The sequence below is a fragment of the Streptomyces sp. WAC07094 genome (assembly GCF_036320405.1).
Lineage (GTDB): Bacteria > Actinomycetota > Actinomycetes > Streptomycetales > Streptomycetaceae > Streptomyces > Streptomyces lannensis.
Genome location: NZ_JAVMJZ010000001.1, coordinates 2,575,536 through 2,632,913, shown reverse-complemented (window position 1 = coordinate 2,632,913; position 57,378 = coordinate 2,575,536). Strand labels below are relative to the sequence as shown.

Here is a 57,378-nt window from a genome sequence, read left to right as displayed (position 1 = left end):
GGGCCGCGGTCGCCCGCGCCGTCCGCCGCTTCGAACCGGTCACCGTGGTGTGCGGACCCGGCCGGTCGGCGGAGGCCGGGGCGCTACTGGGCCCGGGTATCGACATCGTCGAACGCGATCTCGACGACGCCTGGATGCGCGACATCGGCCCCACCTTCCTCACCGACGGCAACGGCCGACTCGCGGCCGTGGACTGGACGTTCAACGGCTGGGGGGCTCAGGACTGGGCCCGCTGGGAGCACGACGCGAAGATCGGCGCATTCGTGTCGGACCTGGCGGGCGCGCGGACGTACGCCTCGCAGCTCGTCAACGAGGGCGGTGCGATCCATGTGGACGGAGAGGGGACGGTGCTGCTCACCGAGACCGTGCAACTCGGCGCCGAACGCAACCCGCACTGGACGAAGGAGCGGGTGGAGGCGGAGATCCACGCCCACCTCGGTACCCGCAAGGCGATCTGGCTGCCGCGCGGCCTCACCGCCGACTACCCGCCGTACGGTTACGGCACCCTCGGCCATGTCGACATCGTCGCCGCCTTCGCCCGTCCCGGCGTGGTGGTCGCCCACCACCAGCCGGACCCGGCGCACCCCGACCACGAGGTGACGAAGGAGGTCATCGGCATCCTGAAGTCCGCCACCGACGCCAGGGGCCGCCGACTGGAGGTCGTCGAGGTGGCGGCCCCGACGGTCCTGGAGGCCGACGGCCACTGGGCCGACTACTCCTACATCAACCACTACCTCTGCAACGGCGGTGTCGTGCTGTGCGGCTTCGACGACCCGCGCGACGAGATCGCGGCCGGGGTCTTCCGCCGCCTGTTCCCACGGCGCACCGTCACACTCGTCGACGCACGGGCGATCTTCGCTGCAGGGGGCGGGATCCACTGCATCACCCAGCAGCAGCCGAGCACGCTCCTCGGGTAGAACGGACGGGTGAACGTGATGCTCAGCACCACCAGTGCGGGGCGGCCCGCCGAGGCGGTCCGCCGGCCCTACGTGGGGCACCGCTCTCCCGCCGGGGACGGCGAGCCCGGCGCGGCCGGCCGGTGGTGCGGACCGGTGACTGTTGCCGGCTCCGGGCACCGGCCGGAGGTCTTCGGCGCCGGCGGCCACCGCGGTGCGGGCGCCCGCCACGAGGCACCGCGCCGCGGCCCCCGGGGGTCCGAGGCCGACGCAGCGGCGCCCGGCCGCACGGGCGGACACCGTACCCGGCCCGTCCCGGACGCCGCCCGACCGGCCGTGGCGCACCACGAGGAGGGGACCGGATGACCCGCAGCCGCCAGGCCGCCCCGCCCCGCGAGGACGTCCTCGCCGCCGCGATGGAGATGATCGCCGAGCGCGGTCTGGAGAAGCTCACCATGGCGGCGCTCGGGCGCGAGGTCGGCATGAGCAGCGGCCATCTGCTCTACTACTTCCGCTCCAAGGACGAACTGCTGTTGCGCACCCTGGAGTGGAGCGAGGGCCGGCTCGGTGCGGAGCGTGGACGGCTGCTCAGCCGCGACGCCCCGGCCAGGGACCGGCTGGACGCCTACGTCGACCTCTACGTTCCCGGCGGCCACCGCGACCCGCACTGGACGCTGTGGCTGGAGGTCTGGAACCGCTCGCAGAACGCGGACGACGACGCCCGCGACCGGCAGGCCGCCATCGAGGGCGCCTGGCACCGCGATCTGGTGGCCCTGCTGGCCGAGGGGGCCTCCAGAGGCGAGTTCCGGCCCGTCGACGCCGACCGCTTCGCGGCCCGGCTGCGCGCCCTCCTCGACGGGTTCTCCATCCATGTGGCCATCGGCCTGCGCGGCACGGACCGGGAGCAGGTCCTGCGGCATGTACGGGAGTTCCTGGACGACGCACTGGGGGACCCGGCGCGCGCGGACGGCTGACAAGGCGCCCGGGTCGTGCACCGGTGAGCGGCGCACCGCCGTGGCCGCGCGCCGCGGCGCCCGTCCTGTGCCGCTGTCCGGGCCGGACGGGCCGCGGCCGCTCGTGGGCCTTGGCGGTGCCGGGCGCCGTGGGCGCCGGGGTCCGCGCGGCGGTGTTCGGCTCGACCGCCGTCGATCCCGTGCCGGGCGACACCGACGGCGCGGAGGGCATCTTCGTACGTCGGGCGCGGCGATCCGGACCGCCGTCGGCGTGAACGCAATGAACGAAACCCGAGGCGCTCTTGTCGCAAACGCGAACGCCCGGCACGTTACGGCCCATGGGACGAGAGCATTGGAAGAGGATCTGGATCGGCTCGGCCGGCAACATGGTGGAGTGGTACGACTGGTTCGTCTACGCCAGCTTCGCCACCTACTTCGCCGGGGCGTTCTTCCCGGACGGGAACCCCACGGCCCAACTCATGAACACCGCGGGCATCTTCGCGGTCGGCTTCTTCATGCGCCCGGTCGGCGGCTGGCTGCTGGGCCGGGTCGGTGACCGCAGAGGGCGCAAGGCCGCGCTGACCCTCACGGTCACGCTGATGTCCGCCTCGGCGGTCCTCATCGCGATCGCACCGACATACGCCGTCGCCGGATACGGCGGCGTTCTCGTGCTGCTCGTAGCCCGCCTGCTGCAGGGCCTCTCGGTGGGCGGCGAGTACGCGGCCAGCGCGACCTACCTCACCGAGGCCACCGACCCGAAGCGGCGCGGTTTCGCCTCCAGCTTCCAGTACGTGTCGATGACCGCCGGCCAGATCGTCGGACTGGGCCTCCAGATCGTCCTGCAGCGCACGCTGTCCGACGACGCCCTGCACAGCTACGGCTGGCGCATCCCCTTCGTGGTGGGCGCGCTCGGCGCCGCGGTGGTCTTCTACCTGCGGCGGAACATGCTGGAGACGGAGGTCTACGAGGCCGACGAGACCGGCGGTGAGGAGCGCGGCACACTGCGCGCGCTGTGGCGGCACAAGCGCGAGGCGTTCCTGGTGATCGCGTTGACCATGGGCGGCACGGTCGCGTACTACACCTACACCACCTATCTGACCAAGTACCTGTCGAACTCGGCGGGCCTGTCCAAGGAGACCGCGACCCTGGTCTCCTTCACCGCGCTGATCGTGTTCGCCTGCCTCCAGCCGCTCGCCGGACGGCTCTCCGACCGCATCGGGCGCCGCCCCCTGCTGATCACCTTCGCGGTGGGCTCCACGTTCCTGACCGTGCCGATCATGACGATGCTCAAGAACGCGGGCAGCTTCTGGCCGGCGCTGGGCCTGTCCCTGCTGGCACTGGTGGTGGTCACCGGGTACACCTCGATCAACGCCTGCGTGAAGGCGGAGCTGTTCCCGACGGGTGTCCGAGCCCTGGGGGTCGCCCTGCCGTACGCCATCGCCAACGCGCTCTTCGGCGGCACGGCGGAGTATGTGGCGCTGTGGTTCAAGGACGCGGGCGCCGAGTCCGGCTTCTACTGGTACGTGGCGGGCTGCGCGGCCGTGTCCCTTGTGGTCTACCTCACCATGCGGGAGACCCGGGACCTCGATCTGACGCGGATAACGGCGTCCGAGACGTCCACCCTGACGACCGCATCCTGAGACGACGGGTGAGCGCGGGGGCGGAATGTGCCAGACTGCCCTCGTGCTCTCGTTCGCCATGATTATTGGCAGCAGGCGCGCCGGTCCGCAGTGACCGCCACGTACGACCAGGTACGGGCGGCCATCGTCGTCCTCGACCCGCGCGCAGACCTCTCGCACCCGCGAGAGGTTTTTCGTTTTCCTGGCCCACCTTCAGCCGGGAAGCCTGCGCGAGGGACCATGGGGGGATGGTGGAACCGGTCATTCCGGTAGACCGAGATCCAAAACAGGAGCCTTCAGACCATGACGGAAACCAGCGAGCTCGACGACTCGTTCCACGTCTTCGACACGACGCTGCGCGACGGAGCGCAGCGGGAGGGCATCAACCTCACCGTCGCGGACAAGCTGGCCATCGCACGGCACCTGGACGACTTCGGCGTGGGCTTCATCGAGGGCGGCTGGCCCGGCGCCAACCCGCGGGACACCGAGTTCTTCGCCCGCGCCCGGCAGGAGATCGAGTTCCGGCACGCGCAGCTGGTCGCCTTCGGCGCGACCCGGCGCGCCGGCGGCAAGGCGGCGGAGGACCCGCAGGTCAGGGCGTTGCTGGAGTCGGGCGCGCCGGTGATCACCCTGGTCGCCAAGTCGCACGACCGGCATGTCGAACTGGCCCTGCGCACCACTCTCGAGGAGAACCTCGAGATGATCCGCGACACGGTCTCCCATCTGCGGGCCGAGGGCCGCCGGGTCTTCGTCGACTGCGAGCACTTCTTCGACGGCTACCGGGCCAATCCCGAGTACGCGAAGGCGGTGGTCCGTGCGGCGTCGGAGGCGGGCGCGGACGTGGTCATCCTCTGCGACACCAACGGAGGGATGCTGCCCGCACAGGTCCAGGCCGTGGTGTCGACGGTCCTGGCGGACACCGGGGCCCGGCTCGGCATCCACGCACAGGACGACACGGGGTGCGCCGTCGCGAACACCCTCGCCGCGGTCGACGCGGGCGCCACGCACGTGCAGTGCACGGCCAACGGGTACGGCGAGCGGGTGGGCAACGCGAACCTGTTCCCGGTGGTGGCGGCCCTGGAGCTGAAGTACGGCAGGAAGGTGCTGCCCGAGGGCAGGCTGCGCGAGATGACCCGCATCTCGCACGCGATCGCGGAGGTGGTCAACCTCACGCCCTCCACGCATCAGCCCTACGTGGGCGTCTCGGCCTTCGCGCACAAGGCGGGCCTGCACGCCTCCGCCATCAAGGTGGACCCCGACCTGTACCAGCACATCGACCCCGAGCTGGTCGGCAACACCATGCGGATGCTGGTCTCCGACATGGCGGGTCGTGCGTCGGTGGAGCTCAAGGGCAAGGAACTGGGCGTGGACCTCGGGGGCGACCGGGAGCTGGTCGGCCGGGTCGTGGAGCGGGTCAAGGAACGCGAGCTCGAGGGCTACACGTACGAGGCGGCCGACGCGAGCTTCGAGCTCCTTCTGCGCGAGGAGGTGGCGGGCAGGCCGCTGCGCTACTTCCGCACGGAGTCGTGGCGGGCCATCGTGGAGGACCGGCCCGACGGCACCCACGCCAACGAGGCCACGGTCAAGCTCTGGGCCAAGAGCGAGCGCATCGTCGCCACGGCGGAGGGCAACGGCCCGGTGAACGCCCTGGACCGCGCCCTCAGGGTCGCCCTGGAGAAGATCTATCCCGAGCTCGCCGTGCTGGACCTGGTCGACTACAAGGTCCGCATCCTGGAGGGCAAGCACGGCAGTCACTCCACGACCCGCGTGCTGATCTCCACGTCGGACGGCACGGGCGAGTGGTCCACGGTCGGTGTGGCCGACAACGTGATCGCCGCGTCGTGGCACGCGCTCGAGGACGCCTACACCTACGGCCTGCTGCGGGCGGGCGTGGAGCCGGCCGAGTAGCCGGCCGGGCCGGATCGGGACCGAGGGGTGCGGGTGGCACCCCTCGGCCCCGCGTGGGTCACTGCAGATGCCACTTCTGGTTGGCCGCGCCAGTGCACGACCAGATCTGGGCCCGTGCCCCGTTCGCCGACGAGTTGTCGGTCACGTCGAGGCACTTGTTCGCCGCGACGTTCACCACGTCACCCGTCGCCGAGTTGTACGACCACTGCTGTGCGCCGGTGCCGTTGCAGTCGTAGAGCTGGACCTTCGCGCCGTTCGCCGTCGAAGCCGCCGCCACGTCCAGGCACTTCCCCAGGCTCTGAACGGATCCGTCGCTCCGCACCGTCCAGTTCTGGGCGCTCGTTCCGTTGCAGTCGTACAGCTGCACCGCCGTGCCGTTTGTGGACGAGGCGCCCGCCACGTCCAGGCACTTGCCCGCGAGCCCCACGAACGCCCCGGACCGGTCACCGCCGCCGGACTGGGTGCCCGCCCAGGTGAACGTCGCCGAGGTCTTGCCCGGCAGCGAGTACGTCGCGTGCTGCGAACCCCAGTTGATCGTCACGGTCTTCGCCGAGGACGCGTCGTTGTAGGCGATCAGGGCCTTCGAACCGTCCGGGTTCCGCCAGGCCACGTTCGGCACCGCGGAACTCGCCGTGGAGGCGATGCGCTGCGCGCCCGGCCGGACGAACTTCGTCAGATGGCCCATGGTGTAGTACTCGACCGTGTAGTCGACCGTCCCGCTCGCACCGTCCCCGTTGTGGACCGTGATCAGCCCCGTGCAGGTACCGCAACCTCCGTTGTGCGGCCCCATGTTCTGATCCACCGCCAGCGACCACTTGGTCACCGACTTCGCCCAGTTCCGTGTGTAGTCGACGATGTTGAGCATGTCCTCGCGCTGCTGGTTGGCGATCCAGGTGCCGCCGGAGTGCTCCGTGCCGAACGCGTCGAGTTGCGGGTACTGGTTGTGCACGGTCGTCTGCTTGGTGACGTCACCGCCGTACCCGTGCCAGGCGATGCCGCCGAAGTTCGGGTGCGAGCGGATCGCCGCGTCGTCCACCGTCTGCGCCGCGTACGCGTCGTAGGTGTCCCAGTTCCAGTCCTGCGCCAGGACCTTGGTCGTCAGGCCCGCCGCCTGGAGCTTGGGCAGCAGCTCGCTCTTCGTGAAGTAGGCGAGCCCGGACGCGTTCCAGCTCATCGACGGGTAACCCGAGCAGCACGTCGGCTCGTTCTGGGCCGTGACGTAGGAGACGGGAACACCCTGGTCGCGGTAGCCCTGGAGGTACTTCACGAAGTAGGAGGCGTAGGCGCCGTAGTCCTCCGCCTTCAGCCAGCCCCCGTTGAGCTGCCCGCTGTCCTTCATCCAGGCGGGCGCCGTCCACGGGCTCGCCATCACCGTGAGCGAGGGGTTGAGCTGGAGCGCCTGCTTGGTCAGCGGCACCACGTCCGCCAGGTCGTGCGCGATGGAGAACTTCGTCAGATTCGGGTCCGACTGCCCGGCCGGGACGTCGTCGTACGTGTATCCGAAACGAGCCAGGTCGGAGGCGCCCATCGGATTGCGCAGGAACGAAAGGCCGATGCCCTCCGACGGGGAGAACAGCTTCCGCATCGTCGCGTCCCGGGTCGACTGCGACAGTGCTCCGCTGCTGTTCATCAGCCAGGCCGCGGTGTCCGTGAAGGAGGCACCGCCGCCGGTGAACGTCTGGTACCGGGCGTTCTCGTCGACCGTGATGTTCTCGCCACCGCCTCCGGTGCCCGACTGGAAGGCGAACGGGGTCTGGGCCTGCAGTCCGCGTACGACATGGCGCCCGCCGGCGTCGTCGGTCGTGGTGAGCCAGGCCGTGACCTGCTCCCCGGCGGCATGCGCCGGCGCGGTGCCCGCAACGGTGAGCCCGGCCGTGGTCAGCAGTCCGGCCAGGAGCACATGAACCGCGCGCAGGGGTCTTCTCATGGTGCGCCGCCCTTCTGGGTGTGGGGGATGGGAGGCGTGCGAGGCGTGAGTAAATGACGGCGGAGGGGTGCCGTCAAGGGGGTGCGCGTTCAGTTTCCGAAGGAACAACGCCCTTGATTCCCAAGGGACTCAGGTCTGTACCTGTTCCGGTGTGAAGTCTTGACGCCTTCCCGGTGCACCAGTTAACTCACGCCCTGATCTAAGTCGTAAGCTCACGTTCGGGACCACGAGAGCCAAGGGGAAGGTCCATGCGAAGAACCGCCCTGCTCGCCTCCGCCACCCTGCTCACCGCACTGCTCCCGCTCACCGCCGCCGGATCCGCGTCCGGCGCGGACGAACCGGCACCCGTCCCGGTGGACCGCTTCGAAGGCGAGGTGCCGTTCGCGAACCAGCCCGCCGACGGCATCTTCACCTGGGGCGGCGACACCGACGACCCGCCCGCCCTCCGGCTCAGTGATCGCGCGGACGCCCCCGAGGGGGCCAAGGTCCTCACCGGCACCTACGAGATCAGCGGCTACGGCGGCTTCACCCACGACTTCGCCGCAGACCAGCCGGCCCACGACTGGTCCGCCCACAAGGGCATCCGGTTCTGGTGGGACGGTCAGGACAACGGCAAGAAGATCGCTTTCGAGATCAAGGACGGCGGCGCGAACGGCGAGGCCTCCGAGCTGTGGACCACCTCGTTCACCGACGACTTCACCGGTTGGAAGCAGATCGAGATCCCGTTCACCGACTTCACTTATCGCACGGACTACCAGCCGGTCGGCGGTATCGACCACGTCCTCGGCCTCACACAGATGTGGGGATACGCCCTCACCCTCCCCGTCGGGGTCAAGGGGCAGTTCGCCATGGACGACGTGGAGCTGTACGGCAAGGCGGACCAGTCCCTGCGGGCCTCCGTCACCACGGACTCCGTCGTCTACCCGGTCCGCGAGGGCGGTACTGCACAGGTGAAGGTCTCCGTCGCCACGACCGGCTCCGCCCCCATCGACGAGCCGGTCACCGTCGCCTACGAGGCGGGCGGCGGCACGGCCGCGTCCGGATCGGACTACGTCCCCGTCAAGGGAACGATCACCTTCCCCGCCGGTACCGCCTCCGGAACCAGCCGGACGGTCCAGGTCGCCACCCGCAAGGACAAGGCCGCCGAGTCCGCGGAGACGGTGCCGCTCGAGCTGACCGTCACCGGCGCCAAGGCGCCCGCCGAGACCCCCGAGGTCGTCATCGACGCCCACGGACTGCCCTACCTGGACAGCAGGCTGCCGGTGCGCAAGCGCGTCGCCGACCTGCTCTCCCGCATGTCCCTGGAGGAGAAGGCCGGTCAGATGACCCAGGCCGAGCGGGCCGGCCTCACCTCGCAGGGCGACATCGCGACGTACGCGCTCGGCTCGCTGCTGTCCGGCGGCGGCTCGACCCCCACGCCCAACACCCCCGAGGCATGGGCGAAGATGATCGACTCCTTCCAGCTGAGGGCGCAGGCGACCCGGTTCCAGATCCCGCTGATCTACGGCGTCGACGCGGTGCACGGTCACAACAACCTCGCGGGCGCGACGATCATGCCGCACAACATCGGCATCGGTGCCACGAGGGACCCGCAACTCGCCGAGAAGACGGGGGCGGTGACGGCGAGCGAGGTGCGCGCCACCGGAATCCCCTGGGACTTCGCGCCCTGTCTGTGCGTCACGCGCGACGAGCGGTGGGGCCGCAGCTATGAGTCCTTCGGTGAGGACCCGGCGCTCGTCGAGTCCATGGAGACGGTGATCCAGGGCCTGCAGGGACGCGCGGACGGCCGGGACCTGGGCCGCGGCGACAAGGTCCTCGCCACCGCCAAGCACTTCGTCGGCGACGGCGGCACGGGGTACGGCTCGTCCACGACCGGCTCGTACACCATCGACCAGGGCGTCACCAAGGTCACCCGGCAGCAGCTCGAGGCCGTCCATCTGGCCCCGTACCAGACCGCGGTGGACCGGGGGATCGGCACGGTCATGCCGTCGTACTCGTCGCTGGACGTCCTCGGCGACGGGCAGGGCCCGGTGAAGATGCACGCCCGGGCCGACATGATCAACGGCGTGCTGAAGGGCCGGATGGGCTTCGACGGGTTCGTCATCAGCGACTGGAACGCCATCGACCAGCTGCCGGGCGACTACGCCTCCCACGTCGGCACGGCGGTCAACGCCGGTGTCGACATGATGATGGTGCCGTACACGTACAAGGACTTCAGCACGACCCTGATCGACGAGGTGAAGGCGGGACGCGTCAGCGGGAAGCGGATCGACGACGCGGTCGCACGCATCCTCACGCAGAAGTTCAAGCTCGGCCTCTTCGAGCACCCCTACGCCGACACCGGCGGCGCCGACGAGATCGGCTCCGCCGCGCACCGGGCCGTGGCCCGGCAGGCGGCCGCCGAGTCCCAGGTGCTGCTCAAGAACGCGAACGGCGTGCTGCCGCTGAAGAAGAGCCAGAAGGTGTACGTCGCCGGGTCCAACGCCGACGACCTCGGCAACCAGACCGGCGGCTGGACCATCACCTGGCAGGGCGCGTCCGGTGACCACACCCAGGGAACGACCGTCCTGCAGGCGATGCGCAGGGCCGGGGGGGACGTCACCTACTCCAAGGACGCCTCGGCACCGCTCAACGGCTACGACGTCGGCGTGGTCGTCGTCGGGGAGACCCCCTACGCCGAAGGCGTCGGCGACGTCGGCAACGGGCACTCCCTGCAACTGTCCGCCGCCGACCAGGCCGCCGTGGACAAGGTGTGCGGCGCCATGAAGTGCGCGGTGCTGATCGTCTCCGGACGTCCGCAGCTGATCGGTGACCGGCTCGGCGGGATCGACGCCCTGGTCGCCTCCTGGCTGCCGGGCACCGAGGGCGACGGTGTCGCCGACGTGCTCTACGGCAAGCGGCCGTTCACCGGACAGCTTCCCGTGACCTGGCCGAAGTCGGAGTCGCAGCTGCCGATCAACGTCGGTGACGCGTCGTACGACCCGCAGTTCCCGTACGGCTGGGGACTGACCACGCTCACCCGGGTCCCCGAAGGGAACGCGGTGACCCTGAAGGCGCTGGCGCTCGCGGCGGCCGTGGCCGAACGGGCGGGCTCCGCGCAGGCGGGCCGCGACATCGTCACCAAGGCCCGGCTGCTCGTCCAGCAGAAGGTGGGTTCCGCACTCACCGCGTCGGTGGCCGCACCGTTCGCGGACGCGGACCATCTGCTGCTGACCGGGAAGTACGCGGCGGCGGTGGCGAAGCTGACCGAGGCGTACCGGGCGGCCGGCTGACCCGCGCCGGGAGGGGGCGGTGCACTCCGCCCCCTCCCGGACGACCCGTTCCGCCGCCTTCGGGTAGCGTCGAAGTATGAAGGTCGTACTGGTCAAGGGGCTCGCCGTACCGCTGGTCGCCCTGCTCATGGCGGCCCTGACGGTGCTGTACGGAGGTGTGCCGCGCGCAGAGGCGGCCACGGACGTCTCGACCGTCGCCACGGCGCTGCGCAAGGGACCGGTCTACGTCGATCCGGCGGCCTCCGGACAGCTGTCCGCCCGGGATGCGGACGCCCTTGCGAAGAAGATCGAGGACGCCGGCAAACCGGTCTTCGTGGCCGTCCTGCCCGCCGACTACCCCACGCAGAACCTCTTCGCGGACCTCCGTACGGCCACCGGCATCACCGGTCTGTACGCGATCCGCCTCGGCGACCGCTTCGATGCCCGGGCCGACTCCTCGGTGCTGCCCCGCACCGCGGTGCAGAACCTGGTCACCAGCGTGCGGGGCGAGTCCGTCAAGGCCCAACTGGACGACTTCACCGACCGGGCGCTCGCCAACGTGGGCGGCCGCGCCCCGTCGTCCTGGGGCGGCTCGGCCCGCGACGGCGGGGTCTCCTCCACCGCGCTGATCACGGTGGCCGTGGTGCTCGTGGCCGGCGCCACGGGGGCCTACGCGCTGGTGCGGCGCAACCGGCGCCGCCGTGACGAGGAGCAGCGGGCCGCGCTGGAGAAGCTGCGGGTCGTGGTCGACGAGGACATCACGGCCTTCGGCGAGGAACTGGACCGGCTCGACTTCCATCCAGGCGAGCAGGGCGCGGACGACGCGATGCGCGAGGACTACGAACGGGCGCTGAACGCGTACGACCGGGCCAAGTCCGCCATGGCCGCGGCGGAGCGCCCGGAGGACGTGAAGGCCGTCACCCAGGCGCTCGAGGACGGCCGCTTCTCGCTGGCGGTGCTCGCCGCCCGCCGGGAGGGCCGCGCACTGCCCGAACGCCGGCCTCCCTGCTTCTTCGACCCGCGCCACGGCCCGTCCGTCGCCGATGCGACCTGGACGCCGGCGGGTGGCGCCGCGCGCGAGGTCCCGGTCTGTGCGGCGGACCGGGCGCGGCTGGCCGACGGCCGCGATCCCGCGATCCGCGAGGTGGAGACGGAGTACGGCCGCCGTCCGTACTGGGATGCGGGTCCCGCGTACGGGCCCTGGGCTGGCGGCTACTTCGGCGGCGGCATCCTGCCCGGTCTGCTGGTCGGCACGCTGCTGGGCAGCATGATGGCCACGCCGTCCTACGCGGCCGACTACGGCGCGGGATACGGCGACTTCGGCGGCTACACGGGAGGAGACGTCTCGGGCGCCGACTTCGACCCCGGCGATTTCGGCGGCGGCTTCGGCGACGGCGGGGCGGGCGGCTTCGGCGGCGGGGACTTCGGGGGCGGAGACTTCTGAACCGGCCGGGGGCTCACGGCCGGTCGCCGGTCGGGTCCCCATGCGCGAGCCGCTCCATGATCGCGCCGCGTTCGGTCTCGCCGAGCGAGGCGAGGGCCCGGGCGAGCCAGGCGTCCCGGGCGGCCATGTCGGGCTGCCGGCGGTGGCCGCGCTCGTCGCCCGGCTGATCGCGGAGGACTACGCCGTCGGCGCCGTCGTCTTCACGGCGGGCCTGTCCCTGGCCATCTGGATCCGCCGCTACGGTCCCGCGGCGACCAGGGCCGGCATCCTGATGACGCTGCCGCTCGTGGCGCTGCTGGTCGTCCCGGGCCCGGCGTTGCCGCCCGAGGCGCAGCGGGGGGCGGCGGGCTGGGGTCTGGTCGGCGGTGATCGGTGTACCGGCCTGCTGTTGCGTCTGGCTGGTGCAGTGGGCGGGGGACCGCTTCGGCCCCTGGCGCGCAGAGGAGGACCGCCCGGTTCCTCCTCGGCGCGACTCCCGGCTGCGTCCCCGGCCCGGCACCCGCATGGCCCTCCAGACGGCCGCAGCGGTGGCGGCCGCCTTCGCTCTCGGGTGGCTGTTCTTCGGTCACCACTGGCCATGGCTGGTGCTGACCGCGTTCGTGGCGGCGAGCGGCAATCGGGGGTGAACGGACGTGCTGCGCAAGGGAGTCGAGCGGTTCCTCGGCGCGTCCGGGGCGACGCTGCCGGCCACCGCGGTCGCGGCGGCCGGGATCACCGGACGTGCCTCGGTGGTGGTGATGTTCGCGGTCCTCGCGGTCGCTCTGTGGCTGCGCCCGCTCAACTACGCGTACTGGGCGGCCGGCATGACCACCGCCCTCTCGCTCCTGCTGGGCTGCTTCGGCCAGGACGCCGGAAGCCTGCTGCGGACCCGGCCGGCGGCCGTCGCCGTCGGTGCGCTGTTGCCGGTGGCCGCGGCCTGGTGGCTGCTGCCCGTCCCGAAGAGGCGCGGGGCGACCGGTGCACGCCGCCGGGTCGCGCCGCAGTGACCGGGGCGGTGCGAGGGCCGGCATCCGCGGACGCCGACGGCCCGCCCCCGGTCGCGGGGCGACGGAGGACGGGCGCGTCGGGCCGGCCGTCCGGAAGGGGGCGCGGCGGCGTCGGCGGGTGTTACGCCTGCTTGATCGCCGAGATGTCGAAGACCAGCTTGATCTTGTCCGAGACCAGCACGCCACCCGTCTCGAGAGCGGCGTTCCAGGTCAGGCCCCACTCGGAGCGCACGATCTCCGACTTGCCCTCGAAGCCGATGCGCTCGTTGCCGAACGGGTCCTTGGCGGCGCCGTTGAACTCCAGGTCGATGGTGATCTGCTTGGTCGTACCGAGAATCGTGAGGTCACCGGTGATCCGGAAGTCCTCGCCACCCAGGGCCTCGGCCTTGGTGGAGCGGAACGTCATCTCGGGGTGCTCGTCGGTCTTGAAGAAGTCGGCGCTCTTCAGGTGGCCGTCGCGGTCCGCGGAGCCCGTCTCGATGCTGTCCATCTTGACGTCGATCGTGGCGGTGGACTTCGACGGGTCCGAGCCGTCCAGGTTCAGCGTGCCCTCGAACTCCTGGAAGCCGCCCTTGACGTTCGTGACCATGGCGTGGCGGGCCACGAAGCCGATCGTGCTGTGGGACGGGTCCACCGTGTACGTGCCGGTCAGCGCGGCGAGGTCGGGGTTCACCGCTGCGGAGGTGCTGGTGGTGTCGGTGTTCTTGCGGCCGAAGATGCCCATGACGTGCTCCTTGGGGGGACGGTAGGTCAGCGATCCTGAAGATGTTCAATCTTCAACGATGGCAACATGGACGACCGTAGACCTATTCCATTCAACTTTCAACATCATCCGGCCTGTGTCGCGGGCGTCACGTCCTGCGGCGCCCCGGCCGCGGGTGCCGGCCCGGCCCGTCCGCCCGGACCCCGGCCGCGCGACCGCCGGCCGGCGTCCGGCCTCGGCCCACGGCGGCGAAACCCCTTGCGGAGCCGCTGAGTTCGGCACCCTACAGGTACACCGATCCGCGGTCACCCGCGGACCGGATCCCGTCCGGGCCGGACGGGATCCGGACCCGAGTGTCCGCCGGTTCCGGCGGACGGGTACCGTGTGCGGGCCGGCCGGCCGGTGTGGGTGTGCCCATTCGCGACAGTACGCCGGACCCCTGGGTGCGTCACCCGTTCGGATGAATCCTGGGAAGATCGTCGGTGGACCCCGGGTACGGTCGCCGTGAACGCCGGTCCGAGCGTCCGGGTCGCGCCGGACGAGCCGCCGTTCGGGGTTCGGTGTCACTCCGGGGATGGCATGTGCGATCCCTCAATGTGAGCCGGCTCTCGGGTGAGCGCTTTGTGAAATCTCCACAACGCTCAGGCCCTCCGAGCAGTCAGATCGACTGCATCCGGCTCGGATTCTGTTCAGTGGTACCAGGAAAACGGGCCGGAGACTGTACGGAGTCGACGGCCCTCTTTGCTTGGTGGACTTCGTAAGGTCGCTACATGACCGTTTTGGACGAGGCTGTAGATTCCGGAAGCGAGCCCACGGATGCGCGCGGGCGGGTGGCGGAGCTGCACGAGATCCGTGCGCAGGCTGTGGCCGGGCCCAGTGAGAAGGCGACCGAGGCGCAGCATGCCAAGGGCAAGCTGACGGCGCGGGAGCGTATCGAGCTGCTTGTGGACGCGGGTTCCTTCCAGGAGGTCGAGCAGCTGCGGCGGCATCGGGCGACCGGGTTCGGGCTGGAGACGAAGAAGCCGTACACCGATGGTGTGGTCACCGGCTGGGGCACGGTGGAGGGCCGGACGGTCTTCGTGTACGCCCATGACTTCCGTGTCTTCGGCGGTGCGCTGGGTGAGGCGCATGCCACGAAGATCCACAAGATCATGGACATGGCCATCGCGGCCGGTGCGCCGCTGGTGTCGCTGAACGACGGTGCGGGTGCGCGGATCCAGGAGGGTGTCAGTGCGCTCGCCGGGTACGGGGGCATCTTCCAGCGCAATACCCGGGCCTCGGGTGTGATCCCGCAGATCTCGGTGATGCTGGGCCCGTGTGCGGGTGGTGCGGCCTACAGTCCGGCGCTGACGGACTTCGTGTTCATGGTCCGTGAGACGTCGCAGATGTTCATCACCGGTCCGGACGTGGTCAAGGCCGTGACGGGTGAGGAGATCAGCCAGAACGGTCTGGGCGGTGCGGATGTGCACGCCGAGACCAGCGGGGTGTGCCACTTCGCCTACGACGACGAGGAGACGTGCATCGCCGAGGTGCGCTACCTGTTGTCGATGCTGCCGCAGAACAACCGGGAGAACCCGCCGCGGGTGGAGTCCGAGGATGCGGTGGACCGGCGCAGCGAGGTGTTGCTGGACCTGGTCCCGGCGGACGGCAACCGGCCCTACGACATGGCCAAGGTGATCGAGGAGATCGTCGACGACGGCGAGTACCTGGAGGTCCACGAGCGCTGGGCGCGGAACATCATCTGCGCGCTGGCCCGCCTGGACGGCCAGGTCGTCGGCATCATCGCCAACCAGCCCCAGACCCTCGCCGGCGTACTGGACATCGAGGCGTCGGAAAAAGCTGCACGGTTTGTGCAGATGTGTGACGCTTTCAATATTCCGCTGGTGACGTTCCTGGACGTTCCGGGGTTCCTGCCCGGTGTCGACCAGGAGCACGGCGGGATCATCCGGCACGGCGCGAAGCTGCTGTACGCCTACTGCAACGCGACCGTGCCGCGGATCTCGCTGATCCTGCGGAAGGCGTACGGCGGTGCGTACATCGTGATGGACAGCCAGTCCATCGGGGCGGACCTCACCTACGCCTGGCCCACGAACGAGATCGCCGTGATGGGCGCGGAGGGTGCGGCCAACGTCATCTTCCGCCGCCAGATCGCCGGTGCGGAGGACCCCGAGGCCATGCGGGCACGCATGGTCAAGGAGTACAAGTCCGAGCTGATGCACCCCTACTACGCGGCCGAACGCGGACTCGTGGACGACGTCATCGATCCCGCCGAGACCCGCGAGGTCCTCATCAAGTCCCTCGCGATGCTCCAGTCCAAGCACGCGGACCTGCCCTCCCGCAAACACGGCAACCCCCCGCAGTAACCGAGCGGACCCACCGCGGCAACCCCGCGTACCTCTCTCTCACGGAGACTGACACCCATGGACATCCCTGATATCCGCGTCGAGAAGGGCCACGCCGAGCCCGAGGAAGTGGCCGCCATAACGGCCGTCCTGCTCGTCCGTGCGGCCGCCCAGTCGTCCACGACGACCCAGACCCACCGCGGCCGGGCCAAGGCCGGCTGGCGCCGTCTGGACCGCGAGCCGGGCTTCCGGGCCCCGCACAGCTGGCACGGCTAGGCCGCGCGCCCCTCAGCGCCCGATTCCCGAAGGGCCCCTCCGCGAGCGGAGGGGCCCTTCTCGGTGTGCGGGTCCTGTCCGTGGCACGGGCCCGAAGAAAAAAATCCCCGTGCCCCTGAAGGGGCACGGGGAACCGTGTGATCAACCACCTGCGGACCGCGGTCGGCGCATTCCCGGGGCCTTGGGCGGTGATGTCACCCGCCTAGCGCAACCGGGCCATCAGCGCATGCTCGACCAGGGTGATCAGCGTCGACTTCGCATCGGCCCGATGTCTCGCGTCGGTCGTGATGATCGGGGCGTCCGGGCCGATCTGGAGTGCCTCGCGGACCTCTTCGGGGTTGTACGGCTGATTTCCGTCGAAGCCGTTGAGGGCGATGACGAAGGGCAGGCCGGAGTTCTCGAAGTAGTCGACGGCGGGGAAGCAGTCGGCGAGGCGGCGGGTGTCGACCAGGACGACGGCGCCGATGGCGCCGCGGACGAGGTCGTCCCACATGAACCAGAAGCGGTCCTGGCCGGGGGTGCCGAACAGGTACAGGATCAGGTCCTGGTCCAGGGTGATGCGGCCGAAGTCCATGGCCACCGTGGTGGTGGTCTTGTCCCCGGTGTGGGTGAGGTCGTCGATGCCCGCCGAAGCAGACGTCATGACGGCCTCGGTGCGCAGCGGGTTGATCTCCGAGACAGCGCCGACGAACGTGGTCTTGCCCACGCCGAAGCCGCCCGCCACCACGATCTTCGCGGAGGTGGTGGAGCGGGAAGGACCGCCGCTAGAGCTTGCGAAGTCCACTGAGCACCCTTTCGAGCAGTGTCACGTCTGGCTGGCCGCCGGCGTTCTCGTCGCCGCCGGGTTGATGGATGGCGACCAGGCCCGCCTCCGCCAAGTCGGCGACGAGGATCCTGGCCACGCCGAGAGGGATCGTCAGGAGCGCCGAGATCTCGGCCACCGACTTGATCTCCCGGCAGAGGTGGCAGATCCGCTGATGCTCGGGCAACTGGCCCTGCATCTGGTGCGGCTGCGCGGTGGTGTGCACCAGCGCCTCGATGGCGAGCTGGTATCGCGGCCTGGTGCGGCCGCCCGTCATGGCGTACGGGCGCACCAGAGGGTTGTTCGAGGAGCCCGCGGGCGCCGGCTCGGGAGCACGGCGCTGCGGCTGCACGGGCTGGATGCGCGGCGCGGGCGGCTGGTCGTACGGCGACGGACCGGGGCCCTGCGGGCCCTGGGGTGCGTACGGCTGGCGCCGGTGGCTCGGCGCGGAGGGGAAGTTGTACCGGTTCTGCTCGCCCTGACCCTGACCCTGGCCCTGGCCGGGGCCGTAGGACCAGTTGCCCGAGGGCGAACCGCCTGGGGGTGTTGCCACGTTCTCTCCTCCTCCGACTGCGCCGGGCGCCCATCCTTGTGGAAGCCGCGTCCCGAAACCTTACGGCCCCGGGACGCCAATACGCACCGTCCGTTTGTTAGTTGAGAAGGCTTCCCTGGAGCTCCGCACGAAGGTCCGGAGTCAGGACCGTACCTGCACGGTCCACCAGAAGCGCCATCTCGTACCCAATGAGACCGATGTCCGCCTCCGGGTGGGCGAGAACCGCGAGCGAGGAACCGTCGGAGATGGACATGAGGAAGAGGAATCCTCGCTCCATCTCCACAACCGTCTGGTTCACGCTGCCGCCCTCGAAGATGCGGGAGGCGCCCGCGGTCAGCGAGGTCAGGCCGGAGGCGACGGCCGCCAGCTGGTCGGCGCGATCGCGGGGAAAACCTTCGGACATCGCCAGAAGGAGTCCGTCGGCGGAGACCACCACCGTGTGGGACACCCCGGGGGTGTTGTCCACGAAGTTGGTGATCAACCAGTTCAGGTTCTGTGCCGCCTGGCTCATCGGGCTCACACTAACGCTCCTGGTTGTAGGTGCTGTCAGGACCGAAGCCCTGGCCGTTCGTTTCACTACCTGCGTTGCGTCCCCGCTGGACGCCTCGGCGCAGGTTGCTCAGCCTGCCCCGCACGTCCTCGGGGGCGCGGGAGACCTGTGGGCCTCCCTGCGGGGTCGTCTCCGCGGCGCCCTCGATCAGGTTCGCCTTGGGCACCCGCCGGGGCAGACCGGAGGATGTGACCCCGCCCGCCTTCGGCTTCCGGACCTGGGACGCCTGCTGCCACCGCTGATCGTTGGCGGAGCGCCAGTCGTCGGCCGGCTCCGTGCCCGACGAGGGCTCCGGCGTCACGGGCTGCGGCCGATCGGTACCGCCGTTCGCGGTGGTGCCGCGGCGGGGCAGTCCTGCATCGGTCAGGTCGTGAACGGCGGACGGTGCCGGTCCGGGACGGTCGAAGCCTACGCGGTCCTGCTCACTCACGTCAGCGGCCTGCAAGGATTCCGTATCCGGAGCGTAATCACCGCGGTATGCGCTCTGGTACTCGTTCTGCTTCGGCCAGTCGTCCTGGTAGGAGGACTCGTCGAAGGCCTGGAACGTCTCCGGAGCGGTGCCCTGGTTCGCCGCCCGGTTGTCCTGGACCGGTTCCGCGAAGGCCGGCTCCGGGTAGCCGCCGGACGGGAAGCCGTCGCCCTGAGGCAGGCCGCCGTTCGGCGCGTAGTACTGCTCCTCGTACGCCGCCGACGGGTCGTACGCCGCCTGCTGCTCCTCGTACGGGTGCTGCCCGTTGCCGAAGGACGGATCCTGTGCCCCGAACCCGTCCTGGTACGACGGGCCGGGCTCGCCGGCCTCCTCCGGGCGGCTGTGGCCCTGTGCCTGGGCCTCCAGGGCCGCACGGCGCTCCTCGCGCATCAGCGAGCGGCCGACGGGGTCCAGGTCGCGGATGTCGTCCGGGACCTCCACGTACTGGCTGTCGTCGAAGCCGAGCTCCGCGGCCGTACGCATCGGCAGCTGGGAACCGAAGTTCTCACCCTGGAACTGCTGCTCGGGGATGATCTGCGAGACCGTGAACTCGTCGCGCTCCAGCGACTGCTCGCCGCCACCGCCGTGGGTGATGGCGTCCGGGAGCATGACCAGCGACGTGGTGCCCGCCTGCTCGCCGGAGGGTCGTAGCTGTACCCGGATGCCGTGCCGGTCCGACAGCCGGCCGACCACGAACAGACCCATGCGCTGCGAGATCGCGGCGTCCACGGTCGGCGGGTTGGCCAGCTTGTGGTTGATGTCCGCGAAGTCCTCGGCGGTCAGGCCGATGCCCTTGTCGTGGATCTCGACCATGATCCGGCCGTCCGGGAGACGGGTGGCCGTGACGCGGACCTTGGTCTGCGGCGAGGAGAACGTGGTGGCGTTCTCCAGCAGCTCGGCGAGCAGGTGCACGAGGTCGGTCACGGCGCGGCCGTGGATCTCGGCCTCCGGGACGCCCGACAGCTCGATGCGCTCGTACTGCTCCACCTCGGAGGAGGCGGCGCGCAGCACGTCGATCAGCGGGACCGGCTGGTCCCAGCGGCGCCCGGGCTCCTCGCCGGCGAGGACGAGGAGGTTCTCGCCGTTGCGGCGCATACGGGTCGCGAGGTGGTCGAGCCGGAAGAGGTTCTCCAGCTGGTCCGGGTCCGCCTCGTTGTTCTCCAGGTCGGTGATCAGGGTCAGCTGGCCCTCGATCAGCGACTGGTTGCGGCGGGAGAGGTTGGTGAAGATCGCGTTGATGTTGCCCCGCAGCAGGGCCTGCTCGGCGGCGAGCCGGACGGCCTCGCGGTGAACCTGGTCGAAGGCCCGGGCAACCTCGCCGATCTCGTCCGTGGACGCGATCGGGATGGGCGCGACTCGGGTGTCGACACGGCCCGGGTCGGTGCGCGAGAGCTGGTCGACCAGCATCGGCAGGCGCTGCTCCGCGACGCCGAAGGCGGCGTTGCGCAGCTGGCGCATCGAGCGGCTCATCTGGCGGGCCATGAGACCGGCCAGGACGAACGCGGCGAGCAGGGCGACGACGACGATGCCGCCGGTGATGAACGCGGACTGTTTGGCGTCGTCGGCGATGCCCGAGGCGTCCGACACGGCCTTGTCGGCAAGGTCCGACTCGATCTGGCGGTAGGCGTTGTACTTGAGGGTGTTCACCGCCCACCAGTTGGCGGGTGTGACTCCCTTCGGGGCGAGCGCGGCGACGGCCGCCGGAGTCGGGGCCTGCAGGGTGGCGAGCTGCTGGATCATGTCGTCGGGCGGCGGCACATAGGTCTGGCCGGCCTTCTTCGCGTTCTCGGCGGCCTGCTGCGCCAGGGCGGTGCCGTCGGCCTTCAGCTTGACCGTGGCCTCCTGCAACTTCTTGGCGTCCGCCGCGGTGCCACCGCCCTGGTACTCCTCGACGGCGATGCCCTCGAGATAGGCGTACGACGAGAGGGCGACGCGCTGCTTGCCGAAGTTCTCGGGGTCCGGGCCCGGGCTGACCAGCAGGTGCATGCCGATCGAGCGCTCGAGGGAGAGCGCGGCCTTGGTGAGGGAGATGGCGTAGACCGTACGGCCGTAGCTGGTGATGTTGCCGGTGCCGAGCCCGAGCTCGTTGGCGAACTCCATCAGCGGGTGCGCGACCGCTACGTAGCCCTCTTCGGTCTTCACTCCCGGGAAAGCGGCGCCGTAGGCGCCCTTCCGCAGGTCCGCGAGCTGCTTCTCGGAGTCGCGGAAGATGCCGAGGCGGCGTTCGAGGCCCGCCTTGTGCGGCATGTTCTGCGCGGCGCGGTCGAAGGTGGCGGCGGCCGCGTCGGTGGCGTCCCGCACCTTCTTCACGGTCGCCTCGTTCGCGACCTTGTCCTTGCCGGACGCATTCTTGTCCAGCAGGGGTTGTGCGGAGATGTCGCGCTCCTGATAGAGCGCGTCCGCGTAGGACAGCGACGCCTGTACCAGTCGTGCGGTGGCCTCCGCGTCCTGCGCCTGCTGCCAGGTGTCTATGGAGCTCTTCACCTGGAAGCCACCCATGACCAGGCCCACCAGCACGGGTATGAGCAGGATCGCGTTCAGTCTCGTCGGCACGCGCCAGTTGCGCGGCGAGAAGCGGCTGCCACTGGTCGGGAGCGCCGATGGCTCCGGGCCGGGCACGTGTGCGGGTGCCGCTCCGCGCGGCGGCGGGGTGAAGTTGCCCCGCGCCGACGGCTCGGGACCGTTCTTGCTTCGCCTCACTCGACCAACAACCTCTCGGCGACGGCACCTACGTCGTGCCGCGGTGTCTCAAGAGCCCTGTCACGGACCTGTACGTCCTTGACTACTGGGCAGTTCAGGCATTCCAGCACGTCAGTCTGCGCGATTCCAAACACTCGGAAGTGGACGTTCCACAGACTGAAGGCCCCAGATAAAACGGTCATAAAGAGCGAGCCCCGCCAAAAGGCGGGGCTTTTGTGAGCGCAGCGACACCGACCGAACGCGACGCGTGGTGGTACCACCCGATATCTCTGTCGAAACGTTATGAACAGCGGGGCCGGCCGTGTCAAACGCCACAGCCGGCTCCCGCACATCTACGACAACTGCCGTATGGTGCCGACGACTTGCCCTACCGCAGACGCGCCATGAGGGCATGTTCGACCAGCGTGATCAGGGCACTCTTGGCGTCCGCGCGGTGACGGGCGTCGGTCGTGATGATCGGGGCGTCCGGGCCGATCTGGAGTGCCTCGCGGACCTCTTCGGGCGTGTAGGGCTGGTGCCCGTCGAAGCCGTTGAGGGCGATGACGAAGGGCAGGCCGGAGTTCTCGAAGTAGTCGACGGCGGGGAAGCAGTCGGCGAGGCGGCGGGTGTCGACCAGGACGACGGCGCCGATGGCGCCGCGGACGAGGTCGTCCCACATGAACCAGAAGCGGTCCTGGCCGGGGGTGCCGAACAGGTACAGGATCAGGTCCTGGTCCAGGGTGATGCGGCCGAAGTCCATGGCCACCGTGGTGGTGGTCTTGCCTCCGGTGTGGGTGAGGTCGTCGATGCCCGCCGAGGCGGACGTCATGACGGCCTCGGTGCGCAGCGGGTTGATCTCCGAGACGGCGCCGACGAACGTGGTCTTGCCGACGCCGAAGCCCCCCGCCACCACGATCTTCGCGGAGGTGGTCGCCCGACCTCCGTCAGAGCTTGCGAAGTCCACTGAGCACCCTTTCGAGCAGTGTCACGTCCGGCGCGCCGCCGTTGTTCTCGTCGCCGCCCGGCTGGTGGATGGCGACGAGTCCGGCCTCCGCGAGGTCCGCGACGAGAATCCGTGCCACACCGAGCGGCATGGACAGCAGTGCCGACACCTCTGCCACCGACTTCACCTCGCGGCACAGGTGGCAGATCCGCTGATGCTCCGGCAGCAGTCCCATCAGCTGTGCCGGGTCGGCCGTGGTGCTGATCAGCGCCTCTATCGCGAGCTGATAGCGCGGCCGGGTCCGGCCGCCCGTCATCGCATACGGACGGACCAGCGGCTGGTCGCCCTCGTCCCCGTACGGCTCGGCGTACGGATCGTGAGAGGCGGTGGGCGGGGTCATGAATCCTCCGGGCGGGACAGCAAGTCGGTCAGTCGTGCCGTCTGACGGGGCCGGTGGGGGGATTGTGGCGGCCGGACGGTGATTTGGTGAGACAGGTGGTGCCGGGGCCGATCAGTGGAGCAGACTGCCCTGGAGTTCGGCGCGCAGGTCGGGCGTGAGTACCGCCCCTGCACGGTCGACCAGAAGGGCCATTTCGTAGCCGACAAGGCCGATGTCGCACTCGGGGTGGGAGAGGACGGCGAGCGAGGAGCCGTCGGAGATGGACATGAGGAAGAGGAATCCCCGCTCCATCTCGACGACCGTCTGCGCCACCCTGCCGCCTTCGAAGATCCGGGAGGCACCCGCGGTCAGCGAGGTGAGCCCGGAGGCGACGGCTGCGAGCTGATCCGCGCGGTCGCGCGGGAAACCTTCCGACAGCGCCAGAAGAAGTCCGTCGGCGGACACGACGACGGTGTGGGACACCCCGGGGGTGTTGTCCACGAAGTTGGTGATCAACCAGTTCAGGTTCTGTGCCGCCTGGCTCATCGGGCTCAACTAACGCTCCTGCTGGTGAGTGGGGCTGGGGTAGCTGCCGGTCGGGCCGGTACCGGCCTGGCGACCCTGGGCGATGCCCCGTCGGAGATTGGTCAGCCGGCCGCGTACGTCATCGGGCGCACGCGAGACCTGCGGACCGGTGTGGTGCTGTTGCTGCTGAGCCGTGCCCGGCACGAGGTTCGCGCGCGGGACCCGGCGCGGCAGGCCGGAGGTGGTGACGCCGCCCGCGGCAGGCTGCCGCACGCGCTCGGCCTGACGGACGATCTCGTCGTTCGGCGAGGTGCGCCAGGCCGCGTTGGCGGCCGGACGCTCCGGACGCTGGGGCGCCGGGGTGGTGGGGGGCTGCTGAGGGGGCGGCGGCACGGCGCCGTTGCCCTGCGGCTGCCGGTCGCCACGGAACCAGTTGGTCTCGAGCGTGTCGAACAGCGGGGTGCGTCCGTCGCCGGGTCCCGCCGGCGGCAGGGCCTCGGGATCCTGACGTCGCTGCGGCTGCTGCGGCGTCGGCGGCCGGGAGGCACCGTAGCCCTCGCCACCCATCTGCGGCCGCTCGAACTGGCCGGTGGACGACGGGTCCTGGCGGTTTCCGTAGCCCGGGGCCGCGAACTGCCCCGTGCTCGAGGCGTCGTAACCCTGCCGGGTGAACTGACCGGTGGAGGCGGGGTCCTGCGGACGGCCCGGAGTCGGGAACTGGCCCGTGTCCTGACCGCGGCCGGGAGCCTGGTACTGGCCGGTGGGGGCGTTCTGTGCCGGGTACTGGCCCGTCGGTGCGCCCTGCGCCGGATACTGGCCGGTGGGGGCGTTCTGTGCGGGGTACTGGCCGGTGGGGGCGTTCTGTGCCGGGTACTGGCTCGTCGGTCCGCCCTGCGCCGGATACTGGCCGGTGGGGGCGTTCTGTGCGGGGTACTGGCCGGTGGGGGCGTTCTGTGCCGGGTACTGGCCCGTCGGTGCGCCCTGCGCCGGGTACTGGTTCGTCGCACCGTTCTGTACGGGGTGCTGGCCCGTCGTACTGCCCTGGCTGCCGAAGACGTCCGAGCGGACGAACGGGCCGCTGTTGTTCGCCGTACCGGGGCGCGGGCCGTTGAAGTCGGGCCGCGGGAACTCATTGGTGGAGGCGGGGCCCTGGCGGTCGTCGATGCGCGGCATCGGCGAGGTCGCGGACAGGGCGTCCGGCTCCTCGTGGCCACGAGGAGTGTCCAGCGAGGCACGCGGAACCGGCGGCTGCGCGTTCTCGTCGCTCCAGCTCGGGGTGCGCTGCGCGTTGCCACCGGGCAGCTCGGCCCGTGCACCGCCGCGGCCGGACAGCTGCGGACGGCGGCGTCCGCCGCGCTCCTTGGGCTGCTTCTGCTGAGGCTGCTGCGGTGCGGCCGTCGGCGTGGTGTCGCCGAAGGCGGCCGCCGGGTTCATGCCGGACCCGTCGTCACCGAAGCCGCCCTGGCGGGACCCGGTGTCCTGGAAGGCCTGGGCGCCCTGCTGGCCACCCTGTCCGAAGGCTCCGGCGCCGGTGCCCGCGGGGGCCGGCCGGCCCTGCTGCGGAGAACCGGGACCCTGCGGACCACCGGGACGTCCACCGGGGGCGCTGCCGGGCAGCGCGGGACGCGGGCCCTGACCGGCGCCCACCTGACCGCGCTGAGGCGCTGCGCCGATGCCCTGGGCACCGGTCTGACCGGTACCGAAGGACGAACCGCTCTGCTGGGCCTGACGACGGGCCGCGGCCACACCGGCGGCGGCCTGCGCGGCGGCGGGGCCACCGGTCTGCGGGGCGCCCTGGCCCGGCTTGCCGGGGGCCGGCTTCTTGCCGCCCTGGGCCACGTCGACCGGGAGCATGACCAGCGCGGTAGTACCACCGGAGTCGGACGGGCGCAGCTGGATACGGATGCCGTGCCGCTGCGACAGACGACCGACCACGAACAGGCCCATGCGGCGGGAGACGGAGACGTCCACCGTGGGCGGCGCGGCCAGCCGCTCGTTGATCTGGGCGAGGTCCTCGGGGGACAGACCGATGCCGGTGTCGTGGATCTCGATCAGCACGCGGCCGTCGGGCAGCGCGTGACCGGTGACCTTGACCTTGGTCTGCGGCGAGGAGAACGAGGTGGCGTTCTCGAGCAGCTCGGCGAGCAGGTGCACGAGGTCGTTGACCACGCGGCCGGCGACCTCGGTGGACGGCACGGCGGCCAGCTCGATGCGCTCGTACTGCTCCACCTCGGACGCGGCGGCGCGGAGCACGTCGACCAGCGGGACCGGGCGGGTCCAGCGGCGGCCGGGCTCTTCACCCGCGAGGACGAGGAGGTTCTCACCGTTACGGCGCATACGCGTCGCGAGGTGGTCGAGCTTGAACAGAGAGGACAGCTGGTCCGGGTCGGCCTCGCGGGACTCCAGCTCCGAGATCAGCGACAGCTGGCGCTGGATCAGACCCTGGGACCGGCGCGAGAGGTTGGTGAACATCGCGTTGACGTTGCCCCGCAGCAGGGCCTGCTCGGCGGCGAGGCGGACCGCCTCGCGGTGCACGTCGTCGAAGGCCGCGGCCACCTGGCCGATCTCGTCCCGGGAGTGCACACCGACCGACTCGACGGAGGTGTCGACGTCCTGCGGGTCGGACTCGGACAGCTGCTTGACCAGCTCGGGCAGGCGGTCCTGGGCGACCTTGGTGGCGGTCTCCTGCAGGCGGCGCAGCGAGCGGATCATGGAGCGGGCCACGACGAATGCGCCGACCAGGGACACGCCGAGGACGAGCAGGATCAGCGCACCGGAGATGATCGCCTCGCGCTCAGAGGCGTCCTTCAGCTCGCGGGCCTTCTGCTCCATCTGCTCGAGGAGCGTGCCCTCGATGCTCTTCATCTGCTGGATCTTGGCCGAGTCGTCGTCGACCCAGTCCAGGTAACCCTGCTTGTCCTGAGTCTGCAGGCCGTTCTCGCTCTTCAGCACGCGGCTCGCGTACTGGTCGGCCTCCTCGATCGTCGGACTGCCCTGGTCGATCGGCTTCGTCAGGTCCTCGGCGCCGTCACCGTAGATGCTGCGGAAGACGTCCAGCTCGGAGTCCTGGCTGTCCAGAGCCGAGAGCGCGTACTGGCGGTCGTTCTCGGAGAGATGGCCGGACGTCTTGTTGGTCGTCGGAAGGGCCGCCGCGATGACCGCGCGCTGCACGGACGCGTACTCCTTGGCGGTCGAGAAGGCCGCCAGGGCGCGGGTGCGCTGGATCATCTCCGGGTTGCTGGTCGCCTGGGCCATGTCCTGGGACAGGCTGAGCAGCTGGGTGATCAGCCGGTGGTAGGCCTCGACCGTCTGGGTGGAGTTCTCCGACTGCTTATAGGCACCTGCGCGGATCGCGCTGAGGTTGTTGAGCTCGCTCGCGATACCGACGACGCTCTCGCGCACACCGGACAGCCGGCCGTCCTCGGAGGCGTCACCGATCTCCTGGGTGCCCTCCAGAAACGCGGTACGGGCCCGGTTCGTCTTGTCGCGGACGCCCTTGACCGTGGTGTCGTCGCCCGAGGCGCCGTGGGCCAGCGGGCCGGCGGACCGGTCGCGCTCCTCCTGGAGCGCCTCGGCCAGCGTCGTCGCCGACTTGGTCATGTCCGTCAGCAGCTTCATGTTCTCGAGCTGCCGGATCTGGTCCACGTTGTCGCCGATGCGCAAGGCACCGAGCGATGTGGCGGCGACCACGGGGAGCGCGAGCAGCGACACCAGGCGCGTGGAGATGCGCCAGTTGCGCAGGGCTATGCGCGCACCGGGGTCGATCGGAGGAGTCGTCTTGGGTGGGGCGGGCGGTGTGGGAGCCGCGGTCGCGCCCGTGCGCCCAGGACGCTCGGGACCACCGCCGGACGGTGCCTGTCCCGGGTTCTGGGCGTGCTGGGGCGAGGAACCACGGTCGGTCCCGCCGTGCGGCTCCGGCTCCGCCGAAGCGCTGCCATCCCTCTTGAAACGTCCCTGCACTAGCGTCGCAACCTCTGGACCAGGCGCCCCTCCGCGCGAGCGGCGGGACGGTGTCGGCGTGTAGAGAGGCGTCCTGAATACGCCCCCCTGATGGTCGTGAGTGACCGGCGCAGGCTCCCCCTTCCCGCCGCTTCTCGGCGCTGCGTTGCGCCCCTGCGCGCCGGTGCGATCCCGCGGCGGTCCGTGGAATTCCAGCACAGTGCAGGATCTCCAACAAGGCCAATGGGCGAGCCCGTGACCATCGTGACGCCGTGTGAGTGCCGTGTCACGAGGCGTAGAAAGTTATCTTGTACATAACGGACTTAGGCGCACGATCCATTGGGTCACGAGCGGTGTCCCAGTCGCCATGATCAGGGGCGGAATGCAAGGTTCAATGGAAGAATGTCCGTTTGGCCGGTGCCCAACGGCAGCCTGAATTGCCCTTTTTGATCGCCGGTCAGTGAGCAAACTCACACGGGGATCATGCCCCCTTCATGGCTTCCGACGGGAATTGCATGTTTAGCCTGGCGCTTTACAGGGATGGCGAATCCGACAACCCGCGCCCGGGTGGCGGCCCTTGAGGCCCGACCGGCGCCCGCAACGACAAGGTCAACGACAACAGTGAAGACCACGATGATGTTCCGCACGATAGCCAACCCGCGGCGCACGACGCTGGCGCACCTCGCCGACGCCGAGGAGCTGCAGGCGCCGGCGACGCCGGAACATTCGGTCGACCTTCCCAGCCACACCGCCAATCCCCGTCGCACGGTGCTCGACGAGATCCCGGTGCAGGCCTTCGCCGGGGAGTGACCCGCGGGCCCCGTGCCGGCCGGTCGAGGTGGTGCGACGTCAGCACCCGGTGACCGCCGGGACGGGTTGAGCACGCGCGCCCCGCGCGTGCGGCCGCGTCCGGTCCGGGCGGCGCCCGCCGTAATGCGCGAGGCGCCGGCCCCCCGTCGCGTTAGCCTGGAGCGTCATACTCCAGCCAGCTCAGTGAGGGGCGCAGGGATCTCGTGCGCATCGCCAGATTCTCCATCGACGGGAATGTCGCCTTCGGCGCGGTCGAGGGCGACAAGCCGGACGAGCTCGTTCTCGACATCATCAAGGGCATCCCGTTCGCGGACTTCGAGCTCTCCGGTACGAAGGTGCCGCTGAGCAAGGTCAGGCTGTTGCCCCCGGTGCTCCCGAACAAGGTCGTCGCCTTCGGCCGCAACTACGCGGAGCACGCCAGGGAACTGGGCAACGAGGTGCCGGAGGCCCCGTTCGCCTTCTTCAAGCCGTCCACCTCGGTGATCGGTCCTGGCGACGAGATCGCCTACCCCTCCTTCACCCAGGAGCTGCACTACGAGGCGGAACTGGCCGTGGTGATCGGCCGCCTGTGCCGCGAGGTCCCGCGTGAGCGCGTCAAGGACGTGATCCTCGGCTACACCTGCGCCAACGACGTGACCGCGCGCGACGTCCAGCGGCGTGAGAAGCAGTGGGCCCGGGCCAAGGGCTTCGACACGGCCTGTCCGCTCGGCCCCTGGGTGGAGACCGATCTCGACCCGGGCGATCTCACCATCCAGCTCACGGTCAACGGCCAACAGCGCCAGCTCGGCCGGACGAGCGAGATGATCCACCCGATCGAGGATCTGATCGTGAACATCTCCGAGGCCATGACGCTGCTCCCCGGCGACGTGATCCTCACGGGCACCCCCGCGGGGGTCGGCCCCCTCAACGTCGGCGACGAGGTCGCCGTCTCCATCGAAGGCATCGGCACTCTCACCAACAAGGTGATCAAGCGTGGCTAACGGCTCCGTCCGCGTACGTTTCTGTCCGTCCCCGACCGGCAACCCCCATGTGGGTCTGGTCCGCACCGCCCTGTTCAACTGGGCGTACGCCCGTCACACCGGCGGCACGTTCGTCTTCCGCATCGAGGACACGGACGTGGCCCGCGACTCGGAGGAGTCCTACGTCCAGCTTCTGGACTCGCTGCGCTGGCTGGGCTTCGACTGGGACGAGGGTCCGGAGATTGGGGGCCCGCACGCGCCCTACCGCCAGTCGCAGCGGATGGACATCTACAAGGACGTCGCATGCAAGCTCCTGGACGGCGGGTACGCCTACCACTGCTACTGCACGACGGAGGAGCTGGACGCCCGCCGCGACGCGGCCCGCGCCGCCGGCCGCCCGTCGGGCTACGACGGGCACTGCCGTGAGCTGGGCGCCGAGCAGGTGGCCGCGTACGAGGCCGAGGGGCGCACGCCGATCGTGCGCTTCCGGATGCCCGACGAGACGATCACCTTCACGGACCTGGTCCGCGGCGAGCTGACCTTCACCCCGGAGAACGTGCCAGACTACGGGATCGTGCGAGCGAACGGCGCGCCCCTGTACACCCTCGTCAACCCGGTCGACGACGCGCTGATGGAGATCACCCACGTCCTGCGCGGCGAGGACCTGCTCTCCTCCACCCCCCGCCAGATCGCGCTCTACAAGGCGCTGATCGAACTCGGCGTCGCGAAGGGCGTGCCCGCGTTCGGGCACCTGCCGTACGTGATGGGCGAGGGCAACAAGAAGCTGTCCAAGCGCGACCCGGAGTCGTCGCTGAACCTCTACCGCGAGCGCGGCTTCCTGCCCGAGGGACTGCTCAACTACCTGTCCCTGCTGGGCTGGTCGCTCGCGGCGGACCGCGACATCTTCGCCGTCGACGAGATGGTCGCCGCCTTCGACGTGGCCGACGTGAACCCCAACCCGGCACGGTTCGACCTGAAGAAGGCCGAGTCGATCAACGCGGACCACATCCGCCTGCTCGAGGTGAAGGACTTCGCGGAGCGCTGCCGGCCCTGGCTGAAGGCCCCGTTCGCGCCGTGGGCGCCGGAGGACTTCGACGAGGCGAAGTGGCAGGCGGTGGCGCCGCACGCGCAGACCCGCCTCAAGGTCCTTTCGGAGATCACCGAGAACGTCGACTTCCTGTTCCTGCCGGAGCCGGTGTCCGACGAGGCGTCCTGGACCAAGGCCATGAAGGAGGGCAGCGACGCCCTTCTCCGCACGGCCCGGGAGAACCTGGAGGGCGCCGACTGGACCTCCGCGGAGGCGCTGAAGGAAGCCGTCCTGGCCGCCGGCGAGGCCCACGGCCTCAAGCTCGGCAAGGCGCAGGCCCCGGTCCGCGTCGCCGTCACCGGACGCACGGTCGGCCTGCCGCTCTTCGAGTCCCTGGAGGTCCTGGGCAAGGAGAAGACGCTGCGGCGGATCGACGCGGCGCTCGCGAAGCTCTCGGCCTGACCCGTTCGCGCACGAGGGGCGGCACCCGGCCGGGTGCCGCCCCTCGTGCGTTCCTCGGCGCCGTGACCGCCGACCGGGGCGAACGAACGGACACGGTCACCCGTCCGGAGCTACCGTCGGACCATGAGCATCAGCGCCGTGGTCTGGGACGTCGACGACACCCTTTTCGACTACACCACCGCGGATCGGGCCGGCATGCGCGGGCACCTGGCCGCCGAGGGGCTGCTCGGCGGCCGGGACACCGTCGAGCAGGCACTCCTGCGGTGGCGGGCGGTCACGGACGCCCAGTGGGCGCGGTTCTCGGCGGGGGAGACGTCCTTCGAGGGGCAGCGCAGGGACCGGGTACGGGTCTTCCTGGGCGAGGAGCTGACGGACCAGGCGGCGGACGCCTGGTTCCGCCGCTACCTGGACCACTACGAAGCGGCCTGGGCCCTCTTCCCGGACGTGCTGCCGGTCCTGGACGCGCTCGCCGCGAGCCACCGGCACGCGGTGCTGTCCAACTCCAGCGCGCACGTCCAGGAGTACAAGCTGCGCACCCTCGGTGTGCGCGACCGCTTCGAGACGGTTCTGTGCGCCGCGGAGCTGGGCGTCTCCAAACCGGACGCCCGGGCCTTCCGTGCGGCCTGCGACGCCCTGGGGCTCGCACCGCACGACGTCGCGTACGTCGGCGACCATCCCGAGATCGACGGGCGCGGGGCCGCCGAGGCCGGATTGCTGTCGGTGTGGATCGACCGCGCGGGGGTGAGCACCGTCACGGACGGGCGCGCCCGGTCCGGCGCCGAAGGGTCCGCCGGCCTGCACCGGATCGCCTCCCTCGCCGAACTCCCCTCGGTCCTCGGCACGGATACCCGTTTTGGAGCGCCGTCCACCTTCGGGTAATGTTCTTCCTGCGCCGCCGGGGAGCGGGCCGAGAGGCCGGAACCGGAGGCGCAAGCTAGAACAAGATCCCCACAGGGGCTTGCGTTCCAGTGGCCTATGGTGTAATTGGCAGCACGACTGATTCTGGTTCAGTTAGTCTTGGTTCGAGTCCAGGTAGGCCAGCTCGCAGAGCTCATCTGCACCTGCGGATCAGATCCGCGAGCCCCCGTTGTGTAGCGGCCTAGCACGCTGCCCTCTCAAGGCAGTAGCGCCGGTTCGAATCCGGTCGGGGGTACAGATCCTTCCCGCGACGACAGTCGGGTCGCTCCCACTGGTGTCGATGCAGGATCGCTAGGGCCCCCGTTGTGTAGCGGCCTAGCACGCCGCCCTCTCAAGGCGGTAGCGCCGGTTCGAATCCGGTCGGGGGTACGAACTGGTCTAAACCACATTGGTCTATGGTGTAATTGGCAGCACGACTGATTCTGGTTCAGTTAGTCTTGGTTCGAGTCCAGGTAGACCAGCTCGGATCTGCGGAAACGCTAGATCCTCGCCCCCGTTGTGTAGCGGCCTAGCACGCCGCCCTCTCAAGGCGGTAGCGCCGGTTCGAATCCGGTCGGGGGTACACCGATCGCAGGGCCTCCACTTCGGTGGGGGCCCTGCGTCTTTTCCGGGATTGCCCTGCGGCGGGGCGCGGGGTGCGGGTCATTCCAGTCCGTAACGCCGCGCCGACTCCTCCTCCTGTGCGAGCCGGTGCAGTGCGCGCAGCACCGGCTCGAAGAGCACGGCCGCCGCGACCGCCGTCTCGACCTTGTCCCTCTCCGCGGCGTGCGTCTGCAGCAGGTCGAGGTCGCGCCGGGCCACCTGGTGCATCAACTCCGCGTACGGTTCCATGAGTTGGGCGTCACACGGATAACCGAGCCGGATCAGGGCAGCCACCGCCGCCACCAGTGACCGGTGCACGGGGGACAGGGACGCGAGTTCGTGCGCGGTCTCCCAGCCCAGCATGCGCAGCAGTGCGTCCACCTCGCGCCGGGCGGCCACCACCGAGGGGTCCTCCTCGTCCGGCTCCGGCCCCTGTGGCATCGCCCACAGGGCCGCGCCCAGGCGGATGGTGCGGCCGAGCGACTCGTCGTCGACGTGCCGCAGAACCTCCCGGGCGGTGGCGACCGGCATCCGGCCCACCTGGATCATCGCCCGAACGAGCCGCAGCCGGCGCAGATGGCCCTCGTCGTACTCGGCGGTCGTCGCGTTCACCTGGCGGCCGGGCGCCAACAGCCCTTCCCGCAGGTAGTACTTGATCGTCGCGGTGGACACACCACTTTGCTCGCTCAACTCCGCCAGCCGCATCCCTTGCGCCTTTCCTCGGGTCGCGCCACTATCCAAGCACGGCGGTGTCGGATAGCGCCGCTGACCAATGGCTGCCGAGGGGGACGTCGTGTTCGGGAAGCCCAAGACCGTGAGCCGTACGACCGCAGCCGCCGAGGGGGATGTGGTCGTCCTGCTCATCGGCATGCGGATCAACCACTTCTGGGCGGTGCACCACTGGCTGCCGGCGCTCATGGCGATGCCCCGCATGCTGCGCGAGCTCAAGAAGAGGCCGGGGCGCGGCCTGCTCGGCCATGTCCTGCTGACGGCGTCCCCGCGGACGTACTACGTCGTGCAGTACTGGGAGTCCAAGGAGAAGCTGTACGCCTACGCGTCGGCGTCCGACATGTTCCACCACAGGGCCTGGGCGACGATCAACCGCAAGGAGAAGGCGGGGAAGCTGCGGCAGCACGTGGGGATCTGGCACGAGACCTATGTGGTGCCGGAGGGCGCCTACGAGTCGATCTACGGTGACATGCCGGCCTTCGGGCTCGCCGCCGCGCACGGCGTCCTGCCCCTCGAGAAACGGGGGCGCCGGGCCGGCGACCGGTTCGCGTTCCGTTCGGCGAGGGCAGGCCAGGCGGCGCAGCCGCCTTCGGTGTGAAGCGCAGGGGTGCCGTTTCCCGGGAGAGGGCCCACCGCGGCGTTGAGGCCGGCCCCGCCCGCTGACGTGCGTGCCGCTCAGGCCGAGCGGCGCAGTGCCTCGGAGAGCCGGGCGGCCGCGTCGATGACGGCCTGTGCATGCATCCGGCCCGGGTGGCGGGTCAGGCGCTCGATGGGGCCGGAGACGGAGACCGCGGCGACCACGCGGTTGGAGGGGCCGCGCACGGGTGCGGAGACGGACGCGACGCCCGGCTCGCGCTCCCCGATGGACTGGGCCCAGCCGCGGCGCCGCACGCCGGACAGGGCCGTCGCCGTGAAGCGCGCGCCCTGCAGGCCGCGGTGCAGCCGCTCGGGCTCCTCCCAGGCCAGCAGGATCTGAGCCGAGGAGCCTGCTTTCATCGTGAGCGTGGAGCCGACCGGGACCGTGTCCCGAAGACCCGAGAGGCGCTCCGCGGCGGCGACGCAGATGCGCATGTCCCCCTGGCGGCGATAGAGCTGTGCGCTCTCGCCCGTGACATCACGGAGGTGGGTCAGTACGGGGCCCGCCGTCGCCAGCAGGCGGTCCTCGCCCGCCGCCGCGGCCAGCTCGGACAGCCGGGGTCCGAGAATGAAACGGCCCTGCATGTCGCGGGCCACCATACGGTGGTGTTCCAGCGCCACGGCCAGGCGGTGGGCCGTGGGTCGTGCCAGTCCGGTGGCGCCGACCAGGCCCGCGAGGGTGGCCGGACCGGACTCCAGAGCGCTCAGGACGAGGGCCGCCTTGTCCAGAACGCCGACGCCGCTACTGTTGTCCATGCAACGATACTCACGTCTCACTCTGTGAAACGCAAGTTCAATTTCCCGAGGAACCCGCCACCCTGGAAGTCACGGCGGCCCGCGTGCCAACGGGCCCGGCGGCACACGCCCGGGATCCGGGGGTACGGGCGCTGCCACCTCAAGATCTCTAGTTGGGTCGGCGCACGCTTCGCCGACCGGAGGGAAAGCGATGGGTAGGACACTCGCGGAGAAGGTCTGGGACGACCACGTCGTCCGGCGCGCCGAGGGCGAGCCCGACCTCCTCTACATCGATCTGCACCTGCTGCACGAGGTGACCAGCCCGCAGGCCTTCGACGGTCTGCGCAAGAGCGGACGCCGGGTGCGCAGGCTCGACCTCACCATCGCGACCGAGGACCACAACACCCCCACCCTCGACATCGACAAGCCCATCGCGGACCCGGTCTCCCGCGCCCAGCTGGAGACGCTGCGCAAGAACTGCGCCGAGTTCGGTGTGCGCCTGCACCCGCTGGGGGACGTCGAGCAGGGGGTCGTGCACGTCGTCGGCCCGCAGCTGGGCCTGACCCAGCCCGGCACGACGGTCGTCTGCGGTGACTCGCACACCTCGACGCACGGCGCGTTCGGCGCGCTGGCGTTCGGCATCGGCACCTCCCAGGTCGAGCACGTCCTCGCGACCCAGACGCTGCCCCTGGCCCGCCCGAAGACCATGGCCATCACGGTCGACGGCGAGCTGCCCGAGGGCGTGACGGCCAAGGACCTGATCCTGGCCATCATCGCCAGGATCGGCACCGGCGGCGGCCAAGGCTACATCCTGGAGTACCGCGGCCCGGCCATCGAGAAGCTCTCGATGGAGGCCCGGATGACCATCTGCAACATGTCGATCGAGGCCGGTGCCCGGGCGGGCATGATCGCCCCGGACGAGACCACCTTCGCCTACCTCAAGGGCCGTCCGCACGCCCCCGAGGGCGCGGAGTGGGACGCCGCGGTGGAGTACTGGAAGACGCTGCGGACCGACGACGACGCGGAATTCGACGCCGAGGTGCGCATCGACGCCGCCGCGCTCTCGCCGTTCGTCACCTGGGGCACCAACCCGGGCCAGGGTGCGCCGCTTTCGACGTCCGTCCCCGATCCCGCTTCGTACGAGGACGCCTCGGAGCGCCTGGCCGCGGAAAAGGCCCTGGAGTACATGGGGTTGGACGCCGGGCAGCCGCTGCGTTCCATCAAGGTGGACACGGTCTTCGTAGGCTCCTGCACCAACGGGCGCATCGAGGATCTGCGCGCCGCCGCCGCGATCATCGAGAACCGCAAAGTCGCCGACGGTGTACGGATGCTGGTCGTCCCGGGCTCCGCACGCGTGGGTCTGCAGGCCGTCTCCGAGGGCCTGGACGTGATCTTCAAGGAGGCCGGCGCGGAGTGGCGGCACGCGGGCTGTTCCATGTGTCTCGGCATGAACCCGGACCAGCTGGCCCCGGGCGAGCGCTCCGCCTCCACCTCCAACCGCAACTTCGAGGGCCGGCAGGGCAAGGGCGGGCGCACGCACCTGGTCTCGCCGCAGGTCGCCGCAGCGACGGCGGTCCTGGGGCACCTGGCGTCCCCCGCCGACCTGTCCGACGCCGACACTCGTACGCCCGCTGGAGTCTGAGAAGTCATGGAAGCATTCACCACGCACACCGGCCGGGCCGTCCCGCTGCGTCGCAGCAACGTCGACACCGACCAGATCATCCCCGCCCACTGGCTCAAGAAGGTGACCCGGGACGGGTTCGAGGACGGGCTTTTCGAGGCCTGGCGCAAGGACTCCGAGTTCGTGCTCAACCGCCCCGAGCGGCAGGGTGCCACGGTCCTGGTCGCAGGCCCGGACTTCGGCACCGGCTCCTCCCGCGAGCACGCCGTCTGGGCGTTGCAGAACTACGGCTTCAAGGCGGTCGTCTCCTCCCGGTTCGCCGATATCTTCCGCGGCAACTCCCTCAAGAACGGCCTGCTCACGGTGGTCCTTGAGCAGAAGATCGTGGACGCCCTGTGGGAGCTCACCGAGAAGGACCCGACGGCCGAGGTCACCGTGGACCTCGAGGCGCGTGAGGTACGCGCCGAGGGCATCACCGCCGCCTTCGAGCTGGACGAGAACTCGCGCTGGCGGCTGCTGAACGGCCTCGACGACATCTCCATCACCCTCCGGAACGAGTCCGACATCGCCGCGTACGAGGCGGAGCGCCCCTCGTACAAGCCGCGGACCCTCCAGGGCTGACGCCCGCGCCCGCAAGGGCTGGTTTCGGCCATCGCAACACCGCCTGTACCCCCAATCGTGGACGGTTGGGGGTACAGCCGTTTCCGCTGCCGAAAGCGTCCGGCGCGCCGCCTCGCGCACTGCCAACTCTGCTGGTTACAAAGGTTGTTGCCGCGATCCGTGGACGGAACCGCCATGACGTTCCGGGGCCCGCGGAAGGCCCCGGGGAGACGGCAGTTGCCCCCAGCGGGGGCGACAACTCGCCCCAGATGGCACAATCTGTGCATGGACAACGACGGCCAACTCGAGCTCTATACGGCGGTCGCGGCCCAACTCAAGGAAGCGCACGCAAGGGTGCGCACACTGCAAGTCCCGGAGGGCGTACGGATGGCGCTGACCCGGAAGCTGCTGGTCATTACGGCCGCGGCCAAGCACGATCCCGCCGAAGCGACCCGGCGTCTCGAGCGGTTCATGACCGACCTCGACGAGGACCGAATCCCCGAAGAGGAACTCTGAGGCAGCCGAATCGGTGCGGCACAAGGGTGATAAGCCCGTTTCGTGTTTGATTTGCGGTATATATCTGCCTAACGTGCGAAAAAGCTTGAACACTTTCGTTCTGGCGATGTCTCCGAAGGGGAAGACGTGAACAAGGCGCAGCTCGTAGAAGCGATTGCCGACAAGATGGGCGGCCGCCAGCAGGCCGCCGATGCTGTCGACGCGGTCCTGGACGCCATCGTCCGCGCGGTCGTCGGAGGCGACCGGGTCTCGGTCACCGGTTTCGGTTCGTTCGAGAAGGTCGAGCGTCCGGCCCGTTACGCCCGCAACCCCCAGACGGGCGAGCGGGTTCGGGTCAGGAAGACCTCCGTGCCGCGCTTCCGCGCGGGACAGGGCTTCAAGGACCTGGTCAGCGGGACGAAGAAGCTCCCGCGCGGTGGCGAGGTCGCCGTCAAGAAGGCGCCCAAGGGCAGCCTGCAGGTCGGCGCCGCCGCCACGGTCAAGAAGGCCGCTGCGAAGAAGGCCACGGCCAAGAAGGCGGCCCCCGCGAAGAAGGTCACGGCCAAGAAGGCGGCCCCCGCGAAGAAGGTCACCGCGAAGAAGACCACGGCCAAGAAGGCCACGGCGAAGAAGACCACCGCGGCGGCCAAGAAGACCACCGCGAAGAAGACCACCGCCAAGAAGGCGGCGGCCAAGAAAGCCCCGGCGAAGAAGGCCCCGGCCAAGAAGTCGACGGGCCGCAAGACCACCGCCAAGAAGGCCACCGCCCGCAGCTGACCGGGACGGACGGGCTACACGCGCCGGGCCGGGCTCCCAGGGGGAGCCCGGCCCGCGGTGTGTCCGGGGGTCAGAACGTCTGCAGGGTCACCAGCGTGATGCGCCGGTCCCCGCCCTCGCCCTCCGTCTCGATCCGCACCCGCTGTCCCGGGCGCAGCAGCCTCAGTCCGCCCGCGTCGAACGCCCGGGCGTCGAAGGGGACGGGGGTGCCGTCGTCGAGCAGCACCTGACCGGTGCGCGTCTCGGGGTCGTAGGTGTACGCGGTCGCCTGCATGACGGCAGCCTATCGACCGCTCCGGACGCGCCGCCGGGCCCTGCGGGACCGGGGGCCGGCCCCGGCGGACCGGGGACCGCCCCGTCGTGTCAACCGCCGTGCCCGCCGGGGATGAGCAGTCGCGCCGCCACCGCCGCCGTGCGTGGTCCCACACCGAGCGCGAGCGCCGCGCGCAGATCCTCGCCGGTGTCCACGTCCTGGCGCACGGAGTCCACGTCGTCGAGCGCGAGTTCCACGGCGCCCGAGGCCAGATGACGCATTCGCGAATCCACGCCGAACGCGGGCAGCAATTCCAGGCCGGGGGCCGCGGCGAGCAGGGTCGTGCCGATTCCTGCGGCGTCGGGCAGAAAAGCGCGGGGGAATTCGGCGGCGGCGCCGAGTACCCGGGCCAATTCCGGGGCGCGCAGGGCGGGGAGATCGGCGTTCAGGGCCGCCACCGCGCCGCCGGGGCGTGATCGCCGCACCGCCGCCGCCGCGTGCGCGAGCGCGGTGTTCAGACCGCCCGCCGGCTCGTCCGTGACGATCCGGGCGCCGAGGGCCGCCAGCTCGCGTCCGGCGAGCGGATCGTCCGTGACGACCGCCACATCACGTACCGCGGCACAGGCGAGGGTCGCGGCCACCGTGTCCTGCGCGAAGGCCAGGGCGAGACCCGGGCGCACCGCGTCCGCCGCGGTGTCCGAGAGCCTGCTCTTGGCCCGCGCCAAGGCCTTCAGGGGTACGACGACAGTCCACTGCACGAGCGCTCCGTCCCTGTGTTGTCGCGCCCATTGTCACCTGGTCCGCCGGAGGGGGACGACGGCCGTCCGGCGCCCGGCCCGTCGGCAACGGGTGCGAAGCACCAGCCAAGGGCGGTGGTCGGTGACGGGCGGGCGTACGGTGTTCTCGACAGACGGGCGGCCGGGGGTGACACTTGTGCGGCCCACAACCCCAGTGTCAGGCCTTGTGCCGGCTCCTTAGAGGAAGGTGTCCGCGTGCCCCGCCGCAGAATCGGCTTCTGGTACCGCTTCGCAGCGGTCCTCTGCAAACCGCCGCTGGTGGTTCTGCTCAAGCGGGACTGGCGCGGAATGGAGAACATTCCGGCTGAAGGCGGATTTATCACCGCGGTGAACCACAATTCACACGTGGACCCCTTCGCCTACGCGCACTATCAGTACAACACCAAGCGTGTTCCCCGTTTCCTCGCGAAGAGCGGTCTTTTCAAGAAGGGTTTCGTCGGCGCCGTGATGCGCGGTACCGGCCAGATCCCCGTCTACCGGGAGAGCACGGACGCGCTCAGCGCCTTCCGTGCCGCGATCGACGCCGTGGAGAGCGGCGAGTGCGTCGCCTTCTACCCCGAGGGCACCCTCACCCGCGACCCGAACGGCTGGCCCATGACCGGCAAGACCGGTGCGGCCCGGGTCGCCCTGCAGACCAAGTGCCCGGTCATTCCGATCGCCCAGTGGGGCGCCAACGCGCTGCTGCCGGCCTACGCCAAGAAGCCCAGCTTCTTCCCGCGCAAGACGCACCATGTGCTCGCCGGCCCGCCCGTCGACCTCACGCGCTTCTACGACAAGGACATGTCCCCCGAGCTGCTGAAGGAGGCGACGGAGGTCATCATGGCCGCCATCACCCGCCAGCTCGAGGAGCTCCGGGGCGAGAAGGCGCCCGAGAAGCCGTACGACCCCCGTGAGGTGCGCATCGAACAGCGCCGCCGGAGCGCCGCCGCGCAGGAGAAGGCCAGGGAGAAGGAGGGGCAGGGCCAGTGAGCAAGCCGGTCAAGGCGGCCGTGTTCGGAACCGGATCATGGGGGACGGCCTTCGGCATGGTGCTCGCCGACGCCGGGTGCGATGTCACCCTGTGGGCGCGCCGCGCCGAGCTCGTCGAGGCCGTCAACTCCACCCGTACGAACCCGGACTACCTGCCGGGCGTCGAGCTCCCCGAGAACCTGCGGGCCACCACGGACCCCGCCGAGGCGGCGCACGGGGCCGACTTCGCGATACTCGCGGTCCCGTCGCAGACCCTGCGCGGGAACCTCGCCGAATGGGCACCCCTGCTCGCGCCGCGCACGGTCCTCGTCTCGCTGATGAAGGGCGTCGAACTCGGTTCCGCCATGCGGATGAGCGAGGTCATCGAGGACGTCGCCAAGGTCGTCCCGGAACGCGTCGCGGTGGTCACCGGACCCAATCTGGCCCGGGAGATCGCCGCCCGTATGCCGGCCGCGGCCGTGGTCGCCTGCACCGACGAGGCCGTCGCGCAGCGGCTCCAGTCCGTCTGCCACACGCCGTACTTCCGGCCGTACACCAACACCGACGTGGTGGGGTGCGAACTCGGGGGTGCGGTCAAGAACGTCATCGGGCTGGCGGTCGGCATCGCGGACGGCATGGGCCTCGGCGACAACGCCAAGGGCTCGCTCATCACCCGTGGTCTCGCCGAGACCACACGGCTCGGCCTGGTGATGGGCGCCGACCCGCTGACCTTCTCGGGGCTGGCGGGCCTCGGGGACCTGGTGGCCACCTGCTCCTCGCCGCTGTCGCGCAACCACACCTTCGGCACCAACCTCGGCAAGGGCATGACGCTCGAGGAGACCATCGCGGTCACGAAGCAGACCGCCGAGGGCGTCAAGTCCTGTGAGTCCGTGCTCGATCTGGCCCGTCGGCACGGCGTCGACATGCCGATCACGGAGACGGTCGTCGGCATCGTCCACGAGGGCAAGCCGCCGGTGGTCGCGCTCAAGGAGCTGATGTCGCGCAGTGCGAAGCCGGAACGACGCTGAGCGACAGCGCAGGCCGGACGCTGCCTCAGGGCACTGGCTACAGGTACTCTCATCGCGATATGAGCACCGAGAACCTCCCCCAGAGCCCTGAGCAGCCGCCTCGCAAGCCGCGTGTCGCCGTCGTCTTCGGCGGCCGCAGCTCCGAACACGGGATCTCCATGGTCACCGCCGGCGCCGTGCTGCGTGCCATCGACCGGACGAAGTACGACGTCCTGCCGATCGGCATCACCCGGGACGGCCGTTGGGCGCTCACGGCCGACGAACCCGAGCGCATGGCGATCACCGACCGCCGTACGCCCACCGTCGAGGAACTCGCCGAGTCCCACGAGGGCGGTGTCGTGCTGCCCGTCGACCCCGCGAACCGCGAAGTCGTGTACAGCGAGCCCGGTTCGGTGCCCAAGGCGCTCGGCGAGATCGACGTCGTCTTCCCCGTGCTGCACGGCCCGTACGGCGAGGACGGCACCCTCCAGGGCATGCTGGAGCTGTCCGGTGTCCCGTACGTGGGGTCGGGTGTGCTCGCCTCGGCCGTCGGCCAGGACAAGGAGTACATGAAGCGGGTGTTCACCTCCTTCGGGCTCAAGGTCGGCCCCTACGTGGTGATCCGGCCGCGCGAGTGGGAGCAGGACGAGCCGGCCGCCCGCAAGAAGATCATCGACTTCGCCGGGGAGCACGGCTGGCCGCTGTTCGTGAAGCCGGCGCGCGCGGGCTCGTCGATCGGCATCACCAAGGTCGACGACATCGGGGGACTGGACGAGGCGATCACCGAGGCCCAGCGGCACGACCCGAAGATCCTTGTGGAGGCGGCCGTGCGCGGCCGTGAGATCGAGTGCGGTGTCCTCGAGTTCGAGGACGGCCCGCGTGCCTCGGTGCCGGCCGAGATCCCGCCGCCGCAGACGCACGCCTACTACGACTTCGAGGCGAAGTACATCGACTCGACGCCCGGCATCGTCCCGGCGCCGCTGACCGACGAGCAGACCGCCGAGGTGCGGCGGCTCGCGGTGGAGGCGTTCGAGGCGGCCTCCTGCGAGGGCCTGGTCCGTGCGGACTTCTTCCTCGCCGAGGACGGGGAGTTCGTCATCAACGAGATCAACACGATGCCCGGTTTCACGCCGATCTCCATGTACCCGCAGATGTGGCGGGCGAGCGGCGTCGGTTACGAGGAACTGGTGGACCGGCTGATCCAGGCCGCCCTGCGCCGTACAACGGGTCTGCGCTAGCCGGTCCGTGCGGCACTCAGGAGGCGATCCCCTCGGGGATCGCCTTCTTGACTGCGGGCGCCAGATCGACGAGCGGCGCCACACCGTCGCCGGTGTGCGCCTTGGGCAGGCTGACCTCGACATACACCGCGCGCAACGTCGTGGTGAAGCGGAACGAGCCGTCGTCCAGCTTCTGCAGCAGCCAGCCGACGCCGTCCGCCTCCAGGCCGTCCGCCTCCGGGTCGTCCATCTCCGCGGGCCTCGCCACCCCGCAGCGCAGTATGATCGCCGGGCTTCCCCAGCCCGCCGTCAGCGCGGACCGGGGCTGGGGATCGTTCCGGTCGAGGCCGTCCACCTTCCGCGGCAGCACCTTGTCCAGGTTCCGGCACAGCTTCGTGACCTTCGTGTTCGGACTGGGAACCGTGGCCGAAGGGGTGTCGTCGCTCGAGGAACAGCCCGCCGTCGCGATCAGCAGGGCGAGGGCGGGCAGACCTGGGAGCCGGTGACGGAAGAAGCGCACCGGCCAAGCGTAGACGGGGGCTACAGGTGCACCACCGGGCAGGTCAGGGTGCGGGTGATGCCGTCGACTTGTTGAACTTTCGCGACCACCATGCGGCCGAGTTCGTCGACGGTGTCGGCCTGGGCGCGCACGATGACGTCATAGGGACCCGTGACGTCCTCGGCCTGGATGACCCCAGGGATCTTGCTGATCGTCTCGGCGACGGTCGACGACTTGCCGACCTCCGTCTGGATCAGGATGTACGCCTGTACCACGGAACCTCCAGGGCGGCCACGAGGATCATGTGGGGAGAAGGGACGCCACGGTATCGCGTCGCCGCTCGTCGCGGGGAGACCCGCGGGGGCTGTGGCGTGAGCGCCGGGGAACACCGGCGACACAAGTTGACGGTCGACTCGACCGTACCGAGGTCGATGCAGGCACGCGACCGGGCGCGGCAGGGAACAGAAGGGGACGTACGACGATGAAGGGCACCGTGGGCGAGCTCGGGGAGTTCGGGCTCATCAGGGAGCTCACCTCCCGGCTCACCACCACCCCGGCGGTGCGGATCGGCCCCGGCGACGACGCCGCGGTGGTCGCCGCGCCGGACCGCAGGGTGGTGGCGAGCACCGACATCCTCCTGGAGGGACGGCACTTCCGCCGCGACTGGTCGACGGCCTACGACGTCGGGCGCAAGGCGGCCGCGCAGAACCTCGCGGACATCGCCGCGATGGGCGCCGTGCCGACTGCGCTGCTTCTCGGTCTCGTGGTGCCCGCGGACCTCCCCGTCACCTGGCCCACCGAACTCATGGACGGACTGCGCGACGAGTGCCAGGTGGCGGGTGCGGCCGTGGTCGGCGGCGATGTCGTCCGCGGGGACACGATCATGATCTCGATCACCGCGCTCGGTGATCTGCGCAACCACGAGCCGGTGACCCGCGCGGGCGCCCAGCCCGGCGACGTGGTCGCGGTGACCGGCTGGCTGGGCTGGTCCGCGGCAGGGCACGCGGTGCTCTCCCGCGGTTTCCGCTCGCCGCGTGCGTTCGTCGAGGCGCACCGCCGCCCGGAACCGCCGTACCACGCGGGCCCCGCCGCAGCGGGGCTCGGCGCGACCGCCATGTGCGACGTCAGCGACGGGCTGATCGCCGACCTCGGGCACATCGCGGAGGCGAGCAAGGTGCGTATCGACATCCGCTCCGGAGCCATCGACATCCCCTCCCAGATGAACGACATCGGGCAGGCCGTCGGTGTCGACCCCATCCAGTGGGTGCTCACCGGCGGTGAGGACCACGCGATCGTGGCGACCTTCCCGAGGGACGTGAAGCTGCCCGCACGCTGGAAGGTGATCGGCGAGGTGCTCAACCCCTCGGCCCTGCCCCAGGTGACGGTGGACGGGGCGCCGTGGACCAGCAAGGGCGGCTGGGACCACTTCGGGGACATCGAGGCGTAGCGCGGGCGCGCGGGAGCGCCACGTCGCCCGTCGGGGTTCCGGCCGCCCCGGAGGCCGGAACCCCGACGGCGCGGACGGTCTGCTCGATGTCCGAGGGCCCCTTCCCGGGGCGCCGAAAGGCGGAGACGGCGGAGTGTATGCGTCGAGCGACAGAAGGTGACCGTGTGGGCGCGGCAAAAAGCCGGCCCACTCGGTGGACCGGCTCCGTGCAGCGAACCAGCGGTGGCCGCGCGCTACAGGTCCCCCAGCTCCTGGAATCCCCCCACTTCGGCCGGAGCCGGGAGTGGGGAGAACCCGAGAGTCCGGAGGGTCGGCGTCAGCGCGAGACCTTGCCGGCCTTGATGCACGAGGTGCAAGCGTTCACGCGCTTCGGCGTCCCGCCCACCACGGTACGCACGCGCTGGATGTTCGGGTTCCAGCGACGGGGCGTACGGCGGTGTGAGTGCGAGATGTTGTTGCCGAAGCCCGGCCCCTTGCCGCAGACGTCGCAGTTGGCAGCCACGGGTCACTCCAAAGACTTCAGATGCACTTACGGTTGATCCCGGCATGCCGGGGTCGAGATCGTACGATCTGAGTGGCGCTGCCAGGGGAAAGCCCGATCTGGATCGGGCAACCGGAGCAGCATACAACGGCTGCACCCGTACAACGAAACTACCATGGCCGCCCCGGGGAACGACGGGCCCGCAGACCCCCGCCCCAGGGGGCGCGAGGCCCGGTGCAGGCAGTCCGTGCGGCCCTCTTCCGGCCACGGCCCCCTCTGGGTCTACGCTGCGTCCCACGTCCAGCAGCTCAAGGAGGCGCAGGTGGCGCAGGTGCCGCAGCCATTGGATGCTCTCGCGGTGCGCACCTGGTGCGGTCTCGCGCTCCAGGAACTGGGGCGGGCCCGCGAGGAGATCGACGCGATCAACGTCTATCCCGTGGCCGACGGGGACACCGGCACCAACCTCTATCTGACCGTGGAATCCGCCGCGGCCGCCGTCGAGGCCGTCTTCGCCGGGTACGAGGAGGCGGGCGGCGATCAGCGCCCGACGCTCGCCGACGCGGTGCGGGCCATGGCGCACGGCGCGCTCATCGGGGCCCGCGGCAACTCCGGGACGATCCTGGCGCAGCTGCTGCGGGGCATGGCACAGGTGCTCGCCGCCGACGGGGAGACCGCACACACCGACGCGCAGGGGCTGCGGCTCGCGCTCAGGCGTGCGGCCGACTCCGCACGGGACGCCGTCGCCCACCCCGTGGAGGGCACGGTCCTGACCGTCGCCTCGGCGGCCGCGGACGCGGTCACCGGCGTGGAGGACGACTGCGGTGGTGTCGCCCGGGCCGCGTACGAGGGGGCCCGGGCGGCTCTCGCGGCGACCCCCGGGCAACTCGCAGTCCTGGAGCGCGCAGGTGTGGTCGACGCGGGCGGCCGGGGGCTCGTGGCGGTGCTCGCCGCGCTGGTGGAGACGTTCACGGGCGAGGCGCCGCGGGTTCCGGAGGGGGCGGGCCGCGTCGTGACCCCGCGCCCGGACGACGACGCGCGGGGCGTCACCCGGGAGTGCGCCGATCCCCCCGCTGAGGAGGGCGGGCCCGCCTACGAGGTGATCTACCTCCTGGAAGCCGGCGACGCGGCCGTGGCACGGCTGCGGCAGCGGCTCGACACCTTGGGGAACTCCCTCGTCGTGGTCGGTGGCGACGGGCTGTGGAACGTCCATGTGCATGTGGACGACGCGGGCGCCGCCGTGGAGGCGGGCATCGAGGCAGGACGCCCGCACCGGATCAGGATCACGCACTTCGCGGCCGGGGACGTGCACACCACGGGCGCCGGGCGGCCGCCGCGCGAGCCCGTGCAGCGCGCGGTGGTGGCCGTCGTGCCGGGCGAGGGCCTGGCCGCGCTGTACCAGGAGGCCGGTGCGACCACCGTGCTCGCCCGGGCCGGGGAACCGCCCGCGAGCGGGGAACTGGTGGAGGGGGTACGGCGGGCGCACGCTCGTGAGGTGGTGCTGCTGCCGAACGACGCGGACCTGCGCCACACCGCGGCCGCCGCGGCCGAACAGGTGCGTACCGAAGGCGTTCGCGTGGCCCTGATCCCGACCCGGTCCGCGGTGCAGGGCATAGCGGCGCTCGCCGTGCACGAGCCGGAGCGGCGCTTCGACGAGGACGTCGTCGCGATGACCTCCGCGGCGGGGGCCACCCGGTACGCCGAAGTGACCATGGCGGAACGGCAGTCGTGGACGACGGCCGGCATCTGTCAGGCCGGGGACGTCCTCGGCCTGATCGACGGCGATGTGGCCGTCATCGGCTCGGACGTGACGGCCGCGGCGGAGACCGTTCTCGACCGCATGCTCGCGGCGGGCGGCGAACTGGTCACCCTGGTCCTCGGCGACGACGCCCCGGAGTCGATCGCGGCGCGCCTGGAGTCCCGGGTGCTCGAGTCGTACCTGGCGGTCGACACGGTGGTGTACCAGGGCGGCCGCCAGGGGTCGCTGCTGCTGATCGGCGTGGAGTAGCCCGAGCCCGTCCGCCCCTCCGGAACCGGGGGAGCCGGGTTCCCGGCCGGGTGACGCCGGGCGCCCGCCCGTAGCAGCGGGCGCCCGGCGCACCTCATCGCTTCCGGTGCTCCTCCATGAGCTCGAGCATCCGCTCGGCCTCCGCCCGCCGTGCCCGGGCGGTCTCCTCGCCGTCGGCACTCCCGTACGCCGACAGCACCGCACGCGCGCGTGCCGACGCCGCGTCGGGGCGACCGAGGTCGGCCTCCAGCCAGCCCGCCGCCAACTCCGCGCCGGTACGGGCGTTGAGGGTGTCCGCGCCCAGGGACGTGAAGGTCGCGATCGCCTCCGTGAAGTGCGCCAGCGCCTCCGTGAAGGCCACGCGCACCGCCTCCTCGCCGGCGCCGTCATCGACCGACCGGGCGATCAGCTCACCGAACTGCCGCTGTGAATGACCGAGTTCGCCGGTCAGACGGTCACGCGCCTCGGTGTCCTCGGCGGCGCCGGCCGCAGTGGCGCACTCCCGTGCCGCCTGCGCCATGAGCTCCCGTGCCGTGTCGAGGTCGGCCTCCCCCTCGGCGGCGAGCCATGCGCGGGCCCGCAGACCGCGCACCAGGCCGTGTGTGTTGCCCAGTTCGCGCCACAGGTCGACGGCGCGGGCGTACGCCCGGTCCGCCTCCGCGGGCAGCCCGGCCCGCCCGAGCGCCTCGGCGGCCAGGTGGGCCAGCATCGCGTGGTCCCGCTGCTCCGGCCAGTGCCGGGCGATCTCCGCGGCCCGAAGCCACTGCTCGGCCCCCGCGCGGTGCTCGCCCAACTCGGTGAGGCAGTCGCCGAGCCACCACTGCGTCTGCACGATCGCCCCGTCGCCGTGGGTCTCGGCGGTCAGATCGGGCAGCGCCGACTCCAGCACCTCGGCGGCCTCCGCGAAGCGCCCCTGGCGGAGCAGGAATCCGCCCAGCAGATGCCGTGCCCACGCGCCCAGCGTCGAGGCCTCTCCCGCCTCGTCCGCCCAGTGCGCCGCCTCCAGGGCGTGCTCGGCGGCCTCCGCGAACGCGCCGGACGTCCCGACCGCCTCGGCCAGTTCCAGATGGAGCCGGGCCTGCGCGACGGGCTCCAGAACGCCCTGCCCGTGCTCGAGCGCCGCGCGGGCCGCCTCCTGCGCCGTCTGCGCGTCGCCGAGCTGCCGGGCCGTCCGGGACAACCGCACCTCGTGGTCCACCGCGAACCAGGGCAGGCCCGCCGCCACGTACTCCCCGGCCGCCTGCGCCAGCAGCCGGGCACCGCTCTCGGCGTCACCGGCGTGCACCGCCAGCTCCCCGAGCATGGCCTTCGCCTCGGCGGCCCGGGACGCGAGGCGTACCTGCGCGGTGTGCGGCCCGGCGAACGCCAGCAGCTCCCGCGCCGCCTCCTCGGCGGCCGATGCGGAGCCCTCGTCCTCGCGCAACCGGTGCATCAGGACGCGGGCGCGCCCCACGAGCACGGACGCCGTCTGCCGTACGCCCGTGCCGCCCGACTCGTGGAGGGCGAGCGCCTGCTCGCGCAACCGGCCGATCGTCTCCAGTGCCTCGTCGGTGTGCCCCGTCAGGGCGCGGACGTACGCCGCGCGCGTGCGTGCCGCCAGTGCCTCGCCGGGGTCGCCGGCCTCGGCGAACAGCTCGGCCGCCCGGTCGAACGACTCGGCGCCCTCCGGACCCATGCTCATCGCCTCGTGGTCGACGAGGTCCGCGCGGTCCCGGGCGTCGAGCTCCCGGCCCTCCGCGGCCCGCGCCACCTCCGCCCATGCGTCCATGGCGTCCGGGTGCAGTGCCTCCGACAGGCGCCGGGCCTCGGCGAGCAGATCCGGAAGGTCCCGCTCCCGGTTCGGGGCGGCCGGTGGCCGGGCCTGCACGGGCGCCGGGCGGGCCGCGCGCACACCCAGCGGCAGCCGTTCCACCAGCGGGCGCCGGTCCATCCGCTCCCGGGTGCGCCCGGTGACGTAGGACGTCCCGTTGCGCGCGTCGAAGCGGCCGGCGAGCGCCAGCGCCTCCCCGCGCGCGTGGGCCGCGAGATGTCTCGCGGTCCACTCCCGGCCCGCGGGGCCCGGCACCGCCCGGTCGCCGAACCCGCGCTCGACCAGCCGGTCCATCAGCAGGGCCGTCACGGCCATGAAGTCCAGCCTGCTGCGCGGCTCCCCGGAGTCCGTGAAGTACGCGGGCCGCTCGGCGAGCAGTTCCAGGCCGCGCGCCTCATTGCCGCTCAGCGCGCAGAACTCCACGTGGTCCGCGTAGGCGCTGCGCATGCTCTCCATGGCCCGCACGAGCCGGAAGCCGCGCAGGTGGTGCGCCCGGGCTTCGTCCAGGAGGCCCAGCCGCAGCAGCGGTACCAGGGAGGAGGCCAGCACAGCGTGCGGTTCGTGGGCGCAGACGTGCTCGCCCTCCAGGACCGGCCGCCACAGACGCAGCGCCTGCTCGTCGTCGCCCTTGTGGGCCTGCCACCACCCCTGGTCGTGCAGTTCGCACGCGTGGCAGTCGGCCATGTCGTCGCGGTCGGCCGCCAGCCAGGCCCGGTACGCCCGATCGGCGCGCCCGGTGTCCCCGACGTGCGCGGCGATGTTGAACTCCGCGCTGCGCACCGCACGCTCGGAGTGCCCGGCCAGCCGGTAGCGGTGCTCCATCTCGCCGAGCCACTTCTCCATGGAGGCGAGGGGGATATGCGGCTGACCGAGCATGCCCGCCGACATCCACTTGAAGACCCAGTGCAGCGTGTGGGTCTCGTACGCGTCGAAGTCCTCCGGGCGCTCGTCCCACATGCGCAGCAGGCGCGCGAACGGGACGAACATCTTGTCCTTCTCGGAGCTGTAGTTGTAGACCTTCAGCTGGTGTCCGAGCGCCTCGATCACGGCCAGCGGGATGTTCAGCTTCTCCGCCTCCACGAGCAGTTGCTCGGCGCGCCCGTTGCGCGCCGGACCCTCCGGCTGCTCGTAGTTGTCCGCCATCGCCTGGCGCAGCGACTCGAAATCCATGACCTGGCTCATCGGGAGCCGCCCTCCGGGAAGTCGGTGTGGGTGGCCCATTCGAGGAGGCCGATGAAGGCGCGGTTCAGCAGTGCGGAGTCGGCGGGCCGAAGAGGACGCTGGGCCATCAGCAGGGCCTGTCCGTAGAGGGATTCGGTGGCGGTGCCGATCAGTTCCGGGTCCTGGAGGGAACCGATCCGGCGGATCAGCGGGTTGATGTGGTTGAGGACCAGCCGGGCCCGGGGCGCGCTGCCGCGCAGCGACCCCAGGATGCCCGCCCACAGGTCGTCGGCCTGTTCCTCGGCGTCGGCGCGCGCCTGCTCGTGCCGGGCCGCCCGGTCGTCCAGGTGCAGCGCGGGCACCGAGAGGGGATGGAACGCGCGCAGCACGACGTCGCAGCCCAGCGGGTCGAGCTTGGCGCGAGCGGCCGCGAGGAACGCCGACAGGGCGAGTTCCTCGCCGGGGTCCACCGTGTCCAGGTGAGCGGTGACGGTGTCCGCGTCCAGCTCCGCGACCACCGTCCCCGGGCGCACCGACGGCAGCGCCTCCACCAGCTCGCTGTCGTACGTGTAGCCGCCGTTGACCACGCCGACGCCCTGCGCCGAGGCGATCGGGGCGACCTGGCGGTACTCCTCGACGGTCCGGGTGAAGTGCACGACCGGATGGCGCTGTGCGAACTCCTCCAGGGACAGCCGTCCGTCCGTCGTCTCGAAGGGGAGCCACGGCAGCATCGTGCGCAGCATCTCCTTGTCGTGCCGCGCCAGCGACTTCACACCCAGGTAGTGCACGGAGAGAAAGGCCGCGAGACGCTCCGGGTCACCGGCCGCGAGCCGGGTCAGCCAGGACCGGATGCGCTCCCCGAGGGCCTCGCGCACCGCCGCCAGCGTCTCGTCCTCGTACAGGGACTCGCGCGAGGCAGTGGGCCGCAGACTGTCCGTGTCGAGCACACAGCGGACGAAGAACGCCCATTCGGGCAGCAGCTGTTCGGCCCGCTCGGTGAGCAGCATGCCCTTCAGATGCACCCGGTGGCTCGCCCGCTGGGCCGGGCTGACGGCGGTCGGCAGGACGTACGCCACGCCGCGGATCCCGGCGAGCGGCACGTCCAGGTCGATCGAGTCCAGCGGGGTGAAACCGAACAGGTCGTGGCAGTGGCGGGCCAGGGCCACCCTGCGGGTGGCCGGGGACGGATAGCCGCGGTCCCACGGCGCCGGCAGGTCCGTGATCGCCTCGTCGCCGACCCGGACGTCGTAGGGCAGCAGCGAACCGAAGTCCCGCGCCAGGGCGTGCACCCGCTCCGGGGAGAGCCAGTCGGCGGCGCCGGGACGCGCCTGAAGGTACACGGTGGTGCCGGGCTCGGGCCGGGCGTCGTCGGGCAGGGTGCGTACGACGTAGGAACCGTCGTCGCGGGCCGTCCACTCCACGGGCGCGGCCTGCGGCGTCCGGGCGCTGCGGCTGACCACCCGGATGCGCTCGGCGACGACGAAGCAGGCCAGCAGACCGATGCCGAACTGCCCCAGGAAGTCGGAGCGGACCTCCTGGATGCCGTCGGCCCGCTTCGAACTGCGCCCGATGGTGGCGAGGAGACCGTGCACGTCCGACTCGGTGAGCCCGATGCCCGAGTCCTCGATACGCAGACCGGTGCCGTCCGCGTGCAGCCGGACCCTGGCCGGAGCGTCGGGCTGCACGGCACGGCGGGCGGTGATGGCGTCCACGGCGTTCTGCAGCAACTCGCGCAGATAGACCTTGGGACTCGAGTAGAGGTGATGGGAGAGCAGGTCCACCAGACCGCGCAGGTCGACCTGGAACGTATGAGGTGATTGAGGTGACTGAGGTGCCTGGGATGACTGCGAGGTCTGGGAGTCCATCGTCACAGCGCCGAGGGTGGGGGACTGACGACGGCGCGGGGTCGGGCGGTCCCGGTGGGGCGGCGACCGCGGGGCGAGCCGGAAGATGGGTCATCCTAGGCCGCGAGCCACCCCGCTGACCAGCAGATTTGCGAGACCTATACGGCGATGTCAGTGAGGTGGTGTGCAATGGATCTCGTGCCCGCACTGGAAGAACCGCTGAACAAGGTGCTCGGCCCCGCCACCGCGAAGGTGATGGCCGAGCACCTCGGCCTGCACACCGTCGGAGACCTGCTCCATCACTATCCGCGCAGGTACGAGGAGCGCGGTCAGCTCACCCACCTCGCCGATCTCCCCATGGACGAGCACGTCACGGTGGTGGCCCAGGTCGCCGACGCCCGACTGCACACCTTCGCCTCGGCCAAGGCGCCCCGCGGCAAGGGCCAGCGCCTGGAGGTGACGATCACCGACGGCAGCGGCCGCCTCCAACTGGTCTTCTTCGGCAACGGCGTGCACAAGCCCCACAAGGAACTCCTGCCGGGCACCCGGGCACTGTTCGCGGGCAAGGTCTCCGTCTTCAACCGCCGACTGCAACTGGCTCATCCGGCCTACGAGTTGCTGCGCGGCGAGGATGTGGCCGAGACGGTGGACAGCTGGGCGGGCGCGCTGATCCCGATCTACCCGGCCACCGCCAAGCTGGAGTCCTGGAAGATCGCCAAGTCGATCCAGACGGTGCTGCCGAGTGCCCAGGAGGCCCTCGATCCGCTGCCGGACGCGCTGCGCGAGGGCCGCTCCCTGGTCCCCCTGCCCGAGGCACTTCTCAAGATCCACCGGCCGCACACCAAGGCGGACATCGCCGACGCGCGCAACCGCCTCAAGTGGGACGAGGCCTTCGTCCTCCAGGTCGCCCTGGCCCGCCGACGCCACGCGGACGCGCAACTGCCCGCGGTGGCCCGGGTGCCGGCGTCCGACGGCCTGCTGAAGGCCTTCGACGCCGACCTCCCCTTCACGCTGACCGAGGGCCAGCAGAAGGTCTCGCGGGAGATCTTCGACGACCTGGCGACCGAACACCCCATGCACCGGCTGCTCCAGGGGGAGGTCGGTTCGGGAAAGACCCTGGTGGCGCTGCGCGCCATGCTCGCCGTCGTCGACGCGGGCGGTCAGGCCGCCATGCTGGCGCCCACCGAGGTGCTCGCCCAGCAGCACCACCGGTCGATCGTCGAGATGATGGGGGAGTTGGCCGAGGGCGGGATGCTGGGCGGCTCTGAGCAGGCCACCAAGGTCGTGCTGCTGACGGGCTCGATGGGGGCGGCGGCGCGGCGGCAGGCGCTGCTCGACCTCGTCACGGGAGAGGCCGGGATAGTGATCGGTACCCATGCGCTGATCGAGGACAAGGTGCAGTTCCACGATCTCGGGCTGGTCGTGGTGGACGAGCAGCACCGGTTCGGCGTCGAGCAGCGGGACGCGCTGCGCGGCAAGGGCAGGCAACCGCCGCATCTGCTGGTGATGACGGCCACGCCGATCCCGAGGACCGTCGCCATGACCGTGTTCGGCGACCTGGAGACCTCCGTCCTCGACCAGCTTCCGGCCGGCCGTTCCCCGATCGCCAGCCATGTGGTCCCGTCGGCCGACAAGCCGCACTTCCTTGCGCGCGCCTGGGAACGCGTGCGCGAGGAAGTCGGGAACGGCCACCAGGCGTATGTGGTGTGTCCCCGTATCGGGGACGACGAGGACGAGCCGAAGAAGGCGCGGAAGTCGCCGGAGGACGAGGCGGAGAAGCGCCCCCCGCTCGCCGTCCTCGACGTGGCCGGGCAACTTGCGAAGGGCCCCCTCCAGGGGCTGCGGGTCGAGGTGCTGCACGGCCGGATGCCGCCCGACGACAAGGACGCGGTGATGCGCAGGTTCGCCGCCGGCGGGACCGACGTCCTGGTCGCCACGACGGTCATCGAGGTCGGCGTGAACGTCCCGAACTCCACCGCGATGGTGATCATGGATGCCGACCGCTTCGGGGTCTCCCAACTCCACCAGCTGCGCGGCCGGGTCGGCCGTGGCTCGGCGCCCGGTCTCTGCCTCCTGGTCACCGACATGCCGGAGGCGAGCGCCGCACGTCAGCGGCTGAACGCCGTGGCCTCCACCCTCGACGGCTTCGAGCTCTCCCGCATCGACCTCGAACAGCGCCGCGAGGGCGACGTCCTCGGCCAGGCCCAGTCGGGCGCCCGCTCCTCGCTGCGCGTGCTCGCCGTCATCGACGACGAGGAGATCATCGCGGAGGCCCGCGAGGAGGCCGCCGCGGTGGTGGCCGCCGACCCGGAGCTGGAGCGCCTGCCCGGTCTGCGCACGGCACTGGACGCCCTGCTCGACGAGGACCGGGAGCAGTACCTGGACAAGGGGTGACCGAGCGGCGACGTCGCCCGGGCTGCGAGACTGGAGGAAAACACCCCGCATATGGCGCAGGGCACCGACCCCCACACCGACAAGGACCGAAGAGATGACCCGCGTGATCGCCGGCCGGGCCGGCGGACGCCGTCTGGCCGTCCCGCCGGGGAACGGCACCCGTCCCACGTCCGACCGGGCGCGCGAGGGCCTCTTCTCCACCTGGCAGTCGCTGCTCGGCGGTCCGTTGGCCGGCGAGCGCGTCCTGGACCTGTACGCCGGGTCGGGAGCCGTCGGTCTGGAGGCGCTGTCCCGAGGAGCGGGCCACAGCCTGCTCGTCGAGGCCGACGCCCGGGCCGTGCGTACCGTCCGTGAGAACGTCAAGGCGCTCGGGCTGCCGGGCGCCGAGGTCAGGGCGGGCAAAGCGGAACAGATCATCCACAGCCCGGCGCCGGCTCAGCCGTACGACATCGTCTTCCTGGACCCGCCGTACGCGGTCTCCGACGACGATCTTCGCGAGATTCTGCTCACACTCCGCGCCGGGGGCTGGCTCGGGGCCGAAGCCGTCGTCACCGTGGAGCGCAGCACCAGAGGCGGGGAATTCCGGTGGCCGGACGGCTTCGAAGCGGTCCGGGCCCGTCGTTACGGCGAGGGGACCTTTTGGTACGGTCGCGCCGCCTCTACGTGCGAAGACGCACGATGACCGGACCGGAGAGCGAGGGATCACAAGTGCGCCGCGCCGTCTGTCCCGGGTCGTTCGACCCGATCACCAACGGACACCTCGACATCATTGCCCGTGCGTCCCGGCTGTACGACGAGGTCTATGTCGCGGTGATGGTGAACCAGTCCAAGAAGGGCCTCTTCGAGGTCGACGAGCGGATCGAGCTGATCCGCCAGGTCACCGCCGACTACGCGAACGTCGTCGTGGAGTCCCATCACGGCCTCCTCGTCGACTTCTGCAAGCAGCGCGACATCCCCGCCATCGTCAAGGGTCTGCGCGCCGTCAGTGACTTCGACTACGAACTCCAGATGGCCCAGATGAACAACGGCCTGTCCGGCGTTGAGACCCTTTTCGTCCCCACCAACCCCACCTACAGCTTCCTGTCCTCCTCGCTGGTCAAGGAGGTGGCGGCCTGGGGCGGAGACGTCTCCCACCTGGTGCCCCCGGCCGTTCTGGAAGCCCTGGACAAGCGCCTCAGGAAGGACTGAGCGAGGCCGCGGAGCCCTCTGCGGAACCTGACAGTCCGTCACTCGGTGTCGGTCGGGGCGGAAGTGGTCGTAGAGTCGAACCGTCCGTCTTCATCACAGCTGTAGAGAGTGGCGAGCACACGGTGGACGTGCAGAAGAAGCTCGACGAGATCGTCTCGGTGGTCTCCGGCGCCCGGTCGATGCCCATGTCGGCCTCGTGCGTGGTCAACCGCGCCGAGCTGCTCTCGATGCTCGAGGAGGTACGCGCGGCGCTGCCCGACTCCCTGGCCGAGGCCCAGGAGCTGATCGGCGACCGTGAGCACCTGGTCGAGCGGGCCCGGCAGGAGGCCGAGCGGATCATCGAGGGCGCGCACGCCGAGCGCGGTTCGCTGATCTCCGACACCGAGGTCGCCCGCCGCTCCCAGAACGAGGCCGAGCGCATCCTCACCGAGGCCCGCCAGGAGGCCGAGGAGGTCCGCGCCGAGGCCGACGACTACGTCGACTCCAAGCTCGCCAACTTCGAGGTCGTCCTCACGAAGACGCTCGGCTCGGTCGGCCGCGGGCGGGAGAAGCTCCTCGGCACCGGTCCCGGTCTCGACGAGCAGGGCTACGAGGACGAGGACGCCCCCGAGCGCAGCCACGACCCCGAGACCCTGCGCCGTGACGCCGACGCCTACGTGGACACCAAGCTCGGCGCCTTCGAGGCCGTCCTCGCCAAGACCCTGGACGCCGTCGGCAAGGGCCGCCAGAAGCTGCACGGCCGGATCGCCACCGACGACCTCGGCGCGCTCGCCGACGACCCGAGGACCGTCCAGCACTCCAGCGACGCCGACTACCTGGCCGACCTCGCGGCCCTGTCGGACGCCCCGGCCCAGGCCCCGGCCGCCCCCGCCCAGGCGCCCGAGATCCCCGCCCAGCAGGCCGAACCGGCATACGCGCAGCAGCAGGACCCGTACGGCTATCAGCAGACGGACCAGTACGGCTATCAGCAGACGTACGCCCAGCAGGACGCCTACGGCTACCAGCAGGCCGATCCGTACGCCGCCTACCAGCAGCAGCAGATGCAGGGGTACGACCAGCAGGCCATGTACGGCCAGCAGCAGCAGGACCAGGGATACGCCCAGCCCGACGTCCTGGACGAGACCAGCCTCTTCGACACCGGCATGATCAGTGCCGAGCAGCTGCGTGCCTACGAACAGGGGCGCGGCGGTCACTGACCGTCCCCCGCGGGCGGGATCAGGGAGGGTCACGAACACCGGATTGGGCCGTGAGCGATAGGTCCAGTATCCTGGCTCTTCGGTCGCGCGTACCGTTCGCGATCAGAGCTGCCCGCGGATGGCGGAGCGGCACCCCCTGGAGTCAGAAGACCGAAAGCAGGAACGGCCCTGAACGCCCGCCTCGACCACCGCAAGCCCCTCGTGTTCGACACGCACGAGCTGGGGCGGCGTCCTGGTGCGCTGCAGCGCCTGACCAAGACGATCGAGGCTCCGAAGGACCTCGGTATCCAAGGGGTCGTCGGAGTGCCGGAAGGCGCCCCGGTGGAGCTCGAACTCCGACTCGAGTCGGTCATGGAAGGGGTGCTCGTCACAGGCACCGCCCGTGCATCGGCCGAGGGGGAGTGCGTAAGGTGTCTGGAGCCGCTCGGGCTGGAGCTCGAAGCGGACTTCCAGGAGCTGTTCTCGTACCCTGACGCCGACGACCGGGGCCGTGTGATCGCGGAGCCGGGCGACGACGCCGAGGACGACGAGGACAGGTTCTTCCTCGAGGACGGACTTTTCGACCTCGAACCTCTGCTGCGCGATGCGGTGGTGCTCGCACTGCCGATGCAGCCGGTGTGTCGGGAAGACTGCCCGGGCCTGTGCTCCGAGTGCGGAGTGCGGCTCGCGGACGACCCGGACCACCACCATGACGCCGTCGACATCCGTTGGGCGGCACTGCAGGGACTCGCCGGCACCATGACGGACGGCGAGAAGGACGAGATGAGCGGCGCCGAAGCGGGCGTCGACGAGAAGCAGGAGAAGTAGCCGTGGCTGTTCCGAAGCGGAAGATGTCGCGCAGCAACACGCGCCACCGCCGGTCGCAGTGGAAGGCTGCGGTCCCCACTCTGGTTGCGTGCGAGCGCTGCCACGAGCCCAAGCAGCAGCACATCGCGTGCCCGTCGTGCGGCACCTACAACAAGCGCCAGGTCCTCGAGGTCTGAGCGGCTGGTGAGAGGTGTGATGTCTGACGCCAAGGCGGACCCAAACGCCAAGAAAAAGGCGGAGAACACAGCCTCGTCCCACACGCTTCTGGAAGGGCGGCTCGGCTACAAGGTCGAGTCCGCCCTTCTGGTGCGTGCCCTGACTCATCGTTCGTACGCGTACGAGAACGGCGGTCTGCCGACGAACGAGCGACTGGAGTTCCTCGGGGACTCCGTGCTCGGCCTCGTCGTCACCGACACGCTGTACCGGACCCACCCGGACCTGCCCGAGGGCCAGCTGGCCAAGTTGCGGGCCGCGGTGGTCAACTCGCGTGCGCTTGCGGAGGTGAGTCGTGGGCTCGACCTCGGCTCCTTCATCCGGCTCGGCCGGGGTGAAGAGGGCACGGGCGGCAGGGACAAGGCTTCCATTCTGGCCGACACCCTTGAAGCGGTGATCGGCGCTGTCTATCTCGATCAGGGCCTGGATTCGGCGGGGGAGCTGGTGCACCGCCTGTTCGATCCGCTGATCGAGAAGTCCTCGAATCTCGGTGCCGGCCTGGACTGGAAGACCAGCCTCCAGGAGCTCACCGCGACCGAGGGGCTCGGCGTGCCCGAGTACCTGGTCACGGAGACCGGCCCGGACCACGAGAAGACCTTTACTGCTGCCGCCCGCG

General features: G+C 70.6%; 51 protein-coding genes and 5 tRNA genes (2 of these 56 running past the window's edge). 37 read left to right on the top strand and 19 right to left on the bottom strand.

What is annotated here, in order from left to right; translation table 11 throughout:
* The 5 genes from RCR19_RS11480 to cimA form a co-directional block, all read left to right on the top strand.
* A protein-coding gene (locus tag RCR19_RS11480; RefSeq protein WP_331265043.1) for an agmatine deiminase family protein crosses the window boundary here: on the top strand, positions 1-917 show its 3' portion. The gene continues 133 nt to the left of window position 1, outside the view; only the last 917 of its 1,050 coding nucleotides appear in the window; the start codon falls outside the window, past its left edge; the stop codon is at positions 915-917.
* A gap of 9 nt (positions 918-926) precedes the next feature.
* Positions 927-1,262 (top strand): hypothetical protein, encoded by a 336-nt coding sequence (locus tag RCR19_RS11475; RefSeq protein WP_331265042.1) that lies wholly within the window; start codon positions 927-929, stop codon positions 1,260-1,262.
* Complete coding sequence (locus RCR19_RS11470; protein ID WP_331265041.1) at positions 1,259-1,870, top strand: TetR/AcrR family transcriptional regulator; 612 nt, start codon at positions 1,259-1,261, stop codon at positions 1,868-1,870. Before RCR19_RS11475 ends, RCR19_RS11470 begins: the two co-directional genes overlap by 4 nt.
* 317 nt (positions 1,871-2,187) lie before the next feature.
* On the top strand, positions 2,188-3,489 hold the full coding sequence (locus tag RCR19_RS11465) for an MFS transporter (RefSeq protein ID WP_331265040.1): 1,302 nt from the start codon (positions 2,188-2,190) through the stop codon (positions 3,487-3,489).
* 282 nt (positions 3,490-3,771) lie between these two features.
* Complete coding sequence (gene cimA, locus RCR19_RS11460) at positions 3,772-5,376, top strand: citramalate synthase (RefSeq protein ID WP_059128926.1); 1,605 nt, start codon at positions 3,772-3,774, stop codon at positions 5,374-5,376.
* 58 nt (positions 5,377-5,434) lie between these two features.
* Here the strand turns inward: cimA and RCR19_RS11455 are convergent, their stop codons facing one another.
* Complete coding sequence (locus RCR19_RS11455; protein ID WP_331265039.1) at positions 5,435-7,303, bottom strand: ricin-type beta-trefoil lectin domain protein; 1,869 nt, start codon at positions 7,301-7,303, stop codon at positions 5,435-5,437.
* 248 nt (positions 7,304-7,551) lie between these two features.
* Here RCR19_RS11455 and RCR19_RS11450 point away from each other — a divergent pair, with 248 nt between their 5' ends.
* From RCR19_RS11450 to RCR19_RS11435, 4 genes are all read left to right on the top strand, one after another.
* Positions 7,552-10,575, top strand: coding sequence for a glycoside hydrolase family 3 N-terminal domain-containing protein (locus RCR19_RS11450; RefSeq protein WP_331265038.1), 3,024 nt, complete (start codon positions 7,552-7,554; stop codon positions 10,573-10,575).
* A gap of 76 nt (positions 10,576-10,651) precedes the next feature.
* A complete protein-coding gene (locus tag RCR19_RS11445) occupies positions 10,652-11,998 on the top strand; it encodes a hypothetical protein (RefSeq protein WP_331265037.1) in 1,347 nt (448 codons plus the stop codon).
* Positions 11,999-12,399: 401 nt separating this feature from the next.
* Positions 12,400-12,624, top strand: a complete 225-nt coding sequence (locus RCR19_RS11440) for a hypothetical protein (protein WP_331265036.1) — start codon at positions 12,400-12,402, stop codon at positions 12,622-12,624.
* A 6-nt stretch (positions 12,625-12,630) separates the two neighbouring features.
* Positions 12,631-12,984 carry a hypothetical protein gene (locus RCR19_RS11435; RefSeq protein WP_331265035.1) on the top strand — a complete coding sequence of 118 codons (354 nt, stop codon included), beginning with the start codon at positions 12,631-12,633 and terminating at the stop codon, positions 12,982-12,984.
* Positions 12,985-13,105: 121 nt separating this feature from the next.
* Here the strand turns inward: RCR19_RS11435 and RCR19_RS11430 are convergent, their stop codons facing one another.
* Positions 13,106-13,708 carry a YceI family protein gene (locus RCR19_RS11430; protein ID WP_331265034.1) on the bottom strand — a complete coding sequence of 201 codons (603 nt, stop codon included), beginning with the start codon at positions 13,706-13,708 and terminating at the stop codon, positions 13,106-13,108.
* Between the two features lie 749 nt (positions 13,709-14,457).
* Here RCR19_RS11430 and RCR19_RS11425 point away from each other — a divergent pair.
* Positions 14,458-16,050 carry an acyl-CoA carboxylase subunit beta gene (locus tag RCR19_RS11425; protein ID WP_115976386.1) on the top strand — a complete coding sequence of 531 codons (1,593 nt, stop codon included), beginning with the start codon at positions 14,458-14,460 and terminating at the stop codon, positions 16,048-16,050.
* Positions 16,051-16,107: 57 nt separating this feature from the next.
* The gene (locus tag RCR19_RS11420; protein ID WP_331265033.1) at positions 16,108-16,305 is read left to right on the top strand and encodes an acyl-CoA carboxylase subunit epsilon; all 198 of its coding nucleotides are present in this window, start codon (positions 16,108-16,110) and stop codon (positions 16,303-16,305) included.
* Positions 16,306-16,507: 202 nt separating this feature from the next.
* Here RCR19_RS11420 and RCR19_RS11415 read toward each other — a convergent pair whose 3' ends face one another.
* The 8 genes from RCR19_RS11415 to RCR19_RS11380 form a co-directional block, all read right to left on the bottom strand.
* Entirely contained in the window at positions 16,508-17,089 is a 582-nt protein-coding gene (locus tag RCR19_RS11415) for an ATP/GTP-binding protein (RefSeq protein ID WP_099502672.1), read from the bottom strand.
* Complete coding sequence (locus RCR19_RS11410) at positions 17,070-17,660, bottom strand: DUF742 domain-containing protein (RefSeq protein WP_331265032.1); 591 nt, start codon at positions 17,658-17,660, stop codon at positions 17,070-17,072. The genes RCR19_RS11415 and RCR19_RS11410 overlap by 20 nt, the downstream gene beginning before the upstream one ends.
* 97 nt (positions 17,661-17,757) lie before the next feature.
* Positions 17,758-18,171, bottom strand: a complete 414-nt coding sequence (locus tag RCR19_RS11405; protein WP_030948713.1) for a roadblock/LC7 domain-containing protein — start codon at positions 18,169-18,171, stop codon at positions 17,758-17,760.
* 10 nt (positions 18,172-18,181) lie between these two features.
* The gene (locus RCR19_RS11400; protein ID WP_331265031.1) at positions 18,182-21,379 is read right to left on the bottom strand and encodes a nitrate- and nitrite sensing domain-containing protein; all 3,198 of its coding nucleotides are present in this window, start codon (positions 21,377-21,379) and stop codon (positions 18,182-18,184) included.
* 367 nt (positions 21,380-21,746) lie between these two features.
* Positions 21,747-22,322 carry an ATP/GTP-binding protein gene (locus RCR19_RS11395; protein WP_331265030.1) on the bottom strand — a complete coding sequence of 192 codons (576 nt, stop codon included), beginning with the start codon at positions 22,320-22,322 and terminating at the stop codon, positions 21,747-21,749.
* Complete coding sequence (locus RCR19_RS11390) at positions 22,303-22,701, bottom strand: DUF742 domain-containing protein (RefSeq protein ID WP_059131717.1); 399 nt, start codon at positions 22,699-22,701, stop codon at positions 22,303-22,305. Before RCR19_RS11390 ends, RCR19_RS11395 begins: the two co-directional genes overlap by 20 nt.
* Before the next feature lie 111 nt (positions 22,702-22,812).
* Positions 22,813-23,226, bottom strand: a complete 414-nt coding sequence (locus RCR19_RS11385) for a roadblock/LC7 domain-containing protein (RefSeq protein ID WP_059131718.1) — start codon at positions 23,224-23,226, stop codon at positions 22,813-22,815.
* Between the two features lie 9 nt (positions 23,227-23,235).
* Entirely contained in the window at positions 23,236-27,165 is a 3,930-nt protein-coding gene (locus tag RCR19_RS11380; RefSeq protein ID WP_331265029.1) for a nitrate- and nitrite sensing domain-containing protein, read from the bottom strand.
* A gap of 600 nt (positions 27,166-27,765) precedes the next feature.
* Here RCR19_RS11380 and RCR19_RS11375 point away from each other — a divergent pair.
* From RCR19_RS11375 to RCR19_RS11335, 9 genes are all read left to right on the top strand, one after another.
* A complete protein-coding gene (locus RCR19_RS11375) occupies positions 27,766-27,954 on the top strand; it encodes a hypothetical protein (protein ID WP_331265028.1) in 189 nt (62 codons plus the stop codon).
* A 203-nt stretch (positions 27,955-28,157) separates the two neighbouring features.
* Positions 28,158-28,934: a fumarylacetoacetate hydrolase family protein gene (locus RCR19_RS11370; RefSeq protein ID WP_059131721.1), complete on the top strand. Its 777-nt coding sequence runs from the start codon at positions 28,158-28,160 to the stop codon at positions 28,932-28,934.
* Entirely contained in the window at positions 28,927-30,402 is a 1,476-nt protein-coding gene (gene gltX / locus RCR19_RS11365; protein WP_331265027.1) for a glutamate--tRNA ligase, read from the top strand. The genes RCR19_RS11370 and gltX overlap by 8 nt, the downstream gene beginning before the upstream one ends.
* Before the next feature lie 123 nt (positions 30,403-30,525).
* A complete protein-coding gene (locus tag RCR19_RS11360) occupies positions 30,526-31,281 on the top strand; it encodes an HAD family hydrolase (protein ID WP_331265026.1) in 756 nt (251 codons plus the stop codon).
* A gap of 90 nt (positions 31,282-31,371) precedes the next feature.
* Positions 31,372-31,443 (top strand) — tRNA-Gln (locus tag RCR19_RS11355).
* A 39-nt stretch (positions 31,444-31,482) separates the two neighbouring features.
* Positions 31,483-31,555, top strand: a tRNA-Glu gene (locus tag RCR19_RS11350).
* Positions 31,556-31,616: 61 nt separating this feature from the next.
* Positions 31,617-31,689, top strand: a tRNA-Glu gene (locus RCR19_RS11345).
* Positions 31,690-31,709: 20 nt separating this feature from the next.
* Positions 31,710-31,781: transfer RNA gene (locus RCR19_RS11340), tRNA-Gln, on the top strand.
* Between the two features lie 28 nt (positions 31,782-31,809).
* A tRNA-Glu gene (locus RCR19_RS11335) sits at positions 31,810-31,882 on the top strand.
* Between the two features lie 80 nt (positions 31,883-31,962).
* Here RCR19_RS11335 and RCR19_RS11330 read toward each other — a convergent pair.
* Complete coding sequence (locus RCR19_RS11330; protein ID WP_331265025.1) at positions 31,963-32,607, bottom strand: MerR family transcriptional regulator; 645 nt, start codon at positions 32,605-32,607, stop codon at positions 31,963-31,965.
* An 88-nt stretch (positions 32,608-32,695) separates the two neighbouring features.
* On the opposite strand from RCR19_RS11330, the gene RCR19_RS11325 reads away from it, so the two are divergent.
* Entirely contained in the window at positions 32,696-33,229 is a 534-nt protein-coding gene (locus tag RCR19_RS11325) for a DUF4188 domain-containing protein (protein WP_331265024.1), read from the top strand.
* A 77-nt stretch (positions 33,230-33,306) separates the two neighbouring features.
* Here RCR19_RS11325 and ndgR read toward each other — a convergent pair whose 3' ends face one another.
* Complete coding sequence (gene ndgR / locus RCR19_RS11320) at positions 33,307-34,023, bottom strand: IclR family transcriptional regulator NdgR (protein ID WP_331265023.1); 717 nt, start codon at positions 34,021-34,023, stop codon at positions 33,307-33,309.
* Positions 34,024-34,213: 190 nt separating this feature from the next.
* Between ndgR and leuC the strand changes: the two genes are divergently transcribed.
* The 4 genes from leuC to RCR19_RS11300 all read left to right on the top strand — a co-directional run bounded on the left by leuC (position 34,214) and on the right by RCR19_RS11300 (position 37,495).
* The gene (leuC, locus tag RCR19_RS11315) at positions 34,214-35,644 is read left to right on the top strand and encodes a 3-isopropylmalate dehydratase large subunit (RefSeq protein ID WP_059131726.1); all 1,431 of its coding nucleotides are present in this window, start codon (positions 34,214-34,216) and stop codon (positions 35,642-35,644) included.
* Between the two features lie 6 nt (positions 35,645-35,650).
* Positions 35,651-36,244 (top strand): 3-isopropylmalate dehydratase small subunit, encoded by a 594-nt coding sequence (leuD, locus tag RCR19_RS11310; RefSeq protein WP_331265022.1) that lies wholly within the window; start codon positions 35,651-35,653, stop codon positions 36,242-36,244.
* Positions 36,245-36,508: 264 nt separating this feature from the next.
* Positions 36,509-36,739: a hypothetical protein gene (locus tag RCR19_RS11305; RefSeq protein ID WP_059131728.1), complete on the top strand. Its 231-nt coding sequence runs from the start codon at positions 36,509-36,511 to the stop codon at positions 36,737-36,739.
* Between the two features lie 126 nt (positions 36,740-36,865).
* Complete coding sequence (locus RCR19_RS11300; protein ID WP_331265021.1) at positions 36,866-37,495, top strand: HU family DNA-binding protein; 630 nt, start codon at positions 36,866-36,868, stop codon at positions 37,493-37,495.
* A gap of 70 nt (positions 37,496-37,565) precedes the next feature.
* On the opposite strand, the gene RCR19_RS11295 is transcribed toward RCR19_RS11300, so the two are convergent.
* Together RCR19_RS11295 and cofC are read right to left on the bottom strand one after the other, a co-directional pair.
* Complete coding sequence (locus tag RCR19_RS11295) at positions 37,566-37,769, bottom strand: hypothetical protein (protein WP_331265020.1); 204 nt, start codon at positions 37,767-37,769, stop codon at positions 37,566-37,568.
* Between the two features lie 89 nt (positions 37,770-37,858).
* Positions 37,859-38,506 carry a 2-phospho-L-lactate guanylyltransferase gene (cofC, locus tag RCR19_RS11290; RefSeq protein ID WP_331265019.1) on the bottom strand — a complete coding sequence of 216 codons (648 nt, stop codon included), beginning with the start codon at positions 38,504-38,506 and terminating at the stop codon, positions 37,859-37,861.
* Between the two features lie 234 nt (positions 38,507-38,740).
* Between cofC and RCR19_RS11285 the strand changes: the two genes are divergently transcribed.
* Genes RCR19_RS11285 through RCR19_RS11275 form a run of 3 tightly spaced genes read left to right on the top strand, consistent with a single transcriptional unit; the run spans position 38,741 to position 41,738 of the window.
* Positions 38,741-39,514, top strand: coding sequence for a lysophospholipid acyltransferase family protein (locus RCR19_RS11285; RefSeq protein WP_331265018.1), 774 nt, complete (start codon positions 38,741-38,743; stop codon positions 39,512-39,514).
* Positions 39,511-40,521, top strand: coding sequence for an NAD(P)H-dependent glycerol-3-phosphate dehydrogenase (locus RCR19_RS11280; RefSeq protein ID WP_059131733.1), 1,011 nt, complete (start codon positions 39,511-39,513; stop codon positions 40,519-40,521). Before RCR19_RS11285 ends, RCR19_RS11280 begins: the two co-directional genes overlap by 4 nt.
* A gap of 59 nt (positions 40,522-40,580) precedes the next feature.
* Positions 40,581-41,738, top strand: a complete 1,158-nt coding sequence (locus RCR19_RS11275) for a D-alanine--D-alanine ligase family protein (protein WP_331265017.1) — start codon at positions 40,581-40,583, stop codon at positions 41,736-41,738.
* A gap of 16 nt (positions 41,739-41,754) precedes the next feature.
* Here the strand turns inward: RCR19_RS11275 and RCR19_RS11270 are convergent, their stop codons facing one another.
* Both RCR19_RS11270 and RCR19_RS11265 read right to left on the bottom strand, forming a co-directional pair.
* Entirely contained in the window at positions 41,755-42,237 is a 483-nt protein-coding gene (locus RCR19_RS11270) for a DUF3515 domain-containing protein (RefSeq protein WP_331265016.1), read from the bottom strand.
* A gap of 20 nt (positions 42,238-42,257) precedes the next feature.
* Positions 42,258-42,491 (bottom strand): Lrp/AsnC ligand binding domain-containing protein, encoded by a 234-nt coding sequence (locus RCR19_RS11265; protein ID WP_059131736.1) that lies wholly within the window; start codon positions 42,489-42,491, stop codon positions 42,258-42,260.
* Positions 42,492-42,697: 206 nt separating this feature from the next.
* Here RCR19_RS11265 and RCR19_RS11260 point away from each other — a divergent pair, with 206 nt between their 5' ends.
* Positions 42,698-43,663 carry a thiamine-phosphate kinase gene (locus tag RCR19_RS11260; RefSeq protein ID WP_331265015.1) on the top strand — a complete coding sequence of 322 codons (966 nt, stop codon included), beginning with the start codon at positions 42,698-42,700 and terminating at the stop codon, positions 43,661-43,663.
* 316 nt (positions 43,664-43,979) lie between these two features.
* On the opposite strand, the gene rpmB is transcribed toward RCR19_RS11260, so the two are convergent.
* Positions 43,980-44,165: a 50S ribosomal protein L28 gene (gene rpmB / locus RCR19_RS11255; RefSeq protein WP_004924906.1), complete on the bottom strand. Its 186-nt coding sequence runs from the start codon at positions 44,163-44,165 to the stop codon at positions 43,980-43,982.
* A gap of 301 nt (positions 44,166-44,466) precedes the next feature.
* Between rpmB and RCR19_RS11250 the strand changes: the two genes are divergently transcribed.
* A complete protein-coding gene (locus RCR19_RS11250; RefSeq protein ID WP_331265014.1) occupies positions 44,467-46,149 on the top strand; it encodes a DAK2 domain-containing protein in 1,683 nt (560 codons plus the stop codon).
* A gap of 94 nt (positions 46,150-46,243) precedes the next feature.
* On the opposite strand, the gene RCR19_RS11245 is transcribed toward RCR19_RS11250, so the two are convergent.
* Both RCR19_RS11245 and RCR19_RS11240 read right to left on the bottom strand, forming a co-directional pair.
* Positions 46,244-49,141, bottom strand: a complete 2,898-nt coding sequence (locus tag RCR19_RS11245) for a tetratricopeptide repeat protein (protein WP_331265013.1) — start codon at positions 49,139-49,141, stop codon at positions 46,244-46,246.
* A complete protein-coding gene (locus tag RCR19_RS11240; protein WP_331269411.1) occupies positions 49,138-50,985 on the bottom strand; it encodes an HSP90 family protein in 1,848 nt (615 codons plus the stop codon). Before RCR19_RS11240 ends, RCR19_RS11245 begins: the two co-directional genes overlap by 4 nt.
* 168 nt (positions 50,986-51,153) lie before the next feature.
* On the opposite strand from RCR19_RS11240, the gene recG reads away from it, so the two are divergent.
* From recG to rnc, 7 genes are all read left to right on the top strand, one after another.
* The gene (gene recG, locus RCR19_RS11235; protein ID WP_331265012.1) at positions 51,154-53,358 is read left to right on the top strand and encodes an ATP-dependent DNA helicase RecG; all 2,205 of its coding nucleotides are present in this window, start codon (positions 51,154-51,156) and stop codon (positions 53,356-53,358) included.
* A 94-nt stretch (positions 53,359-53,452) separates the two neighbouring features.
* A complete protein-coding gene (rsmD, locus tag RCR19_RS11230) occupies positions 53,453-54,040 on the top strand; it encodes a 16S rRNA (guanine(966)-N(2))-methyltransferase RsmD (protein WP_059131740.1) in 588 nt (195 codons plus the stop codon).
* Between the two features lie 26 nt (positions 54,041-54,066).
* On the top strand, positions 54,067-54,546 hold the full coding sequence (coaD, locus tag RCR19_RS11225) for a pantetheine-phosphate adenylyltransferase (protein WP_063805791.1): 480 nt from the start codon (positions 54,067-54,069) through the stop codon (positions 54,544-54,546).
* Positions 54,547-54,668: 122 nt separating this feature from the next.
* Positions 54,669-55,742 (top strand): ATP synthase F0 subunit B, encoded by a 1,074-nt coding sequence (locus RCR19_RS11220; protein ID WP_331265011.1) that lies wholly within the window; start codon positions 54,669-54,671, stop codon positions 55,740-55,742.
* Positions 55,743-55,910: 168 nt separating this feature from the next.
* On the top strand, positions 55,911-56,549 hold the full coding sequence (locus tag RCR19_RS11215; protein ID WP_331269410.1) for a YceD family protein: 639 nt from the start codon (positions 55,911-55,913) through the stop codon (positions 56,547-56,549).
* Between the two features lie 2 nt (positions 56,550-56,551).
* Entirely contained in the window at positions 56,552-56,725 is a 174-nt protein-coding gene (rpmF, locus tag RCR19_RS11210) for a 50S ribosomal protein L32 (RefSeq protein WP_003951102.1), read from the top strand.
* A gap of 19 nt (positions 56,726-56,744) precedes the next feature.
* Positions 56,745-57,378, top strand: the 5' portion of a protein-coding gene (gene rnc / locus RCR19_RS11205) for a ribonuclease III (RefSeq protein ID WP_331265010.1). 194 nt of this gene lie beyond the right edge of the window; the window shows 634 of its 828 coding nt (coding positions 1-634); it begins with the start codon at positions 56,745-56,747; the stop codon falls past the right edge of the window.

What these genes read in the sequence shown, in the direction of transcription:
- RCR19_RS11450 (WP_331265038.1), top strand. Translation starts at nt 7,552, where the DNA reads ATGCGAAGAACCGCCCTGCTCGCCTCCGCCACCCTGCTCACCGCACTG.
- leuC (WP_059131726.1), top strand. Translation starts at nt 34,214, where the DNA reads ATGGGTAGGACACTCGCGGAGAAGGTCTGGGACGACCACGTCGTCCGG.
- RCR19_RS11240 (WP_331269411.1), bottom strand. Translation starts at nt 50,985, where the DNA reads ATGGACTCCCAGACCTCGCAGTCATCCCAGGCACCTCAGTCACCTCAA.
- RCR19_RS11465 (WP_331265040.1), top strand. Translation starts at nt 2,188, where the DNA reads ATGGGACGAGAGCATTGGAAGAGGATCTGGATCGGCTCGGCCGGCAAC.
- RCR19_RS11405 (WP_030948713.1), bottom strand. Translation starts at nt 18,171, where the DNA reads ATGAGCCAGGCGGCACAGAACCTGAACTGGTTGATCACCAACTTCGTG.
- RCR19_RS11275 (WP_331265017.1), top strand. Translation starts at nt 40,581, where the DNA reads ATGAGCACCGAGAACCTCCCCCAGAGCCCTGAGCAGCCGCCTCGCAAG.
- RCR19_RS11445 (WP_331265037.1), top strand. Translation starts at nt 10,652, where the DNA reads ATGAAGGTCGTACTGGTCAAGGGGCTCGCCGTACCGCTGGTCGCCCTG.
- RCR19_RS11470 (WP_331265041.1), top strand. Translation starts at nt 1,259, where the DNA reads ATGACCCGCAGCCGCCAGGCCGCCCCGCCCCGCGAGGACGTCCTCGCC.
- RCR19_RS11330 (WP_331265025.1), bottom strand. Translation starts at nt 32,607, where the DNA reads ATGCGGCTGGCGGAGTTGAGCGAGCAAAGTGGTGTGTCCACCGCGACG.
- recG (WP_331265012.1), top strand. Translation starts at nt 51,154, where the DNA reads ATGGATCTCGTGCCCGCACTGGAAGAACCGCTGAACAAGGTGCTCGGC.
- RCR19_RS11455 (WP_331265039.1), bottom strand. Translation starts at nt 7,303, where the DNA reads ATGAGAAGACCCCTGCGCGCGGTTCATGTGCTCCTGGCCGGACTGCTG.
- RCR19_RS11245 (WP_331265013.1), bottom strand. Translation starts at nt 49,141, where the DNA reads ATGAGCCAGGTCATGGATTTCGAGTCGCTGCGCCAGGCGATGGCGGAC.
- leuD (WP_331265022.1), top strand. Translation starts at nt 35,651, where the DNA reads ATGGAAGCATTCACCACGCACACCGGCCGGGCCGTCCCGCTGCGTCGC.
- RCR19_RS11260 (WP_331265015.1), top strand. Translation starts at nt 42,698, where the DNA reads ATGAAGGGCACCGTGGGCGAGCTCGGGGAGTTCGGGCTCATCAGGGAG.
- RCR19_RS11385 (WP_059131718.1), bottom strand. Translation starts at nt 23,226, where the DNA reads ATGAGCCAGGCGGCACAGAACCTGAACTGGTTGATCACCAACTTCGTG.
- RCR19_RS11305 (WP_059131728.1), top strand. Translation starts at nt 36,509, where the DNA reads ATGGACAACGACGGCCAACTCGAGCTCTATACGGCGGTCGCGGCCCAA.
- RCR19_RS11390 (WP_059131717.1), bottom strand. Translation starts at nt 22,701, where the DNA reads ATGACCCCGCCCACCGCCTCTCACGATCCGTACGCCGAGCCGTACGGG.
- RCR19_RS11420 (WP_331265033.1), top strand. Translation starts at nt 16,108, where the DNA reads ATGGACATCCCTGATATCCGCGTCGAGAAGGGCCACGCCGAGCCCGAG.
- cimA (WP_059128926.1), top strand. Translation starts at nt 3,772, where the DNA reads ATGACGGAAACCAGCGAGCTCGACGACTCGTTCCACGTCTTCGACACG.
- ndgR (WP_331265023.1), bottom strand. Translation starts at nt 34,023, where the DNA reads ATGGACAACAGTAGCGGCGTCGGCGTTCTGGACAAGGCGGCCCTCGTC.
- RCR19_RS11425 (WP_115976386.1), top strand. Translation starts at nt 14,458, where the DNA reads ATGACCGTTTTGGACGAGGCTGTAGATTCCGGAAGCGAGCCCACGGAT.
- RCR19_RS11360 (WP_331265026.1), top strand. Translation starts at nt 30,526, where the DNA reads ATGAGCATCAGCGCCGTGGTCTGGGACGTCGACGACACCCTTTTCGAC.
- RCR19_RS11295 (WP_331265020.1), bottom strand. Translation starts at nt 37,769, where the DNA reads ATGCAGGCGACCGCGTACACCTACGACCCCGAGACGCGCACCGGTCAG.
- RCR19_RS11430 (WP_331265034.1), bottom strand. Translation starts at nt 13,708, where the DNA reads ATGGGCATCTTCGGCCGCAAGAACACCGACACCACCAGCACCTCCGCA.
- rsmD (WP_059131740.1), top strand. Translation starts at nt 53,453, where the DNA reads ATGACCCGCGTGATCGCCGGCCGGGCCGGCGGACGCCGTCTGGCCGTC.